We start from the raw sequence: 57,671 nt of genomic DNA on the forward strand, positions 1-57,671 counted from the left end.
GCGTTCGAGCGCGACAAGCGCACCCTCCGGGAGGAGGGGATACCGATCGCCGTCGAGCCGGTCGAGTCCGAGGAGCAGTGGGGCTATCGCATCCGGCCCGAGGACTACTACCTGCCGCCCCTAGGGCTCGACCACGATGAGCAGGTTGCCCTCAACCTGGCCGTGGCCGGGGTCCACCTCGACGACGGCAGCGGGCGCGGAGCGCTGGTCAAGCTCGGTGTCGCCGACGCCGACAGCCCCAGCCCGGTCGCGTCCCTGCCATCGCTGCCCCAGTTGCCGCGGCTGCACGAGGCCCTCCGGGCCCGCGCCTCGGTGCGCTTCGGCTACCGGGCCGAGGACCGACGGGTCGAGCCCTATGGACTGCTGTTCCGGTCCGGGTTCTGGTACCTCGTGGGGCGGGACCAGGCGCGGCAGGCGTTGCGCACCTTTCGGGTCGACCGCATGGACGGCCGCCTGGTGGTCGGTGAAGCCGGTGCCTTCGAGCCCCCGGCCGATTTCGACGTCGCCACCGCATTTCCCGAGGAGCCCTGGCGGCTCGGGGAGGGCGAAGTCACGCTGGCGGAGGTGCTGGTCGACCAGTGGCAGGCGCAACTGGTCGAGGCCGAGCTCGGCGAGGGCGCCGTCCTCGAGCGCCGGCGCGACGGCTCGATCCTGGTCCGTCTGGAGGTGGCCAATGAGGACGCGTTCAGGTCGTGGGTCCTCGGCCTCCTTGATCACGCCGTGGTACTGAGCCCGGCCCCGCTTCGTCAGCGCATGAAGGCGTGGTTGGAGACAGCGGCGGCGTCCGCCGGTCCCCTGCGGGAGAGCGGCCGGTGAGCGCGAGGGGCGACGCCGGCGACCGGCTCCGACGGCTGCTAGCCATCCTGCCGTGGTTGGCCGACCGGGGCGGGGCGCCCATCTCCGAGGTGGCCGTCCAGTTCGAGATGCCCGAGCGGGAGGTGGTGGCCCTGCTGGAGCTCGCCGCCTGCTGTGGCCTGCCCCCGTACACGCCGGACCAGCTCATCGAGCTCATCGTGTCGGACGAGTGGGTGTCGGCCAACCTCGGTGTCCATCTGGCCCGCCCCCGCCGGTTGAGCGCGGCGGAAGGCTTCACCGTGGCCGCCTCGGCCCGAGCCATCCTGGCCGTGGCGGGCGCTGACCCGAACGGCGCGCTGGCTCGCGCCCTGGTCAAGCTCGAGACGGTGCTCGGTGACCGGCGCCGCATCGCCATCGACCTCGACGAGCCCGCCTACCTGGATGTCGTGCACCGGGCCATCGCCGACCGTCGCCAGCTCGAGATCGACTACTACTCCGCCTCCCGGGACGAGCGGACGACCCGCCGGGTCGATCCCTACTCGGCGTTCTCCAGCGAGGGCCACTGGTACCTGGACGGGTTCTGTCACCTGGCTGGCGACGTCCGGCTCTTCCGGATCGACCGGATCCAGGCCGCCCGGCTGGCCCACGAGGGCGTCGAGGCCCCGGCCGGTACGGTGCCGGAGCGGGTCTTTGCGCCCGGCCCCGAGGCCAGGCTGGTGCGCCTGTCGATCCCCCGTCCCGCCCGCTGGGTCGTCGAGGCGTACCCCACCCTCGAGGTCGAGGAGGGGGCCGACGGCGGCTTGGTCGTGACCCTGGCCGTCTCCGGCACCGCCTGGCTGGAGCGGCTCCTGCTGCGCCTCGGCCCCGAGGCCGAGGTGATCGATCCTCCCGACCTGGTGGACGCCGGGCGACGGGCGGCCGAGCGCATCCTGGCCGCCTACCGCTGAGAAGCGGGCCTACAGCGGCCGCGCCGGGCCCGCTCGAGTTCCTGATCCTGCTCGAAATTGGCGCTCGCCGCCCTCTCCGGCCGCGCCCGCGCCCACCTCCACGACGAGACATGAAAATCATTGAAAGTCTATGATCGGCGCTGTCGTGCTCAGCATCGCCAAGGTCAGACCGGGCGGCGCCCGCTACTACCTGGAAGCCGTCGCCGCCGGGAGAGAGGACCATCGCCGTCCCGGCCAGGAGCCTGACGGGGTCTGGTTGGGCCGGGCCTCTGCGGCGCTGGGCCTGCGGGGATCCGTCGACGCCGCCGAGCTCGAAGCGGTGCTCGCCGGTGCCGACCCCGCCTCGGGCGAGGTGCTCAACCCCGCCCAGGACCGGGTGCGGGTCGCAGGCTTCGACCTGACCTTCGCGGCACCCAAATCGGTGTCCCTCTGCTTCGCCCTCGGGGAGCCGGCCGCGGCCGATCACGTGCGCCTCGCCCACGAGTCGGCTGTCGCCGCCGCGGTCGGCTACCTCGAGCGCGAGGCGATCACTGCTCGCCGCGGCAGCGGCGACAGCCGCCACAGCGTCGCCGTCGATGGCGTGGTGGGAGCGGCGTTCCTCCATCGCACCAGCCGGGCCCCCGATCCCCATCTCCACACCCACGTGCTGGTGGCGAACGTCGTCGCAGGTAGCGATCATCGGTGGTCGGCGTTCGACGCCCGGGGGCTGTATGCGCACGCCCGGACCGCCGGCATCCTGTACCAGGCCCACCTTCGCCACGAGCTGGGCCGGCGCCTCGGTCTGGAGTGGGGTGCGCTGAGGTCGGGCATGGCCGACGTCAAAGGGATCGATCGCTCGGTGGTGCGGGCCTTCTCGAGGCGTCGCCAGGAGATCGAGGCGCGGCTGGCCGACGAGGGTCTGTCGGGCCCAAGGGCGGCGCGGGTCGCCCAGCTCGCCACCCGGAGCTCCAAGGAGCTGGACGTCAGCTTCGAGGCACTCGTCGGCGGGTGGCGGGCGCGCGCCGAAGACGCCGGCCTCGGTCGACACGAGCTCGCGGCGGCGATGACTGGTACGGGCAGGCCGGAACCGACCGACGGTGGCATCCCGACGGAGGCTTGGATGAGGACCATCATCGGGCCCGACGGCCTGACCGCCTCGGCGTCGACGTTCGCGCGTCGAGACGTGGTGCGGGCGTGCTGCTCGTTGCTTCCGGACGGCGCCGAGGTGGCGAGGGTCGAGGCACTCGCCGATGCCGTGGTCGGTTCCGACCTGGTCCGGCGCGTCCCATCTCGCGCCTCGCGACAGATGGAGGAGCCGCGCTGGACGACCCCCGAGGTGCTGGCGGCCGAGCGCGCGCTGGTCGACTCGGCCCGACGGCGGGGTCACGACGGCGTGGGCGTGGCCGAGCCGGCGGCGCTCGAGTCGGCCCTGTCGCTCCGCCCGCAGCTGCCGTCGGCGCAGTCGGCCGCGGTGCGAGAGCTGCTGTGCTCGAGAGCCGGCGTGGTCGTCGCCACGGGTGCCAGCTGGGCGGGCTCGACCGACGCCCTGGATGCTGCACGCGACGGGTGGCAGGCCTCCGGTCTGCGGGTGGTAGCCAGCGCGCCGAGCGCCGAGCAGGCCGCCGACCTCGAGGCGGTCAGCGGCATCGAGACCACGCCGCTGGCGGACGTGCTGGCCCAGCTGGCGGGGCCGGCTTGCCCGGCTCCTGCTGATGTCCTCGTCGTGCACGACGCCGGCCGACTGGGCGCCGCCACTCTCGGGGCGGTCCTCGACGGCGCCGACCGGGCCGGTGCGAAAGTCATCCTGCTCGGCGAGCTCCGCCAGCTGCGGGCGGTGGAGGCGGGAGCCTTCCGTCGGTTGGGTGAGCACCTCGGGTCGATCGACCTCGATGCGCCGCGAGCGGCGACGACCTCGGAGCGGATCGTCGAGAGTGGCTGGGTCCAGGTCGTCGACCGCGGCACCGACGGCGGCGCCGTCGTCGTGGGCTCGTCGGCCCCGGCCGTTCGCCGACGCGTGGTGGCCGACTGGTGGGCCGATCGGCAGGCTGGGCGCGAGACCGTCATGGTCGCCTCCAGCCGCCGAGAGATCGATACGCTCAATGCGGCGGCGCGAGCGGAGCTGATCGCCGCCAGCCAGCTCGGTGAGTCGATGCCGGTCGGTCGCCGCGAGATGGCAGTGGGTGACCGCGTCCTGATCGGTCGCGGCGGGCGGGGCGCCGGCGTGGTGACTGGCACCCGGGCGACGGTGACCGGCGTGGACGTCGATCGCCGGATGCTCGACCTCCGCACCGATCAGGGACGGACGCTGTCGATGAGCGCGGCCACGGCGACGGCGGTCGAGCTGCGGCACGCCTACGCCACGTCGACCCGGGAGACCAGGAAAGTGCAGCCGGATCGGGCCCTGGTCCTCGGTGCAGGCCGAACGGTACGCGGCGCGGCCGGCGACGACCGGCGCTATGTCGTCGACAGTATCGGTCGCAGCGGTGACCGAGCTGGGCCCGAACGGCCGGCGGCGCCCGAGCTGGTCGGGTCGCTCGGCCAGCTGGGGCGTCGTCTCGACGACGTCGAGCGTCGCCTGGCCCGCGCCGTCGCTCCGGACCCCACGGCCGCGCTGGCGGGCCTCGACCGGGAGCAGGCCAGGACCGCCGACCGGCTGGCCGCCGCCCGGTCCGCCCGATCGGATGCCGCGGCGCGCTTGGAGCGCCTCGGGACCAGGAGAGCATGGACCGGTCGCGGGGCCGCGAGGGAGGAGGCCCAGGATCTTCGCACCGAGCTCTCCTTCCGTGAGGGCGAGGTGCGGCGGTGGGAGGGCCGGGGCGCCCGGTTGGGCGACCGCCGCTGCGAGCTGGAGGCCGACGCCGCCAGCCGGTCGGCAGGACTGCTGTCGCGGCGCTCCGACCTGGCGAGCCGCGAGATCCTCGTTCAGGCGACGAGCCACAGACAACGGGCCCTGGTCAGAGCGGCAGAGGTCTCGCCCCCCGCCTACCTGGTGGCCGAGCTCGGTCCGCGTCCGTCGGCGCCCGGCGAGCGGGCGGCGTGGCGCCAGGCGGCGCTGGCGGTCGAGAGCTACCGGGAGCGGTGGGGAGTGGACGACCGTCACCTGGCAGTGGGTGGCCGCCCCACGTCGCCGTCGCAGCACCTGCAGCGGGACGCGGCCCAGCGCCAGCTCGAGCGCGCCCAGCGTCAGCTGCGTCCGGAGCTGGCGATCGAGCGGTCGCCGGAGCCGGCCTCCCGGGGCGGCCCCATCCTGGAGCAGGCTGGCCTCGGCCGCGCCAGCTGACGTGGCCGTGGGATAAGTTGACCCCGCCTGCTGACCACGTCGAGAGGGGGCGTCATGGAGGTACCGCTTACGGTCGGCGACTTCCTCGAACGGGCGGGCTTCGCCTACGGCGACCGGGTCGCCCTGGTCGACGAGCCCGGCGAGAGGGGCTCGTTCGGCCGGCTGACCTACGCCCAGCTGCACCGGCGGGCGCGAGGAATGGCCGCTGCCCTCGACCACATGGGCATCGGCCCAGCGGAGCGGGTGGCCATCGTGAGCCCCAACTCGGGACGGTTCCTGGTGTCGTACTTCGGCGTCAGCGGCTTCGGGCGGGTGCTCGTGCCGGTCAACTTCCGGTTGAACACCCAGGAGGTCGGCTACATCATCGACCACTCGGGGTCCACGGTCCTCCTGGTCGACCCCGAGCTGGACGACGCACTGGCCGACGTGAACGTCAAAGAGCGCATCGTGCTCGACGGAGTGCAGGACCGTGAGCTCTTCGCCGAGCTCGGCGACGACGCCGCCGGCCCGAACCGATGGGAGCCGGACGAGCGCGCCACCTGCAGCATCAACTACACCTCCGGCACCACGGCCCGACCGAAAGGTGTGCAGCTCACGCACCGCAACTGCTGGCTGAACGCGGTCACCTTCGGATGGCACACGACCGTCACCGACCGGGACGTGCTGCTCCACACGTTGCCGATGTTCCACTGCAACGGTTGGGGCATGCCCTACGCGGCGACCGGGATGGGCGCCCGTCACGTCGTCCTGCGCAAGGTCGACGGTGAGGAGATCCTCGCTCGGGTGGAGTCCGAGGGCGTGACCCTCATGTGTGGCGCTCCTGCCGTGGTGGCCGCCGTGCTGGACGCCGCAGCAGCTCGTCGGGAGCAGGGCCGCACGGTGCCGGGCGCAGGGGCGGTCCGAATCGTGGTCGCGGGCGCGCCGCCGCCGTCGAAGATCATCGAGCGCGTGGGCGACGAGCTCGGTTGGGAGTTCATCCAGATCTACGGCTTGACCGAGACCTCGCCGTTGCTCACCGTGAACCGTGCTCCGCTGGAGTGGGACGCCCTCGATCCGCCCGAGCGGGCGCGCCGGCTCAGCCGGGCGGGGCTCCCGGCGGTGGGTGTCAAGGTCCGCACCGACGACGAGGGCGAGGTGCTGGCGCGCTCCAACCACGTGTTCGCCGGCTACTGGCGGCAGCCCAAAGAGTCGGAGGCCGTCCTCGGAGAGGGGTGGTTCCGCACGGGCGACGGCGGCTTCATGGACGGTCCTCACCTCGCGATCGAGGACCGCAAGAAGGACGTGATCATCAGCGGAGGCGAGAACGTCTCCTCCATCGAGGTCGAGGGCCACCTGTACCAGCATCCGGCCGTGGCCGAGGTGGCGGTGATCGGGGTACCCGACCAGCGCTGGGGCGAGACGGTCAAGGCGCTGGTGGTCGCCCGGCCCGGTGCGGCGGTCGACGAGGCCGAGCTGATCGAGTTCTGTCGCAACGGCTTGGCGCATTTCAAGTGTCCGACATCGGTGGAGCTGCGGGACAGCCTGCCCCGCACGGCCACGGGCAAGCTGCAGAAGTTCAAGCTCCGCTCCCCCTACTGGCAGGACCGGGAACGCCGGATCAACTGACGCGACGCGTCTGGTGATTCAGTAGCCGGCGACGGCGTCGACGACGTTGGCCAGGGGGGTCCCCGAGAGCCAGCGGGCGAGCTGGGAGGCGAAGAGCTCCTGGATGCGGTCCACCGCCCGCGGTGAGGACCAGGTGAAGTGGGGCACGATGATGACGTTCTCGCGTCGCCACAGGGGATGGCCTTCGGGCAGGGGCTCCTCGACGAAGCTGTCGAGCACGGCGCCGCCGATCTGGCCCGCGTCGAGGGCGCGCACAAGGGCGGCCTCGTCGACCAGCGCCCCGCGGGCCACGTTCACCAGCCAGGCCGTGGGCTTCATGGCCCCCAGGGCGTCGGCATCGATGCTGTTGGCCGTGGCCGGCGTGAGGGGCAGCCCGAGCACGACGTAGTCCGTGTCGGGGAGCTCCGCCCGCCACTCGTCCGGCGCCACCATGCGGTTCACGCCGGCGGGGAGGCCGACACGAGCCTGGCGGGCCACGGCCCTGACCTCCATGCCGAAGGCGGCGGCCATCGGTGCCACCAGACTGTTGACCGAGCCGAGGCCGAGGAGCAGGACCACGCCGCCGTCGAGCTCGCTCAGAAGGGGGCTGGGATCCCAGACGCCGCCATCCGAGAGCCGCACGAACCGGGGGAAGCGCTTGGCCGCCGAGAGGATGGCCAGCATGACCCACTCGGCCATCGGGCGGGAGAAGCTCCCGGCCCCGTTGGTGAGGACGATGCCGCGCCCGGCCAGCTCGGCCACCGGCAGGCTGTCGACCCCCACCGCGTCGGAGTGGACCCATGTCAGATCCGGAAGGTGGTCGACGGCGGCCAGCAGCCACTCACGAGACGAGAGCCCGGGCCGCCACAGCGCGGTCACGCCGGCGGCCTCGGCCTTGTCGACCCGCCCGTCGCGGTGAACCGAAACCGGTCGGATAGGGCGCGGCAGCTGCCCGCTCCGGTCGAGGGCCGTGAGCGTCTCCTGTGCCCCGCGCGTGGCGGCTACTCCGACCGGCTTGTCGTCCTGGCTCATCGCGAGATCATCCTGGTCGGGCGCGGCTGATCGCTGCAAGCGCACCTCCTAGGCTGGCCATCCATGAAGGTACGCATCGGCTACGGCCTCGGCACCGCTGCGGGTGGCGGCGGGCGCCAGCGCTTCACCGAGCTGGTCGACGGCTTGGAGCGCCAGCGGTTCGACTCGCTGTGGCTGTCGGAGCGGCTCACCGGCGTCGCTCCCGATCCGGTGGTGGGGCTGGCGGTGGCAGCGGGTCGGACCGAACGCCTGAAGCTTGGCACCAGCGTGCTGGTGCTGCCGGGGCGCAACCCGGCAGTGCTCGCCAAGGAGCTGGCGAGCCTCGACGTCCTCTCCGACGGCCGCCTGCTGCCCGCGTTCGGGCTGGGGGTGGCCGAGCCCCACGAGCAGCAGGCTTTCGGCGTGCGGCGAGAGGAACGGGCGGCGTGGTTCGACGAGGCGCTGCCCCTCATCCGCCGGATGTGGGCCGAGGATGCCGTCGACCACGAGGGTCCCCGTTTCGTCTACAGCGGGCTGACCATCCAGCCCAAGCCCGTGCAGCGCCCTCCCGATGTCTGGCTCGGCGGCCGGGTTCCCAGCGAGCTGCGCCGCACGGGCAGGCTGGGCGACGGCTGGCTGCCGAGCTTCTGCACTCCTGACGAAGCCGCCGCCGGCCGCAAGATCGTGGAGGAGGCGGCGGACCGGGCCGGACGATGGATCGACCCGGAGCATTTCGGCGCCCTCGTCATCTACTCACGCGGCCCACTGCCCGATCGCTTGGCCCAGGCGCTGGCCGCGCGCCGACCGGATGTCGACCCTGGCGAGCTGGTCCTGTCAGGGCTCGCAGCGCTGCGCCGGCGACTCGAATCCTTCATCGACCGCGGGTTCTCGAAGCTGGTCGTCGTCCCGGCGATCGAGCCCGACCGGTGGGCGGACGAGCTCGACGAGGTCGCCGATCACGTGCTCAGCCTTCAGGACCCCGCCCGGGTGTCCTGAGCGGGACCGATGCGCTCACTGCCGGCTGGCGGTGGGCACGGACTCGGCGAGCGGCCCGCCACCAGCAGCGGCGCGGAACGCGTTGTCCCATCCCTCCGCCGTGATGCCGATGCGGGCGAGCGCGGTCTGGGCGTCGGCCAGGGCCGCCGATGCCTCGGGCCCGTCAGTAGCCTCCAGGCCGCGCGCGCGAGCGAGGCGAACGATGGCCTGCTGGGTCCGGTCGCCGGTGTCGTCGAGTCCGGACCGGGCGGCGCAGAACGCCTCCTCTGCCTCGTCGGGACGACCGAGCTGCACGGACGCGAAGCCTCGGGCGACCTCGGCGACGGCCCGATCGAGATAGGTCGCCTCCTCGAGCGACGCCGTCATGCGGGCCGCGTCGATCGCGTCCTCGGCCCGATGGGCGCCGGCGTAGGCCAGGGCGAGCAGCGACAACGCATTGGCGCGCGGGCCGGCCGCCGCTGCGCCGGCGCCCGCCTGCTCCAGCCGATCGATCGCTTCGTCGAACCGTCCGACCTGGGCCAGGGCGGCGCCGTGAGCCGTGTCGACCTCGGTCGTGGCCAGCTCGCTGACCGCGCCGGTCGACAGCTGCGACAGCTCGCTCAGGACCGACAGCGCCTGTTCGCCGTCGCCCACGTGGATGGCGGTGCCCGCGAGCACCAGCCCCGCCCCCTGCACCAGCCCGTACACCAGGCCGGCCTTGGAGGAGGTCCATTCGTTCGACCCTGCGTGCGCCAGGGCGCTCATCAGGTTCTCCCGGGCCAATGCGAACGCCGCCTCGACCTCGCCTGCGGCGGCACGGGCCCTGATCAGGACGCCCTCAGCTCTCAGGGCGTCGCCGTTCTGAAGCTCGCGGAACAGCCGGGCCGCCTCCTGGCTCCGCTCGATGGCCTCGTTCGTCCGCCCCTGCCACAGCGCCACCGAGCCCAGCAGGAACTGCACCATCGCCAACGCCCACCGGTCGCCGCCCTGGCGCACCTCGCCGAGGATGTGCGTCGCCAGCGCCTCTGCTTCATCTCGGCGACCCTGGAAGAAGCGGACGAACCCGAGGAGCCCTTTGGTCCAGCCGAGCCCTCCCCAGTCCCCTGCCTCGATGAAGGTGCTTCCCGCCTCGCTGAGGCGCTCCTCCGCCTCGGTCAGGCGACCGAGTGCGTAGGCGATCTCGGCCAGGTTCCAGAGAGCCCAGGCCTCCTCTCGACGCGAGCCGAGGGCACGGAAGGTCGTGAGAGCGGTCGTCATGGCCGCCTCTGCCCCGTCCGGGTCGCCCATGAGCGAGCGGGTCGTGCCCAGCTTGCTGAAGGCCTCGGCTTCACCATGATCGTCACCAACGTCGCGCCAGATGCGAGTCGCCCGTTCGAGGGTGGCGCTCGATGCGTGGAAGGAACCCTCGGCCTGCTCGACATGGCCGAGCACGGTGAGCGCCCGGGCCACGGCGCGCTGGTCGCCCTGCGCGGACGCGGAAGCCAGCGCGCTGTCGATGTCGGCACGCGCCGCGCCGGGCTCGCGCAGATAGGCCATGGCATCGGCCCGCTCCAGCAGCACCTCACGACGGGTTGCGTCCTCGCCCGGCGGAATGACCGCCACGGCCCGTGACAGGAGGTCCACGGCCACTTGATAGAACCCCCGCTGGCGTGAGCGGTCGGCTGACAGAGTGGTGAACTCCAGCGCCGACCGCCACACGTCGATCGGGATCCCGCCGACCGCTCCCACCTCGGCGGTGAGCGCCGAGGCCTGGCTGTAGTGGTGGGCCAGCTGCTCGACCACCTCATGCTGGCGGTCGGTCTGCTGGGTGCTCTCGGACAACCATGATGCCAGGGCGTAGTGCCTTCGGGCCCGGTCGGCCTTGGTCAGGATCTCGTACGCGACCTCACGCGCCAACCCGGATCGGAAAGCCCACGTGTCACCCTGCATGGCGAGAACGTCCGTGGCCGCCAGCTCCTCGATGACGGGACCGATCTCTGGCGCGCCCCGTGCCATCGCCAAGGTGGTGAGGGCCTCGAGACCGCCGCGCAGGCCCACCACCGACGCGTCCTCCACGACGGCGCGCTCGTCGCGGCTGAGCACGTCGAGGCGGGCTGCCACCAGGCCGCGCAGGGTCGCAGGGAGCTCCGCGCCCCGCCGGCCGACCTCGCCGAGCACGTCCTGCTCGCTGCGGCTGGCATCGTCGAGCAGAGCCGAGAGCTCTTCCAGGAACAAGGGGTTGCCCCCGCTCCGCTCGAGGAGCGCGTCCTGAAGCCCCGGCTGCAGCTCGTTCCCCGACAGCGAGGCGAGCAGCTGGCGGCCTTCGACGAGGGTGAGGGGATCGACGTGCAGCACGACCTCGCTGTGGCGGCCCGCCCTGGGAGACCACCGAGGCTGGATCTCGGGACGGGCCGTGGCCATGAGCACGAGCGGGAGGTGATGCAGCCGATCGAGGAGATCGTCGATGGCGTCGAAGACCAGCTCGTCCGCCCAGTGGAGCTCTGACAGCGCCAACACCAGGGGGCGACGGCGGGCGAGCCCATCGAGAAAGGTCAACAGCGACAGACGCACCTCGTCGCGGGTTCGACCTGGGTCGACGTTGGCCAGCGCGTCCTGATCGCCCATGAGGAAGGAGAGAGCAGTCGCCAGCCGCTCCGCCTCGGTGCCGGCGACGTCGACGCCGGTGACCGTGGCGACCGCGGACCGGCACTTGGCCAGCATCTCGTCGGCCGAGTCGGAAGGCTCGATGGCGCACGCCTGGCGCATCATCTCCGCCATCGGCCACCAGACGTTGGCTTCCCCGTAGGGCACGCAGCGCCCCTCCAGCAGTGTGGCGTCGTGCTCCTGGACCGCCCAATCGGCGAGCTCGCGGGCGAGGCGGCTCTTGCCGACTCCCGCGTCGCCGAGCAGGACTACCAGTTGTGCCCGACTCCGAGCGACCGCGGCGCCGACTGCATGCTGGAGCAGGCCCAGCTCCTCGCGGCGACCGACCAGCGGACCGTCCACCCGGGCCGGCCGGCGCCCAGGCGGAGCAAGACATTCGAGCGCGATCCATGCTTCGACGGTCCCGTCCCGGCCGCGGGTCTGCAGCATGCCCGCCGGCTCATAGCGCACCACTGCGGCGGTGCTCGACCGAGTAGGAGAGCCCACGAGCACCTGACCCGGATCGGCCATGGTCTGCAGCCGGCTGGCCACGTTGACCACGTCGCCCATCGCCGTGTAGTCGCCGCCGGCCCGCAGGGCGCCGACCAGAACCTCGCCGGTGTTGACGCCGATGCGCATGCGGACGGACTGGAGCTCACCCGAGAGCGCCACGACACTCGATTGCATCTGCAGAGCCGCCCGCACCGCCCGTTCGGCATCGTCCTCGTGGGCGACCGGAGCGCCGAACAAGGCGACGATGGCGTCACCCACGATCTTGTCGACCCTCCCGCCGAAGGCGGTGATGTCGGCGGCCAGTCGCTCGAAGCAGCGGTCCACGAGGTTCTTGACCTGCTCGGGGTCCATCGCCTCGCTCAAGGTGGTGAAGCCGACGAGATCGGCGAACACCACGGTGACGACCCGCCGCTCATCGCCCCGCGAGCCGTGCGTCACGATCGACTGCCCGCATCCGGGGCAGAATCGAGCCCCCTCCGGCAGCGTGTTCCCGCAGGATGGGCAGGTCATCGCCAGTCAGGATAATGCCATCGGCGTTCTTTGCCCCCATCGAATGGCCCGATCCCAGTCACGAGCGTCGTGGCCCTGATGGCGGGGCGGAGGCGGCTGAGTGGGCCCAGTCGTCGTCAATCCATCTTCAGAGCGGGCGTACCGTCCTTCACCGCGAGGCGTGCCGGAAGGCCCAAGAGGTCGAGCGGCTCCCTTTGCATCGGCGATGCGCGCAGCGGCACGACTTCACCGCGATGCGATCCCGCCGTGATGACGACGTCGATCCGAACGTGTTGGCGTTCATCGGTCTCGACATCCACGATCATGACGTCGTACATGCCGTCCGGCAGCGCTTCCACCAGTCGAAAGACTCGCGAAGTACCGCGCCGGCGTCCATCGCGAGAGCAAAACCCTTCGCGTCAAGGAAAAACTTGACCTCGCGGCCAAGAACCTTTTTCATTACATGGAAACTACGACGCGGTGATGTCGACCGTTACGGAAGCGGTGCGAACACCACGAGGACGGCGAAGGCCGCCAGAAAGCGATAGGTGATTCGATGACAGCCATCAGAAAGGCGGCTTCGGCCGCAGAGAAGCGGGTCGCAGGCGCGACGGGCAGAGCTAGACAGACCGCCCAGCGGCGGGGCCGCAGCCTGGCCAAGAAGGCCAGCAAGTCGGCGTCCAAGACGTCGAAGTCGCTGGCCAAGAAGTCGCGGGCGACGGGCCGTACCACGGCGCGCAAGACCACCAAGGCCGCTCGCAAGACGACCAAGGCTCCGGCCCGCAAGACGGCGAAGGCCCGAAAGACCGTCCGCAAGGCGACCAAGGCGCCGGCCCGCAAGACGACGAAGGCCCGTAAGACGGCCCGCAAGGCTCCGGCCCGCAAGGCTACGGCCCGCAAGGCGACCCGAAAGACCACTCGCAAGACGACGCGGGCTCCTGCTCGAAAGTCGACCAAGGCGCCCGCCCGCAAGACGGTGAAGGGTAGGGCTCGCAAGACCACGAGAGCGCCGGCGCGAAAGGGCACCAAGGCCACCGCGGCGTCTCGGGCTCGCAAGTCGACAGCCAAGAGGGCCGCCAAGGCCTAACTCGGCGGCCCCGGAAGGCGGGCCCGAGGGCAGGGCGGGCCGGCGAGGTCTGAGGCGGCGGTCAGATGTCGCTCATCAGCTTGAAGGCCTCGGCCGCGCCGAACCCGGCGCGGCGGCCCTCATCGGCGTGCCGTTGGACCACGCGATCGCGAAATCGCGCCGTCTCGTCGCGGGATGTGGACGCTTCGATGCGCATGGTCGAGCGGAACTGGCTTCGATGGGCGAGCAGGGCCTCCAGCTTGGCGTCCACGAACCCCGAGACGTCTTCGAAGTGGTCCGCCTCGTCGGCCTCCCACAGCAGCAGCGCCGACGGACGGTGCGGCGGCACTTCTTGCTCGGGGAAGAAGTGTGGATCGCGCGCCGCCACGATGGCATCGGTGAGAAGGAACCCGGCGTTGCGGTGGTCCGGATGGAGGCGGTAGCGCTTCCAGGGATCGTGGCCGAGCACGACGTCGGGCCGGATGATGCGGATCCAGGAGCAGAGCTGCCGGCGCTGGCGAAGGCCGGCCTCGAGCTCGCCGTCGGGCCAGCCAAGAAAGACGACGTCTCCCTCGCCGCCGAGCGACTTCGACGCGGCCCGCTGCTCATCCTGGCGGATGCGGACGAGGCTGGCGAGGTCCTGAGACGGATCCCAGGAGCCCTTGGCACCGTCCGTGCACACCAGATGTCGAATGCGACATCCGGCGGAGGCCCACTTGGCGAGCGTGGCGCCGCACCCGAACTCGATGTCGTCAGGATGGGCCCCCACCGCCAGCGCGCAACTGGGGGTGGCCAGGTTCGACCCGGTCGGTGCGTCCGATCCCTCCTCCGAAATCGATGTCACCGGGTTCTCATGACCGAGAGTGCCTGTAGTCGAGATCGGCTGGTTGGTCCACGTCCCACGCCAGGAGGGGCTCGTCCACGACCCGGAGCGGCAGGCCCAGACGGCGCGCCTCGTGCTCGTGACGAAGGAACGAGCCTGGTCCGTACGAGAACGTGAATCCGACCGCGGTGGGCACGCACGCCACGTTGGTGCCGTCGTGATGACGGTCGGGGACGAGCGTCACTCCCGGGAAGCGACCGACCCACGTGAGATCGGCGGCGAGCGGCAGGTCGCCGTGGGCAACGGTCACCCGCACCGCTCCGGCGGCCCCGAGGCGACTGACACCAGCCTCCACCGCCCTGTTCAGTCCCCGTTCCGGCTCCCAGATCACCAGCGCGCCCCGCTGGCGAGCCCACACGGCGACGTCGTTGTCATCGCAGACCACGGCGACGGGAAGGGTGCCAGCGGCGGCCACGACGCGCTCGGCCATGGACCGGGCGAGGCTCGCACGCTCCGCCGGGGGGAGGGCAGGAGCCAGGCGTCGCTTCGCCTCGGCGAAGGCCTTGACCGGCACGAGCACGGCTTCGGGACCGATACGGAGGGCGTCCGGCGACCGTTGACCCTGTTGCCCCGGCGATGAGCTCACGCCCTCGCGTCCCACCCAGCCAGTCTAGGGTGGCGGCGTGGTGACCAGGGTCGCAGTCGTCGGGGCTGGCTCATGGGGAACAGCAGTGGCGGCGCTCGTCGCCACGAACGCGCCTGTGACGCTGTGGGCCAGGCGCCCCGAGCTGGCACAGGAGATCGCTGTCGACCACGTCAACGGCTCGTATCTGCCCGGCATCCAGCTTCCGGACCGTTTGGGTGCCACGGCGTCGCTCGAGGAGGCTGTCGCCGGTGCCGACGTGGTGGTGATGGGTGTCCCGTCGCACGGCTTCCGGAGCGTGACCGCGGATATGGCGCCGTACCTCACCACCTCCACCCCGGTGATCAGCCTGGCCAAGGGCATCGAGCAGGACTCGCTCAAGCGCATGAGTGAGGTCGTCGAAGAGGTGGCGCCCGGTTCGTCTCGTCCAGTGGGTGTCCTCACGGGCCCCAACCTGGCGCGGGAGGTGCTGGCCGGCCAACCGGCGGCGAGCGTCGTGGCCATGGCCGACGAAGGCATCGCTACCGAGCTGCAGCACCTGTTCTCGAGTGGGATGTTCCGGGTGTACACCAACCCCGACGTGATCGGCTGCGAGATCGCCGGGGCGCTGAAGAACGTCATCGCCATCGCCGCCGGCATGACCGACGGCATGGGCTTCGGCGACAACACCCGCGCCACGCTTATCACCAGAGGTCTCGCCGAGATCACCCGGCTCGGCATCGCCATTGGTGGCGACCCCCTCACGTTCTCGGGGCTGGCCGGCATGGGTGACTTGGTCGCCACGTGCATCAGCCGTCAGAGCCGCAATCGCCACGTCGGTGAGGCGCTTGGCCAGGGCCGCCAGATCGACGAGATCGTGGCCGAGATGCGCATGGTCGCCGAGGGTGTGAAGACGTCGGGACCTGTCGTCGAGCTCGCCACCCGGCACGGTGTCGAGATGCCTATCGCCGAGCAGGTGGCCGCCGTCATCCGCGACGGCAAGACCGTGCCGGAGGCGATCATCGATCTGATGCAGAGGGAGGCGAAGACCGAGCTGTACGGCATCCGCGGCTGAGGTCAATCCCATGGGGATCCGTACCTGGATGTTGCGTCGAGCCATGGGCCGACTGCGCATCACCGACGACATCGTCCGCTACCTGTCGACGTTCCAGCGCCTGGGCGAGACGGTCGAGGTCGAGATGCCCGGCGAGCTGCTGCCGGTGGGCGCCCGGACCGTCTTCCGGGCCGTCCGCACCCGCGCCGCGGCGCAGCTGGCCATGGACTGGGTCTGGCCGTGGTGGCTCGAGCGGCAGCTGGACCCGCGATCTCCGGCGTTCGTGCCTCGCGGGCACCTTCCGCTACTGACGAACGTGACCGGTCGGGCGTGGACGATGGTCGGCAACCCTGGCTCGTCGCGCAAGGGCATCGTGGATCCTCGTGGTCTGGTGACGCCGTGGTACGACGGATGGTCACTCGACTGGTGGGTCGAGTCGGAGGACGGGTGGCACCTGCCGTCACGAGACGGCGCGACCCACCAGCGCCTCGTCGACGGGACCCCCGTCGTGGAGACGACCGTCGTGGTGCCGGGCGGTCGCGCTGCCCATCGCGTCTACGCGGTGATGACCGGCGCCAGAGACGCCGTGAGCGGGACCGAGCTCCTGGTCGTCGAGCTCGAGAACCGGTCTCGACATCCCCTCGTCGTCGCCTTGGCTGTCCGGCCCTACAACCCCGAGGGCCTCGCCGTGGTGGAGAGGATCGCCCTGGAGGATCGCACCGTCATGGTCGACGGCCGGCCCGCTCTCCTGCTGCCCCGCCCGCCGAGCGCCGTCGCCGGTTCGACGTTCGCGGGCGGTGACTCGGCCACCACCGTGTTGCACGGTGGAGCGGGGCCCCAGCGCAACTTGTCACTTCGCTGTGAGGTGGGCCTGGCCCAGCTCGCGCTGGTGCTCCCGCTGGCGCCTGAGGCCACGCACCGGGTGGCCCTGCCCCTCGTCGCCGAGCGGCGCACCCGCCGGCGGCGGTTGGCCCGACGTCGGGCCGAGCGGGTGCCCGAGCTGCCAGCCACCCTGCCATCGAGCGCAGCGACGGCCCGCGACTGGCGCACCCGCACCGATCGGGGCACGGATCTGGTCCTGCCGCGCGGGCGGTTGGCTGACGCTGTGGATGCCTGCCGGCGTTTCCTGGTGCTGTCCCACGAGGGCACCGACGTGATGCCGGGGCCGTTCACGTACCACCGGTTCTGGTTTCGTGACGCGGCCTACCTCCTCGCCGCCCTCAACCGATACGGCTTCCACGCCGAGGCGGCCGAGGTGCTCGCCTCGTATCCCGACCGACAGGGCCACGACGGGTTCTTCTTCAGTCAGCGCCAGGAATGGGACGCCAACGGGGCGGCACTGTGGTCGCTCGCCGAGCACTGGCGCCTGAGCCGCGACGACGAGCTGGTGGCCCGCCTGGCCCCAACGATCGCCCGTGCCGCGGCGTGGATCGAGCACAAGCGCCACACCAAGCCCCGCTCGCGCCGCTCTGACCCGGCGCTCGAGGGCTTGATGCCCGCGGGCGTCTCTGCTGAGCACCTCGGACCGTTCGACTACTTCTTCTGGGACGACTTCTGGTCGCTCCGGGGCCTCGTCGACGCCGCGCCTCTGTTGCGGGTGGCCGGCGACGAGGCGGCGGCGGCGCGCGCCGACGAGTGGGCGGCCGGGATGCGAGCCGACCTCTGGGCGTCGATGGAGCGGACCTCTCGGCACCTGGGCACCCTGGTGATACCCGCCGGGCCGCACCGCCGTGTCGACCCCGGCATCATCGGGTCGCTGGTGGCCTGTCATCCGCTCGGGCTGATCCGGCCGCACGATCCGGCCATGGCCGCGACGGTGGAGGCCGTGCGCGAGCGCTTCCTCATCGGCTCAGCCTTCTTCCACGGCATCAGCCACACCGGTCTCGGGACCTATCTGACGCTCCAGTTGGCCTTCGTCGAGCTGGCCGCTGGTGACCGACGAGCCCTCGACCGCCTCGAGTGGCTGGTGGGCGCGGCCAGTTCCACGTTCACGTGGCCAGAGGCCATTCACCCGTTGCTCGGCGACGGGTGCATGGGCGACGGTCACCACGGGTGGGCGACCGCCGACTTCCTCTCCTTCGTGCGGGAGCTCCTGGTGCGGGAGACCGCCGACGGCCTGGCGCTGTGCACGATGCTGCCCGAGGAATGGTGCGGTCGTCCCCTCGCGGTGCACGGGGCGCCCACGCATCGAGGGTCGCTCTCCTTCCAGCTGGGTTGGGAGGCCGGCCGGGCCGTGCTGCGGTGGGAGCTCCAGGCCCATCCCGGCGCCGGGTCCGTCCGTCTCACCGCCCCTGGCCTCGATCCCAGCTGGTCGTCGGTCGAGCCCCGAGGGGAGGTCGAGCTCGCGATCGGCGCGCTGGCGCGCTCAGGCGGGTGGCCGCGATGAGCGACCAGGAGAAGGCCTTGGAAGACCGCATGCGCTCGCTCCTCGAGTCGCTCGGCGTCAGCGCCGAGGAGATCGACAGGGCGTCGGCCGAGGGCCATCTCTATCTCCTCACTGTCGATCGGCTCCTCGTCGCCGGTGTCCCGCGCTACACGGCGACGGAGGTGGCCGAGCGCTCGGGCATGCCGGTGGAGCTGACGGCGCGCTTCTGGCGGGCCCTGGGCTTCACCGACGTGACCGACGACGAGCGCCACTTCACCGATGCCGATGTAGAGGCCCTCACCATCGCTCAGCGGTTCATGGACGAGGGACTGGCCGACGTCGAGGTGGCGCTCCAGATGACCAGAGTCATCGGACTGTCGATGGCGCGCGTCGCCGAAGCCGAGGTCACGGCCTCGCCGCTGACCCGCAACGATCTCGATCCCGACGAAAAGGCGGACCTGTTCCTCCGCAGCCTCGACGTCATCCTTCCGAGCATCGGGCGGCTGCTCGAGTACGCCTGGCGCCGGCACCTCCAGGCCGCGTTCCGGCGGGCGATGCTGGCGTTCAGCAGGGGTGAGCTCAGCGGGGCGACGATCGAGGCGACGGTAGGTTTCGCCGACCTGGTGGGGTTCACCCTGCTCGCCCAGGAGCTGAGCGACGAGGCGCTCGCCGAGGTGGTGAGCCGCTTCGAGGCCCTCGCCTTCGACACCGTCGGCGCGCTCGGGGGACAGGTGGTCAAGGTGATCGGGGACGAAGTCATGTTCGTGGTGCGCGACCCTGCGGAAGGAGCGAGGATCGCCCTGCGCCTGGCCGACGCCTACGCCGACGACGAGCTGTTGTCGGACGTGCGGGTTGGCCTGGCCAGCGGATCGGTCCTGGCCATGGAGGGTGACTACTACGGGCCGGTCGTCAACCTGGCCAGCCGCATCGTCAAGATCGCCATCCCCGGTACGGTGCTGGTGTCCGACGACGTGCACGCTGCGCTGCGCGACGACGAGGAGCTGGCCTTCAAGCCCCTCCGGCCCCGCACCCTGAAGGATGTGGGACGGGTGCAGCTGTGGGCGCTGCACTGGGCGGGGACGGAGCCGCCCTCCGACGGCCGCTGGTCCTGGAGCCGTCGGCGCGGCCTTCCGGGCGTGCTGCCTGCCGCCGCCGAGCTGCGGGCCCGGGCGAGCGAGCTCCGGGATCGGGCGACCGACCGGCGGGAGGAGCGGCGCGAGGAGCGGCGGGATCGCGATGAACGGGAGGAGTAGGGCCCCATTCGTCAGTCGTCGGCCGTCAGCGGTCAGACAGGCGTGCGGTCGCCAGGCGTCGCGGGCCGAGATCGAAGCTGGCCTCGAAGGCGCGGAGCGGCCGGCCCGCGAGATCGACCAGTTGGCCCGATCGTCCGCCCACCGAGACCGCAGTCGGTGCGTCGGTGGGATTGAAGACACGGACCACGACCGCTTCGTCGTCCCGACGGACAGCTGACACCTCGGCGCCGGTGACGGCCAGGCCCTGTCCGCTCGGTGTCCGGTCACCGCCGCCAGACGCGGTCGTGGCGAAGAGCGGCAGGAACGCGTCGTCGGCCACGGCGTACGGATCGACCGGGCCGACGCAGACGGCATAGCGGCACTCCACCGGCCCCAGCATCTGCGCGCCCTCGACGGGTAGGGGCGGCCCCGCCGGCGACCGCCGGTACTTGGTCGTCGGCCGGGACAGGATGCCGGTTGCCCGCAGCAGCGTGAGGGCCAGCGTCTGCGCCCGGCCGTCGTGTCTGTCGATCAGCTCGTATTCGAGCAGACCCTCGTGTACGACGGTGAGGTCGCCGGCGGAGACGAAGCGCCGAGACGGGAACGTGGGCACCGCAAGCTCGTCGGTCCCCCCTTCGGTGTCGAGGCCCCGCTCCACCACCCCGAAGGCGCACTCGGCCCTGGAGGTCGACGCAGGGACGGGGAGGCGGAACAGTGTCCGCAGCCGATGATCACGGCACGGGTTGTCGAAGCTGGTCGTCACCCGCACCAGTCGCTCGCCCGCTCGCAGCTCGATGGCTGTCGTCACGACCACGGACCTCTCACCCACTCGGATACCGCGGTCGTCGTCGACCCGCTCGGGCCAGACGTAGGTCCGCCGGACGAGCAGCCGGCCGCGGACTGGTCCCCGCTCGGCCACCTCGACGGAGACGGCATCGGGCTGGTCGACGATGGTGTCGTGGATGGGCGGCGACCACGTGTAGGTGTCGCCCTGGTCGCCCTCGTCGACCAACCGGTCCAGGTCAGGGGACTCGTCGAGCGCGAAGGTACCTTTTGCATCGTCGATCGCCACGGTGATCAAGCCATTGCTCATCGACGCTCGGGCGTTCACCTCCACGGGGTGCTGCAGTGGCGCCGGGGCCCAGGCCGCCCACCCGAGGCCGGGCACCGCCTCGGCTCGGGCCAACACCCGCTGGCTCGGCCGCCGGTCGAGGTGCACGCGGACGCCGGCGTCGGGCCGGGCGCCCACGATGGCATAGAGCTCCCGCTTCACCTCCTCCACCGACGGGTTCGGTGTCAGGTGCGTGTCGGTGTGGAGCCACACGTCGACGCCACTGGCGCCGTAAGCGATCTCGGCGCTGTTGACGAAGTTGCCGTCACCGAGATCCTGACCCCGTATACGACCGAGCAGGGCGCGTAGGTGGTCGGCGCCCATCGTGTCGTCGCGACTGAGCGCGGGCCACGCCTCCAGCTGCTGGGTGCCCTCCACCAGCTCGTCGCCCGGTAGGACCAGCTCGATCAGCCCTCCCCGGCTCCGGCCGGCGGTGTTGACCACCACGGGGCCCGGGTCGGCCATCGACGAGCCCAGCTCGGCCAGGGCCCGCACGCTCAGACCCTCGGCCGCTTCGGTGGCACCGGCGAAGCGCTGCAGCACGGCGGCAGAGACGTCGTCGACCGAGCACGCCGAGATCGAGTCGTGGGCGGAGTTGCGCACCACCTGCAACCAGGCCGCGTCGATCAGTGCACCAGGCCAGCGTGAGGGAGGAAGGAACAGCGCGCAGAGCGGCTCCGCTACCCGCTCCAACGCCCGCTCGGCTCGCGCCGCCGCCTGCTTCACGTCGACGCGTGTGGAGGCCACGCCCCTCAGCATGTGGGCCCGCTGTCCCGACCGCAGCTCACCCGACCAGCGCGGCAGCTCCTCGGTCGGCCGGCGGGCCAGCTCGGCGCCGAGGGGGGTGACGCACAGCTCGAAGTTTTCCTGGCTGGAGTTGGTCGCCGTCACGAGCGCACCGAGCCCGGGCTGTGGCCGCGCCCGGTCGGTGCCGTTCATCAGCAAGATCCCGTCGACGAGGAGCTTCCCCAGCTCGGCCTCGTGGGCGGTCAGCCGTCGGGTCAAGGCCGCGGGGTCGTGGGGTAGAGCGGCGCCGTTGCCGTAGCCGCGGGCCAGATACTCGGCCCGCACCGTCGAGCCGTCGGGGGCGGACCACCAGAACGCGGTCCGGTCGATCGTCGCCGGCACCCCCCGCCAGACGACGGCGTGGCCGAACCCGGCTTCCCTGAGGAGCTGAGGCATCTGGGCGACGTGGCCGAAGTTGTCGGCCAGGTAGCCGACGGGCATGGCGCCGCCGAAGCGGGCGGCGCGCGCCAGGCCGAGCTGCAGGTTGCGCACGATCGTCTCGCCCGAGACGAGGAACTCGTCCATCGGCACGTACCAGGGCCCGATCTCCAGCCGCCCCGACGTGACCAGCTGCCGGATGCGCACTTCGGCTTCGGGTCTCACCTCCACGTAGTCGTCGATGGGGGCCGTCTGACCGTCGAGCAGGAACGCGGTGAAGGACTCGTCGCTCTCCAGCAGGGCGATCACGGCGTCGAGCAGATCGACCAGGTCAAGGCGAACGACCTCGAACCGCTGGGTCCACTCCCGGTCCCAGTGGGTGTGGGGAACGATGGCGACCCGGCGCCGGCCCATGGGGCCAGGCTAGGGGGCACGGCCGGCGGCGGGGTGGGGGCGCCCAGCCGGTAGCGTTTCGGGTTGATGCGCATCGCCTTCGGCACGGACGAATCGACCTCCCTCACGGCTGGCGTCGTGGCCGAGCTCGAGCGCCATGGCCACCAGGTGATCGACGTGGCTCAGGCCGATCCCTGGCCGGAGGTCGGCCGTCTGGTGGGCGAGGCGGTGGCCTCTGGGCGCGCCGAGCGGGGCGTGGTGTGCTGCTGGACCGGGACGGGCGTGTCCATGGCGGCCAACAAGGTGCCGGGCGTGCGGGCGGCGTTGTGCACCGACGCCGAGACGGCGCGGGGGGCGCGGCGATGGAACGACGCCAATGTGCTCGCCTTCGGACTTCGGCTCACCTCCCCGGATGTGGCCCGGGAGATGCTCGACGCCTTCCTGGTCACCGACGTCGACGCCGACGAGAGAGAGAACGTGAGCCGCCTGGGTTAGTGTGCTCCCCCATGAGCACCTACCTGATGCTCTCGACCATCGGTCCCGACGGGGCGTCGACGCTGCACGACAACCCCGACCGCCTCAAGCAGGTGAACGCCGACGTCGAGTCGATGGGGGCCCGGGTACTACAGCAGTGGGCGCTGCTCGGACCGTACGACTTCGCCACCATCCTCGAGGCGCCCGACGAGATCACGATGGCCCGGGTGGCGCTCCGGCTCGGGGCGCGCGGGACGATCAAGACCTTGACGCTGAATGCCATCCCGATCGACGACTATCTGAGCTCGCTGCGCTCCTGACCGGTCAGGGCGACCTAACCGGTCAGTACCACCACAGCCCCGACTTCTTCGGGCGCTGCAACCTGACGTCGTCGGAGGCGAACTCGCTGGGCAGGACGGAGCCGTCGGACAGCCTCCGCACCCGGTAGGTATCGCCGATGATCTCGGCCACCTCGAAACCTCGACTCCACGTGCCCAGGTACCGGCTGCGGACGTCGACCGCTGTGCCGGCGACCAGCACCTCCGGGCCGGACCGTGTCTGGGGTGCGACTGTCTCGCCCATCGCCTGCCCTCCGTTGCGGTGACTCGACGGTTGCCCCTCCAGCCGGGACCCCTGGCACCGGTCCGCACCGACGGACCGGGTGGACCGCTAGGGCGCTCATATTGGTCGATCGACCCGGGGAGCACAAGGGGTTATCCCTGCTGTACAGCGATAACTTCTGGTGTGCGGGCGATCCGGGGCGGTCACCTCCCCGGATCGCCGCGGAGCGCCGCCGACGAGAGGAGGCAGGTGTGGCCGAGTCGACCGGGACCACTGGCACCAGCGAGAGCGGTGACATCAGGCTGACCGAGTGGACGTCCTGCGGCGGCTGCGCCGCCAAATGGGGGGCCGCACCGCTGTCGGCCCTGGTCCGCCAGCTGGCGGTCCGGGCCGACCCGTCGCTGCTTGTCGGCCTGGCGCCCTTCGACGATGCCGCCGTGTGGCGGATCAACGACGATGTCGCCCTGGTGTCGACCACCGACTTCTTCCCGCCCCTGGTGGACGACCCAGCTGACTTCGGGGCCGTGGCCGCGGCCAACGCCTGCTCCGACGTGTTCGCCATGGGAGGGCGCGTCGTGCTCGCCCTCAACATCTCGGCGTTCCCCGAGCACATGCCGCCGGAGGCGGTCGGCGACATCCTGGCCGCTGCCGCAGCCGTCGTCGCCGAGGCGGGCGGGCAGGTGGCAGGCGGTCACACCATACGGTCCGAGGAGCCCATATTCGGTTTGGCCGTGCAGGGCGTCGTCCACCCCGACCAGGTGTGGACCAAGGCCGGGGCGCGGGCGGGCGACGCGCTGGTGCTGTCCAAGCCGCTCGGCACGGGCATCGTGCTGGCCGGAGGGCGGCCCGCCGACTGCCGGTCGGCCGTCGTGGGCATGCGCGCGCTCAACCGGGCCGCGGCCGAGGGGCTCGCCGGTCTGGCCAGCCCGCCGCACGCAGTCACCGACGTCACCGGCTTCGGCCTCCTCGGCCACGCCTGGGAGATGGCCGAGCGCTCAGAGGCCCGTCTGTCAGTGTCGGCGCCGGCGTTGCCGCTCTACCCCGGAGCGGAGGTGGCGGCCGCGGCCGGGACGCGCACGGGCGGCGACGCCCGCAACCGATCCCACCTCGAGGGGCGGGTGCGTTCATCGGCGCCGGCGGCGATCGAGGCCCTGGCCTACGACCCCCAGACCTCAGGAGGACTCCTGGCCGCGGTGACGCCGGCCGATGCGCGCCGTCTGGAGTCGGTGTCGGACTTCGTCACGATCGGCGAGGTCGTGGCCGGCCCCGCAGGCGTGTCGCTCAGCTGAGGGCGCGGACGAGTACCGAGCGCGCCGCGGCCCGCCCGCTCGAACCGGTAGCCTGCCGCCCATGGGGTCGAGCGGGGGCCGCGGCCGAGCGACGATCGCCCGCCGCCGCCAGGTCGTGCCGTCCCTTCGGATCGAGCGCGACCTGTGGGACGGCGGCAACACGGTCGTGGTGGGCATGGACGAGGTGGGGCGCGGCGCGTGGGCCGGCCCACTCAGCGTCGGCGCCGCGGTGCTGCCGCGGGATCGCCGGGTCTACAAGGTGCGCGACTCGAAGATGCTGACCGAGCCCGAGCGGGAGGCGCTGTTCGACCGGGTGGCGGGGTGGTGCACGAGCTGGGCCGTGGGCCACGCCACTCCCGAAGAGTGCGACGAGCTGGGTATGTCCGAGGCCCAGCGGCTGGCTGCCGGGCGTGCCCTGGCCGCCCTCTCGCTGCGCCCCGACCACGTGCTGATCGACGGCCGGTGGGACTTCGTCGGGGGTCCCAACACCCGCCGAATCGTGAAGGGCGACGCCACGTGTCTGTCCATCGCCGCCGCGTCGGTCCTGGCCAAGGTCACCCGTGATCGGGTCATGCGCGGCGAGGCCCGGCACTTCCCGGGCTACGACTTCGAGCTGAACAAGGGCTACCCGTGCCCCCGCCACAAGATGTCCCTCCGGGCGTGGGGGCCCACGTCGATCCACCGGCGCAGCTGGGTGTTCATGGACCACTTGATCTGGGGGACTCGGTACCGGAGGCCGGGCGTCGAGGCCGAGCTTCCGTTCGCCGAGGGCGCGTCAGGAGGCGCCGGTGGGTGACGGCTCCTTCGGGAGACCGAGGACGCGCTCGCCGATGATGTTCTTCATGACCTCGTCCGTGCCGCCGGCGACCTTCACCCCCGGCGTACCGAGGACCAGCTCCGACCAGGCGTAGGTCCCCCACTCGCCCGTGTCGGCGGCCAGGCGCGGGCCCAGGGCGAGGCTCACCAGCTCGCCGACGCGCGACATGTTGTTGGTGAGCGAGAGCTTGGCGATCGACATCTCCGGACCCGGCAGCTGACCCGCCTTGATCTTGGCCATCGCCCGCTGGTTGGTGTAGCTGGCCACCTTGCCGTTGATGTAGACGTCGGCCAGGCGCTGGCGAAGCAGCGGATCATCGTTGGCGCCGAAGTGGCGGAGGAGCTCGACGAGGCGGTCGCCGCCGAGGACCCCGCCCACGCCGGCTCCGCCGGCGCCGATGGCGGCCCGCTCGTTCATGAGCGTGGTGAGGGCCACCGTCCAGCCCTGGTTGACGTCGCCGAGACGATGGTCGTCCGGCACACGCACGTCGGTGAAGAAGACCTCGTTGAACGTGGAGCCGCCCGTCATCTGGCGCAGCGGCCGAACCTCGACGCCCGGCGCGTGCATGTCGATGACGAAGCCCGTCAGACCCCGGTGCTTGGGCAGGCTGGGATCGGTGCGGCAGATGATCTCACCGATGTCGGCGAACTGGGCGACCGACGTCCAGACCTTCTGACCCGTGATGCGCCACTCGTCGCCGTCACGCTCGGCCCTGGTCTGGAGGCTGGCCAGGTCGGAGCCGGCCCCCGGCTCGCTGAAGAGCTGGCAGGCGATGATGTCGCCCCGATAGAGCGACCGCAGGTAGCGCTGCTTCGTCGCCTCGGTGGCATGGGCGAGGATCGTCGGCGCCACCATGCCCAGGCCGATGCCGAAGGGTGCCTGGGAGGCGGTGTCGAAGGCCGCTTCGCGCGACTGGTACAACCGCTCGTAGGAGGCGGGCAGCTCCCGGCCGCCGTAGGCCTGGGGCCCGGTGATCCACCCGAAGCCGGCGTCGAACACCTGCTGGCGCCACGCCTTGGCCGCCACCACCTCGGCCTCTTCCTCCTCGGTGGACCGCTCGGCGAAGAGGGCGACGCTGTCGGAGCCCTGACCCCAGCCCTTCTTCTGCTCCACCCGCAGCTTGGCGCTGGCCTCGAGGAAGGCGAGGACATCCCCCTCGAACTGCTCCTCGGACACGATCTCGGCCATGAGACCCCCTGGAAAGCCTTCTTGACTGACTGGTCAGGTTATCGGAGGCGGAGGTGGGCCGTGACCGGCCAATTGTTGACTGATAGGGTCAGGATTAGCCGACGTGAGGAGGTCGACCATGAGTGCCACCGACGAGCTCGTAGCCAACTCGCAGGCCTACGCCAACGCCTTCGACAAGGGTGACCTGCCCCTGCCGCCCGAGAAGAAGCTGGCCATCCTGGCCTGCATGGACGCCCGGCTCAACCTGTACGGGATCTTCGGCCTGCGTGAAGGTGACGCCCACGTGATCAGGAACGCGGGGGGTGGCGTGACCGACGACGCCATCCGCTCGCTCGCCATCTCGCAGCGGCTCCTCGGGACCGATGAGATCGTCCTCGTGCACCACACCGGTTGCGGGATGCTCACCTTCACCGATGACGCCTTCCGCCAGCAGGTGGAGGAGGACACCGGGGTGCGCCCGCCCTGGTCGGCCGAGGCATTCGCGGACCTGGACCAGGACGTCCGCCAGTCGATCGCCAGGATCAAGGCCAGCCCCTTCATCCCCAAGAAGAACGTGCGAGGCTTCGTCTACGAGGTCGAGAAGGGCTCGCTGCGCGAGGTGACCTAGCGGGACGAGGTGCTCAGTAGCCGAGGATGGCGCCAATGGCGAGGCCCGCGACGAGCAGTGCCCCCGCCCGTCGGGTGTGCAGAAAGGCGATCGCCGCGAACCACAGCGGCCACACGGGGAACCGTGGCGGTGGCTCGTCCGGACGCGGGCGGTCGAAGGCCTTCCACACCTTGGCCAGTGCCGGCAGGGCGGCGTAGGCCAGCAGCGTGGGCCACGGCAGGGCACCGACTCCGACGAGCACCGCCACGCTGACGTAAAAGGCGGCCATCATGCCCTGCGTCACACGGCGGGCGCGGTGCTCGCCGAGCAGCACCGGCAGGGTGCGCGTCCCCTGCGGTGCGTCCCACTCGATCTTGTCGATGTGCTTGCCCATGAGGACGGTCGTGCAGAGCAGGCCGTAGGGGATGGAGGCGGCGATGACCTGCCAGGGCAGATGGCCCACCGCCGCGTAGTAGGTGCCGCCGACCATCAACGGGCCCCACACCGCGAGCACGTCGGGCTCTCCCAGGCCGCGCTTCTTGAGCCGCAGGGGCGGGGCGGTGTAGGCCGCGCTCAGCAGGAAACCACCCAGGGCGAGGGCCACGACCGGCCAGCCTCGGTACCCGAAGAGCACGATGAGGATGGCGAGGTCGGCGACGTTGACAACCAGGGCCGCCGTGAGCAGGCCCCGCCGGGAGATCATCCCCGAGAGCACAGGGTGCGGGGCGTACAGCGCGCGGGGGTAGGTGTCCGTGTCGGCGCCGACCTGGAGATCGAACAAGTCGTTCATGAGGTTGTTGGCGGTGTGAGCCAGAAGGATGCCCGCCAGGGCGAGAAAGAACAGCCCGGGGCGAAAGCCCCGCTGGTTCACCGCCAGCAGACCCGCCACGGCGCCGGCCGTGAGGGTCATCGGCAGGACGGAGGCCCGCGTGAGGACCAGCCACTTCGACACCGGGTCGAGACGGCCCGCCGGCGGGTTGGACGTGCGGAGCACCTCCCGCCAGCGGGCAACGAGCCCGGGCGACGCGGTGGCGTCGGAGGCGGCGCCGTCAGACACTCTGGCCATCGGCCGAGAGGCTATCCGGCCACCCGGCCAGCCGCCTATCGGGTCACAAGCGCTGTCGGCTTAGAGACGGAGAACCCGCTCGGCGTTGCCCCACAACACCTTCTCTGTCACGGCATCGCTGAGGCCGAGGTCCGAGAACTCCCGTAGCCAGCGCTCGGGCAGGATGAACGGGTAGTCGGTCCCGAAGAGGGTCTTGTCCTGGAGCCGGCCACCGACCTCGCGAAGGAGCTCGGGCGGAAAATACCGCGGCGCCCACCCCGACAGGTCCGTGAAGACGTTCGCCTTGTGAAGAGCGATGGCGTTCATCTCCAGCTGCCACGGGAAGGCCGGGTGCGCGCAGATGATGGTGAGCGAGGGGAACCTGGCCGCCACCGCGTCGATGTGGATCGGCCGCACGAAGTCGAGCTGGAAGCCCGACCCCCCCGGCGTCCCCGCGCCCATGCCGGTGGTGCCGACGTGGAAGAGGCAGGGCACACCCAAGGCCGAGATCTCCTCCCACAACGGCGAGAACCGCTCGTCGGAGGGCAGGAACGCCATCGCCGCCTGCTGGAACTTGAAGCCCTTCATCCCCAGCTCCTTGACCGCCCGCCGGGCCTCGGCGACCGCCGCTTCGCCTTTCCAGGGATCGACCGACGCGAAGGGGATGAAGCGCTCGGGATATTGTCGGCAGACGTCCGCCACCCAGTCGTTGGTCACCGGTGGGCGCCCCGTGGCGGTCTCCGCGTCCCACGCCAGGAGCACGCCGCGCATCCCCTCGTAGTCGGCTGCCATCTCCTCGACGCTGCGTACCGGTATGTCGAGTCGGAAGTGATGGCACAGATCGTCCATGTACGGGCCGATGGACCCTCCCAGGTACTCGGCCGTCGAGGGATGGACGTGGCAGTCGATCGGCGTCCCCATCAGCGACCTCCGCTGACGTCGGGGATCGCTGCGGTGGCAACGGCTAGCTGGCCCATGACTCGACTACCTACCCGCAGTTGCCGACCCGCAGTCCGGCCTCTGGCATGTCCTGCTTGTTCCACCTTATGTCGAAAGCACTGAGGGCGAGCGGTCGCTTTCGACATAAGGTGGAACGCGCTGCTAATGACGGACGGGCCCCTCGGTGGCCACGGCGCCTAGCGCACCGAGTGCTCGAGCAGGGCCACGAGCGTTGTTGTCAGGGCCGCCCGAGCCTGGGGGACGGACAGACGCTGCTCGACGCGCAGGTTGTCCCACGCCGCGAAGCTGGTGGCCGTCTCGAGGGAGGCGACGATCGTGGCCCGATCTATCCCGTCCAGATGTTCGAGCTCCGGGCCGAACGTGGCGACCAGGTTTCGACGCAGGAGCCGTCGGGCCTGGCTCAGGCCCTCGTGCACCGCCTGGTGGAAGGGCTCGTGGCGGACGGCGGCACGGCGGACGGGCCCGATCCGCTCATAGAGATCGGCGCGGTGGCCCACCAGAGCGGCGATCCGGTCGGTCCTCGTCCCGCCTGGCGCCCCGGGCGACAGGAGCGGGCCGATGCGCGTGGCCTGATGCGCGGCCGCCGTGGCAAAGAGCTGCTCGAGGTCCTCGAAGTGACGGAACACCGTTCGCACCGACACCCCGGCTCGGGCGGCGATCTCGGCCGCCCCCGGTCGCAATGACCCCTCATCCAGCAGGTCCAGCATGGCGTCGACCACGGCGTCGCGGCTGCGGGCCGATCGCTGGGCCCGACCGTCGACCTCGCTCGTTCCCGGCGTCACGCCGGAGCGGCGACCGCCAGCGAGCGCACCTCACCAGGGAGGTGATCGTACAGATCGCTGATCAGGTCCTCACGGACAGCCCGCACGGTGGGATCATCCCAGCGGTTGTGCCACTGTTGCGGGTCGGCCGCCACGTCGTACAGCTCGCCGGTCGCGATCGAGACGCCCCCCGGGCCCCGGCGTTCCGCCTCGTACACGACTGACGAGGGCTCGAGCACCCTCGGACCCCAGACCTCTTCGAGGCCGTTGGGCTTGCCGGCCGTGGACGGCTCGTACACGGTGCAGAGCCAGCCGTCGCGGTATATGGAGCGCAGGTGCATGCCGTAGCCGGGGAACTGGCTGTCCCATTCGCACAGCATCCGCTCTCTCCCCGGTTGCCCGTCGCCAACGGGCAGGGCGGCGCCCTGCATCCAGTCGGCCGGCTCGATGCCGGCGATGGCGCACAGCGTCGGGGCCAGGTCCACCTGGCCGACGGGGTCGGCGACTTCGGCGGGCGCCACCCCCGCCACCGGAGCGGGTCGCCAGATGAGGGGGAGCCGCATCAGGGCGTCGACGTGGAACGGCCCCTTGTACAGCAGGCCGAAGTCACCCTGCAGCTCGCCGTGGTCGGTGGTGAAGATCACGTCGGTACGGTCCATCCATCCCCGCTCGTTGACCTCGTCGAGGACCCGGCCGCAGGCTTCGTCGACGAGCTCGTTCATCACGTGGACCTTTGCGTTGATCTCGCGCAGGGCGTCGACGGTCAGCCGGGACGGCACGAACGCCGCTGGGCCTCCCTCGACGTTCGGCCATCGCCCCTCCCAGAAGGCCAGCCAGTGCGGAGGCTTGCCCGCGAGGATGGCGCGGATGTCGTCGTCGGAGCCGGGGTGGCCGGGCGGCAGGTCCAGCTCCTGCCAAGGGACGCGATGGTTCTCCGACGCCGGGGGGTCCCACGGATGATGCGGATCGGGGAAGCTCATCCAGCAGAACCAGGGCTCGTCGTCGCCCATCGACGTAAGCCAGTCGACGGTCAGGTCGGCTACCCAGTCGGTGTGGTACCAGGGCCGGGGGATGGGATTGTTCTTGGTCTCGGGCGCGTCCGTGTCGCCGCCGGGCTCGGCCTGGAGAAGGTTGGCGAAGCTGTGGAGATGCTCCGGGTGGTGCTCGGCGAGCCACCGTCCGTAGTGCGCAAGGGGGAAGTCGCCCCACGCGGCGATGTGCATGGCCTGGATCGAACGCTCGAACCCGCGCCAGGGTCCGGTATCTCCGCGGGCGGCGCGCGCGTTCTCCTCGAAGCGGCGTTGGGGATCGACACCGGGCTCGAAGTGAGCCTTGCCCAACAGGGCGGTCCGGTACCCCGCCCGCTCCGCGAGGTAGGCGGCGATCGACGGGGCGTCGGGAGGCAGTGGGATCCCGTTGGCGATCACACCGTGCGTGCGGACGTACTGGCCTGTGAGGATGGTCGAACGGGCGGGCATGCACACCGTGTTCTGGTTGTAGGCCCGTCGGTAGTTGACGCCCTCGGCTGCCAGGCGATCGGCGACAGGGGTGCGAGCGACGGTGCCGCCGTTGCATCCCAAGCTGTCGTAGCGCTGCTGGTCCGTCGTGATGAGGAGGATGTTGCGGCGCGCGCCGCCACTGGATGGAGCCCGATCAGGCATGCGAGCCGGTCCAGTCCCCGATCGGCTCGCAGGCGAGCAGGACGGTGCGATCGAGCCCCTGCTCGCGGTCCTTGTGGGCGTCCTGGTACTCGTCCGTCGTGACCATGTCGACGAACGCCTGACGACTGGGGTACGACACCAGCACGGCCAGGTCCCAGTGATCGTGGTCGGGGTCGCCGATCACCAGGTGCTCGGGACGGCCCATCCAGACGACCCGACCGCCGCGGTCCTCGACCATCTTGACGGCGGCGCTGCCGTATTGACGGTAGGCATCCTCACCCCCCGACGTGCCCGAGCCCTCAGGTGGGGCGAAATGCAGCAGGTTGATCATCACGACCTCGCCCTCCCGGCCGTGGTGGGCGAACGCCTCGAACTGCGCCCGAGTAGGTGTGATGGCCATCGCCGGTCCTTTCTCCACCGATCCCTTCTTCTACGGGCGACGGTATAGATATGACACTGAGACTGTCAATACCTCGAAGGTGAGGGGCGGCGTCAGCCAGGAGCGTCGAGGTACGCCTCGGCGATCCAGTTCCGGAGCTCCTCGTCGTAGTCCTCGGGGCTCGAGAGGTTGGCGACGTGGAAGTAGCGCCCGTGGTACGGGACGACCTTCCTGGTGATCAGCGGATGGCGGACGGTACGGCGCAGCGAGAAGGACAGCGCCACCCACCGCTGCATCGGCCGTAGCTGGGCGAAGGTCTGCGCCCGCTTCAAGAAGATCCCAACCGACACGGGCTCCACGTGGACCGGTCCCAGGCTGTTCACGTGGCCCATGACGGCCTCGAAGATCGGGCGCTCGTGCGCGGGACCGGTGGAGAAGTACTCATCCACCGACATGGCCGGCTCACACTCGTGGGACTGCCCGGCGCGTGCGAAGCGTCGGCCGCATCCAGGACAGGTCCACCCCGGCACGGCGACCATGTTGGCCTCCCGCTCCGCGTCCGGCCAGCATGGGTACACTCCCCGCGGGTGGCGCCGGCCCTTGACGCGATCGTCTTTGCCCTCGGTGCCCTGGTCAGCCTCAGCACCAGCTGGCTTCTCGTCTCGAGGCTCGAGCGGGTGGGGGAGCGGCTGGGCTTGTCCGAGGCGCTCCTCGGCGTCGTCGCCGCCTTGGCCGCGGACGCCCCGGAGCTCACCGCTGCCATCACCGCCCTGATCCACCACGAGCGTCAAGTCGGCGCCGGCGTGGTCATCGGCTCGAACGTGTTCAACCTGGCCGCCCTGCTGGGCCTCGGAGCCCTCGTGGCCGGGCGCATCGCCCTACACCGCAGGGTGATCGAGCTGAGCGGGGCGATCGCGATCTGGGTCGCCGCGGTGTGCGTCGCCGCCGTGGTCGGCGCGGTCTCCGCCGTGGTCGCGCTCCTGCTGAGCCTGGTCGCCATGGTGCCGTACGTCGTCGTCCTCGCCGTCGGCCGAAGCAGCGTCGCGCACGTCCGGCTGCCTAGGAGCTGGATCACCTGGCTCGGCGCCGCGGTCGCCGACGAGGAGCTCGAGCTCGAGGACGCCATCCGGCCCCCACGCGGAACCGGTGGGGACGCCTTCCTCGCTGCCGCGTCGCTCATCGTGGTCGTCGTCGCCAGCGTCGCCATGGAGCGGGCGGCCTCGTCGCTCGGGGCTCGCTATGCCGTGCCCGCGATCGTCATCGGCGGTCTCGTCCTGGCCGCCGTCACGAGCCTCCCCAACGCCGTCGCCGCCGGCTACCTGGCATCCCGAGGACGGGGAGCTGCGGTCCTGAGCACTGCCCTCAACAGCAACGCGCTCAACGTCACCCTGGGCCTCCTCCTCCCGGCCGCGGTGATCGGGCTCGGGGCCCCGTCGGGCGAAACGACGTTCGTCGCCGCCTGCTACCTGGCGCTCACCGCTGTCGTACTGATCCTCGCCTACATGGGTAGCGGCCTCGGGCGCGGTGCCGGCGCTGTCATCATCAGCGGCTACATCGTCTTCGTCGGCGTGCTCCTGGCCATCGAGTGATCGACGGGGGCCGATCGGGGACACCGCCCGAATATCCTCGGACGACATGAAAGACGGCTATGGAAGGGGCTGGATCCGCGGACTGCTTCCCTTTCTGGCCAACCACCGGCGCAACGTGGCCTGGGCGTTCGGCGCCGCCGTCGTCGGGATGGTCATCCAGGCCCTGACCCCGGTGGTCGAGAAGGTCATCGTCGACGACGTGGTGCTGAGCCACCGCCGACCCCTCGGTCCCTGGCTGGGGCTGCTGCTCGGCGCCGGGCTGGTGAGCTTCGGCGCCGCCTACATCCGGCGCTTCAGAGGGGGCCGAGTCGCCCTCGACGTCCAGTTCGACCTGCGGACGGCGGTCTTCGAGCGCCTCCAGCGCCTGGACTTCGCCCGCCACGACCAGCTCGACACCGGCCAGCTGGTGTCCAGGGCGAGCTCGGATCTGGGCCTCATCCAGGGTCTGTTGTCGTTCCTTCCCATCGTGAGCGGCAACGTCGTCCTGCTCGTCGTGTCCTTTGTGGTGATGCTCTTCCTGTCGCCACCCCTCACGCTGGTGGCGGTGCTGGCGATCCCGACGATCGGCATCGTCGCCTGGCGGCTGCGCACCGCTGTGTTCCCCGCCAGCTGGGACGCCCAGCAGCGGGCCGCCGAGGTCACGGGCGTGGTCGACGAGGCCGTCACCGGTGTCAGGGTGGTCAAGGGCTTCGGCCAGGAGCGCCGGGAGGTGCGCCGGCTCACGGCCGTGGCCGAGCGTCTGTACGGGGCCCGGGTGCGGACGGTACGGCTCCAGGCCCGGCTCCAGGCCGCCCTTCAGGCGGTGCCTGCGCTGGCCCAGGTGGCCATCCTCGGGTTCGGCGGGTGGCTCGCTTACAAAGGCCAGATATCGCTGGGCACCTTCCTGGCCTTCTCGACCTACCTGCTCCAACTGGTGGCGCCGGTGCGGATGCTGGCCGGCCTGCTGTCCTTCGGCCAACAGGCGCGGGCTGGTGCCGAGCGCATCCTCGAGCTGCTCGACTCGAACCCGAAGGTGGTCGAGCGTGACGGCGCCCAGACTCTGCACCAGCTGCGTGGCGAGGTCAGCTTCGACCTCGTGTCGTTCGGCTACATGCGCTCGCGTCCCGTGCTGTCGGGGTTCTCCCTGTGTGTCCGTCCGGGCGAGACGGTTGCCCTGGTCGGAGCATCGGGGTCGGGTAAGTCGACGGTGGCGCTCCTGCTGCCTCGCTTCTACGACGTCGACGGCGGGTCGGTGCGCGTCGACGGCGTGGACGTGCGGGACGTCACGTTCGAGTCGTTGCGGCGCCAGATCGGTGTCGTGTTCGAGGAGACCTTCCTGTTCTCCGACACCGTACGGGCCAACATCGCCTACGGCCGGCCCGACGCCACCGAGGAGCAGGTCCTCGCGGCGGCACGCGCGGCCGAGGCGGACCGCTTCATCGCCGAGCTGCCCGACGGCTACGACACTGTCGTCGGCGAGCGCGGCCTGACGCTGTCCGGCGGTCAACGCCAGCGTGTCGCGCTGGCCCGGGCTCTGCTCACCGATCCCCGGGTCCTGATCCTCGACGACGCGACCTCCTCGATCGACGCCAGCACCGAGGAGGAGATCCACGCCACCCTGCGCCGGCTCATGGAGGGTCGGACGACGCTCCTGGTGGCCCACCGGCGCTCGACGTTGCGTCTGGCCGACCGGATCGCCGTGGTCGACCGGGGCGTGGTCGTGGACGACGGCACCCACGAGGAGCTGCTGGCCCGCAGCGTCCAGTACCGCCGCCTGGTGGCGGGACCGGGCGAAGGCGCCGAGGGGGAGGCCGAGCTGGCGGAGCCCGCGCCCGTCACCCCGCCTACGGCGACCCCGCCACCAGCGCGGGTCGGCGGCGCGATTGCCGCCTCCGAGGGCGTCATGCTGGCGCCGACCCCCGAGCTCATGGCGGCCGTGGAGGCGCTTCCCCCGGCCGACCACCATCCCGAGGTGGACGTGGAGCGCGAGTCGGCCGAGGATCCGCGGTTCGGGTTCGGGCGTTTCGTGCGCCCGTTCCGGCGGCAGCTGGGGGTGGGCGTGGGGCTGGTGCTGGTCGACACCATTTTGACCGTGCTCGGCCCCGTACTCGTGAAGGTGGGCATCGACCAGGGTGTGGTGAACCACTCGCTGTTGGCCCTGGCGATCGCCACCCTCGTGTACCTCGGCGTGGTCCTCGCCGACTGGCTCGATACCTGGGGGGAGATCCGCTACACGGGCCGCACCGCCGAGCGGCTGCTGTTCGCTCTGCGGGTGCGGATCTTCTCGCACCTGCAGCGCCTGGCGCTGGACTTCTACGAGCGGGAGATGGCGGGGCGGATCATGACCCGCATGACCACCGACGTCGAGTCGCTGTCCCAGCTTCTCCAGACCGGGCTGGTCAATGCGCTGGTCAACCTCTTCAGCTTCGTCGGGGTGGCGATCGCGCTCATCGTGATGGATTTCCGCCTGAGCCTCGTCACCTTCGCCGTCATGCCGCCGCTGCTGGCGGGCACCTGGTGGTTCCGTCAGCGTTCCCGACGCGCCTACGACCAGGCTCGCGAGCGGATCGCAGTGGTGAACGCCAACTTCCAGGAGAACCTTTCGGGGGTCCGCGTCGCCCAGGCCTACGGCCAGGAGGGTCGCAACGAGCAGACCTTCCGCCAGGTCTCCAGCGACTACCTGGGAACTCGGGTGGGGGCCCAGCGCCTCGTGGCCATCTACTTTCCGTTCGTCCTCCTGCTCTCGGACGTGGCCGCTGCGCTCGTGCTCGGGGCGGGGGCCTGGTTGGTGGGCCGCCACCAGCTCAGCGTCGGCGTGCTGATCGCCTTCCTGCTCTACCTCGACCAGCTGTTCTCGCCCATCCAGCAGCTGTCGCAGACGTTCGACCAGTGGCAGCAGGCGCGGGCGTCGATGGTCAAGATCAACGAGCTGATGCGGATCCCGGTCTCCACTCCCGAACCGGATCATCCGATCCGTCCGGGACGCCTCGAGGGTTCGGTGCGATTCGAGTCGGTGCGGTTCGGCTACCAGGGGTCGCGCGCCGAGGCCCTGCGCGGCGTCGATCTCGACATCGAACCGGGCGAGACCGTGGCTCTCGTCGGCGAGACGGGCGCGGGCAAGTCGACAGTCGTGAAGCTGCTGGCGCGTTTCTACGACGTCACCGGAGGGCGGATCCTGATCGACGGGCTGCCGCTCGCCGAGCTCGACCTGGCCGCCTTCCGGGCCCAGCTCGGCTACGTGCCGCAGGAGCCGTTCCTCTTCTCGGGGACGATCCGCGACAACATCGCCTACGGTCGGCCGTCGGCCAGCGACGCCGAGGTCGAGACCGCCGCCCGGGCAGTCGGTGCCCACGAGCTGGTGGTAAGCCTGCCCGGGGGCTACGACTACCTGGTGAGCGAGCGGGGCCGGGCGCTGTCGGCCGGGCAGCGTCAGCTCATCGCCCTGGCCAGGGCCAGGCTGGTCGACCCCGCCATCCTGGTGCTCGACGAGGCGACCTCGAACCTCGACCTGTCGACCGAAGCCCGGGTTGCCCGCGCCATGGCCAGGGTCGCGCGCGGTCGGACGACGCTGCTGATCGCCCATCGGCTCCCCACGGCGCGCAGCGCCGATCGCATCGTGGTCATGCACGAGGGGCGGGTCGTCGAGCAGGGCCGTCACGACGAGCTCCTCGCCAGGGGCGGACGCTACGCCGGCATGTGGGCGGCCTTCGACGTCGAGCCGGTGGCGGGCTGAACTGCCGCCGTGCCCCGAGCTACGCCCGGCGGAGGTCGACGTCCAGGGCGAGGGTGAGGCACCGGCAGGCCCCACCGGCCATCAGGAACTCGTCGACCGGAGCGATCGCCACCGAGAAGCCCCAGGCTTCCAGTGCCCGACCGAGCCGCGGCGGGCAGGAGGGCATGATGATGTTGTCGCCGACCACCACCGAGTTGGCGCAGAACGCCAGGGCCTCGTCGTCCTCCAGCACGAGCAGCTCGGGGACCAGGGCGGCGATGACCTTGCGCCCGTAGGCGTCGAGGCCGAGCGGCGCCACCATGGCCCGCCGGTCGTCGAGCGGGCAGAAGGTGAGGTCGAGGTGGTACAGGCGCTCGTCCGCCAGCTCGACCGAGCGGACCGGCGCACCGGTCAGCTTGGACAGTGCGGGATGTGAGGAGGCGTCCGATCGAAACCTGTACGCCGACACCAGCACCAGCTCGCCCGGCGTACCGAATGGCAGGGCATCGCCCGCGCCTTCGTGCACCACCCGTTCGGGCAGCCAGTCGACAGTAAAGCCGTGCCTGGCGAACCACTCCGCGTCATGTGCGGTCTCTCCCTGGCGCTCGGGATGGCGAAATCTTGCCGGTACGAACTGACGCCCGTTGACCACGCCCGCGTTGGCGGTGAACACCAGGTCCGGAAGGTGCTCGACCGGGTCCATGAGCTCGATCTCGGCGCCGGCGGCCTGCAGCTGCGCCATCAGGCCGTCGAACTGCTCCAGGGCCCGGTCGGGATCGGGGTGCACCTCGGCGTGCATCCACGGGTTGATCTCGTAGAGGACGGTGAAGTGCTGTGGACGGCACATCAGGAGGCGCCGGCCCCACGGGAGCGGCGTCAACCCGCCGGACCACCCAGCTGCCCGGCGAGCTGGCTCACGAAGAGGCCCACATCGGTGACGATGCCGAGGGCCTGGTGGCTGCCCCGGTCGGCGAGCTTGGTCACCACCGCCTGGTTGATGTCGACGCAGAAGGTCTCCACGCCCGCCGGGAGCAGGTTCCCGGTGGCGATGGCATGGAGGGTGGAGGCCAGCATCAGCGCGACGCTGACGCCGGGAACGAGGTACCGCATGGCGTCGGCCGCCTCGACGACGTCCCGGTAGACGTCGGGCAACGGGCCGTCGTCGCGCGGGGAGCCGGCGAGAACGAAGGGCACGTCGCGCCGCACACACTCGTACATCACGCCGCCGTCGACGTAGCCCGCTTCCACTGCGCTGGCGATGGAGCCGTAGCGGCGGACCTCGTTGATCACCCGAAGGTGGTTGGCGCGTCCTCCGTCGGCGGGGACCCCCGCGCCCATGGACACGCCGAGCGACGTGCCCATGACGTTGGCCTCGATGTCGTGGGCAGCGAAGCCGTTGCCGGCGAAGAGGATGTCGATCCATCCCTCGCGAACCAGGCGGGCCAGGTCCGGGCCGGCGCCGGTGTGGATCACGGCAGGACCACACACGGCCAGCACCCCGCCTCCCGGGCGGGCCTTCTGGTCGGGCCCGCCTCCCGGGCGGGCCTTCTCCCGGCGGACCCGCTCGGCCACCTCGGCCACGACCACGGCCTTGGGTTTCTCGGACGACACCTCCGACGTCATGAACTCGAAGGGCCCGGCACCCCGCGGCCGCTCGGGCGCCTCCACCCGGACTCCGTCGTTTCCCACGACCACGGGGTCACCGGCCCGAACGCGGTGCATGGGAACGGTGCGGACCCGCTCGAGGCCGTCGCCGCTCGGTCCCGGGCGCACGACGATGGCGCAGTCCATCTCGGGGTTGACCACGCTCACCCAGCGACCGTCGACGCGCACCCAGGTGGGCAGGTTGGTCGTGGCGTAGAAGCCGGCCGGGAGCACGCCGTCGGTGTCGGCCGCCACCAGCTCGGCGTCGCCCTGGACGACGCGGTTGGCCCCCTGGGCCTGGAGCTGGGACAGGAGGGGGCCGAGCACCTCGTCGCTGGGAGCCGAGATCTTGATGCGGGCCCGGCTGACGTCCCGATTGGTCTTGCCGATGTCGACCGACTGGACCTCGTAGTCCGCGCCCGCCGCCAGCACGAGATCCATCACTTTGGCCAGGATCAGCGAGTCGATGATGTGACCCTCGATCTCGACCGTCTCGGTCGCCGGCGCCATCGGCGCCAGCGTACCCAGGCCCCCGGCTGTCGCCGGGCGTCGGTCTGCCGTTCGACCCGGCCAACGAGGTGGACCAGGATGGAGTCATGGCGAGCTTCGATCCCTGGGAAGCCACGCTCGAACGACTCGACGACGCAGCCAAGCTGGCCGGGCTCGACTCGGACGTCCACCGCCTGCTCCGTACGCCACGCCGGGTCCTCGAGGTCGCGGTGCCCGTGCGCATGGACGACGGGCGGGTGGAGGTGTTCATCGGTTGGCGGGTGCACCACGACACCACCCGGGGTCCGGCAAAAGGAGGGATCCGCTTCCACCCCGAGCTGGACGCACGGGAGGTCGTCTCTCTCGCCGCCAACATGACGTTCAAGACGGCGGTGGTGAACATCCCCTTCGGCGGCGGCAAGGGAGGTGTGCGCTGCGACCCTCGACGGTTCTCCGACGGCGAGCTCGAGCGCCTCACCCGCCGTTACGCCACCGAGATCTCGCCCATCCTGGGTCCCGATCGGGACATCCCGGCGCCGGACGTCAACACCGACGGCCGGGTCATGGCGTGGCTGATGGACACGCTGTCCATGATGCGGGGCGGCGGTGCCAACCCCGGGGCGGTGACGGGCAAGCCGCTTTCGATCGGCGGAACGCGAAGCCACTCCGGCGCCACCGCGTCGGGTGTGCTCGCCTGCACGCGGGCGGTGTTCACCGAGCTGGACATGAGCTTCGTCGGCGCCCGCGTGGTGCTGCAGGGATTCGGCAAGGTGGGTGGTCCGCTGGCCTTCCTGCTGTCGTCGGCCGGGATGCGCATCATCGGGGTGAGCGACTTGGGGGGCGCGGTGTACAACCCGGGCGGGCTCGATCCCTCGGCGCTGGGCAGCCACGTCGATATCCATGGGACGGTTGCCGGGTTCGACGCCGGCGACCCCGTCGAGCCCGCAGACCTGTGGGAGCTCAAATGCGAGCTCGTGGTCCCGGCTGCGCTCGAAGGCGCCGTGGACGAGCAGGTCGCCTCCCGCCTGGGCGCCAAGGTCGTCGTCGAGGCGGCAAACTCGCCGACCACGCCCGAAGCAGACTCGATCCTGGACCGTCGTCACATCGTCGTGGTGCCCGACATCCTGGCCAACGCCGGCGGTGTCACGGTGTCCTACTTCGAATGGGCACAGAGCCGACAGGGCTACGCGTGGGAAGAGGGATTGGTCGCCAGCCGACTGCGGGCGAGCATGGACAACGCCTTCACCTCGGTGTGGGCCAGGGCCGACGCGCTCGGCGTCTCGTTGCGACGGGCTGCTTTTGTGATCGCCGTCGAGCGGGTGGCGGAGGCCATCTCGGCACGTGGCCTGTTTCCGTGAGCGGGTTCTGGGAAAGGTGACACTTGTGTCAGAGAAGGGTTGACGCCGGTGTTAGGTTTGCCTAATACTTAGGGAGACCTAAGCTCTGACCTTGCCCGCCGCATCAGGAGCCCGCCGTGCCTGCCGGTGAAGTCTTTCTGCTCGGTGCCATCGCCGGACTGACAATCCTCCTCGGCTTGCCCATCGGACGTATGCGGCAGGTGAGCCCCAGCCTGCGGGTGCTCCTCAACGCCGTCGCCATCGGCATCCTCGTCTTCCTTCTGTGGGACGTCCTGTCGAAGGCGGTGGAGCCGGCGCAGACCTCGCTCCAGGCGGCGGTCGACCACCACGGCTCATGGTGGGCGTTCGTCGGTCCATGCCTCACATTCGTCGGATGCCTCGCCGTCGGTCTTCTCAGCCTGGTGTTCTACGACCGCTGGGCGGGCCAGCGGGCGAAGCGGCGGCGGTTCGGACCGGGCGCCGCCTCGGTGGCCGAGCTCTCCCAGCCCGCGGGAGCGCTGGTGCGATCGGGCGAGAGCCTGGCCATCCTGATCGCCGTCGGCATCGGCCTCCACAACCTCTCCGAGGGGCTCGCCATCGGTCAGTCGGCAGCGAGGAACGAGGTGAGCCTGGCCCTGGTGCTCATCATCGGCTTCGGGTTGCACAACGCCACAGAGGGCTTCGGCATCGTGGCGCCGCTGGCCGTCGAGGACGTCCGACCCAGCTGGGCCTTCCTCGCCCTGTTGGGACTGATCGGTGGTGGGCCGACGTTCCTCGGCACGGTTGTCGGGCGCTCGTTCGTGAACGAGACGCTCTTCGTCGCCTTCCTGGCTCTGGCCGCCGGGTCCATCCTCTACGTGGTGATCCAGCTGCTGAACGTGGCCTACAAGATGGGCCACAAGGAGATGCTCATGTGGGGAATCCTGGGAGGGCTCGTAGCCGGGTTCGCCACCGACTTCGTGTTGACGGCCGCCGGCGTCTGAGCCTCGTTCCCCAATGAGCACAGAGGTCCAGATCCCTGTCGGCGAACGTGTCCTCGATGCAGACCTGGCGGGGCCCGACTCACCGGAGGGTGTGGTCGCCTTCGCCCATGGGAGTGGCAGCAGCCGCCACAGCCCTCGCAACCGGGAGGTCGCGGCCGTCCTCCAGGAAGCGGGCCTGGCCACCCTGCTGGCCGACTTGCTCACGCCCGAGGAGGAGCAGGCAGACCTGCGCACCGGCCACCTGCGCTTCGACATCGGTCTGCTGGCCGAGCGCGTGGTGGCCATCATCAGATGGCTGTCAGTCGAGCCAACATCGGCCGGGCTGGCGATCGGTCTCTTCGGCGCCAGCACCGGCGCCGCCGCCGCCCTGGTCGCCGCGGCGCGCCAACCCGAGGATGTCTCGGCCGTGGTCTCCCGCGGCGGCCGCCCCGATCTGGCCGGGGCCGACCTCGGCGCGGTGCGAGCACCCACCCTGCTCATCGTCGGTGGGCGTGACGACGTCGTCCTCGGTCTCAACCAACGGGCGCTCCGGGAGCTGCGCGGCGAGAAGCGGCTCGAGGTGGTTCCCGGGGCGTCGCATCTGTTCGAGGAGCCCGGCGCCCTGCAGACGGTCGCCAGCCTGGCGCGGTCGTGGTTCCTCGAGCATCTCCCGAAGGTTGCCTGACAAGCTCGAACACACGTTCGACTCCGGCTGCCGACGGCCGTAGGATTCAGGTTCTATGGCCTTGGCCGAGCTCGCCCGGCGGGTGCGTCCCGTGTCCCTGGCCGGCGAGCAGCGGCTGGAGGTGGTCCCCGCGCTGTCCGGGCTGATGCCCGGCGGGGGTATCCGGCGTGGAAGCACGACCACGGTGGCCAGCGGACCGGCGGGAGGCGCCACCTCGCTGGCGCTGGCCCTGCTGGCCCGGGCCACGGTCGAGGGATCGTGGTGCGCGGTGGTGGGCGTTCCCGATCTGGGACTGGTGGGGGCGACCGAGCTCGGGGTCGATGTGTCCCACCTCGCCCTGGTCCCAGCGCCCGAGGACCGGTGGATGACCGTGGTGGCAGCGCTGCTCGACGGCGTCGACGCCGTTCTCTTCCGGCCCCCGCGCCGGGTACGGCCCCCCGACATCCGTCGCCTGGCCGGCCGGGCCCGGGAGCGAGGAGCGGCGTTGGTGGTCCTGGCCGGTGGGGTGGGCGCGGGCGATCGGGCCGGACCGCGGAGGGCCTGGCCGGGGGTGACCGATGTCGGTCTGGCCGTGACGGCCAGTCGCTGGACCGGCCTCGGTGACGGGCATGGATGTCTTCGGGGCCGCCAGGTCGAGGTGGTGGCCGAGGGCAGAGGAGCAGCGGCGCGGCCGGTCATGGCCCGCCTGTGGCTGCCCTCTTCCGACGGCGAGGTGGCCCTCGACCAGCAGGTGCCACTCGCACCCGCGCTGCTCGAACCAGCAGTCACCGCGGGTTGAGCGATGGCGACCCGGACGCTGGTCGCGTCGTGTCCCGACTGGCCGGTGACGGCGGCGGGTGTCCCGGCTGACATCGCGGCTGCCGTGGTCTTTGCCAATCGGGTCGAGGCGGCTTCGGTGGCGGCCAGGGCCGAAGGCGTCCGGATCGGTCTGCGCCGTCGCGAGGCGCAGAGCCGCTGTCCCGGTCTGACGGTCATCGAGCGAGATATTGGTCAGGAGACTCGCTCCTTCGAACCAGTGGTGACGGCCGTCGAGGCGTTCGGGCCGAAGGTGGAGGTGTCGCGGCCGGGCACCTGCGCCATTCCCACCCGGGGGCCGGCTCGGTACTTCGGTGGGGAGGAGGCCCTGATCGATCGGATCGGAGCGGCGGTGGCGAATGCGATCGCCCGGCTGGTGCCGACTGGACCCATCGGCCGGGCCAGTCCCTACTGGGGGGTCGGCATCGCCGACGGTCGTTTCGCCGCCACCTTGGCCGCTGGTCCGGGCATCATCGTGGCGCCCGGGCGGAGCGCGGCGTTCCTGGCCGACTTCCCCGTGGCCGTTCTCGAGCGGCCAGGCCGGGCCCGGGAGGCCGGCCCGACGACACAGCTGACCGACCTCCTGGTGCGCCTCGGCATCCGCACCCTTGGCCAGCTCGCGACCCTGCCGACGGCGGACGTGCTGGCCCGGTTCGGGCCCGAGGGAGCTCTGGCCCAGCGCCTGGCGCGGGGCCTCGACGAGGGTTCCCTGGCCGGACGGGAGCCACCGCCCGACCTGGTCGTCTCGGTGGAGCTCGATCCACCGGTCGACCGGGTCGACACGGCCGCGTTCGCAACCAGGACTCTCGCCCAGGACCTGCACGAGCGTCTGGTCCGACTGGGAATGGCCTGTCACCGGTTGCGGATCGAGGCCGAGACCGAGCATGGCGAGCACCTGAGCCGCCTGTGGACCCATGACGGCCCGTTCGTTCCCGCCGATATGACCGAACGTGTGCGCTGGCAGCTCGACGGCTGGTTGAGCGGCACCGCCGCCGCCCGGCCCACGGCGGGCCTCACCCTGCTACGGCTGCTGCCCGACGAGGTGGTCCCCGATCAGGGACGCCAGCTCGGGTTCTGGGGCGGCGAGGCCGGAGTCGACGAGCGAACGGCCCGAGCCCTGGCCCGCGTGCAGGGCCTGCTGGGGCCGGAGGCGGTGGTCACGGCAATGCTGGTCGGCGGCCGCAGTCCCAAGGAGCAGGTCCGGCTGGTGCCCTGGGGTGACCAGCGCGAGGACAGCCGGTCCGACAGGACAGCGCCGCCGTGGCCCGGGAGGGTGCCGCCTCCGGCGCCCGCCGTCGTGCACGGCCGGTCGCTCGTCGCCGAGGTCCTCGACGGCGACGGTCGCGCCATCGAGGTGACAGGGCGGGGCGTGGTCAGCGCTGCCCCGGCGCGGCTGTCGGTGGCCGGCGGACCCTGGACCGAGGTTGCAGCCTGGGCGGGACCGTGGCCGGCCGACGAGCGATGGTGGGACCCGGCCGCCCACCGCCGCCGGGCCCGGCTCCAGGTGGTGCTTGCCGACGGCTGCGCCCACCTGTTGGCACTGGAAGCGGGCTGCTGGGGCGTCGAGGCCACCTACGACTGAGCTCAGCCCGGTGGGGGGACGCCGCTCGGCGCCGCCACGGCGTTGGCCACCGGCACGCTGTGCACCGCAGGCGCCGCGCTCTTGCTGCTGCTCTCCTTGACGATGGGCTGGGCCAGCAGGAACAGGCTGGTCATGGTGTAGGCGACCATGGCGAAGATCCACGGCCACTCCGAGCGCTCCGCCTGGACCTTGGTGCGGGCCACACCGGCGAGGTGGCGGTGGGCGATGAACACGGCGGCGATGTGCACGGCGATGATCAACGCCACCTGGAGGTACCAGATGACGCCCGAGGGCACGGGTTGTTTGTGGACGACGTATGAATCGTTGAACGGGGCGGGGAGCCACTGCAATGTGCCGGTCGGCTTGCCGACAAGCGGAATGAGGAGCTGTCCGTTCACCAGCAGGTACTGGAAGTTGTGCGCAACCAGGTAGCCGAACGAGATGGGTAGCAGCGACGGAAGCAGGTGGCCGATGGTCTCCCGTACGGACAGGTCCAGGTGGCCCACGTCCCGCACACCCCTGGCGAAGAGGCCGAACACTATCCACGCCAGCCCAACCAGCACGGCGAAGGCGACCATGGCCACGAAGACGTAGCCCGCTGATCCCACCGTGAACCCGTGAGGGAGCTGGCCCTGGAACCGCTTCCACGCCGGGATGGCCAGCAGCCCGTCGAAGGTCACCGACATGAGCATCAGGAACACGAAGGTGATCCTGCTGATCGACGACTCGAAGGGCTGGTCCACGCCGCCCAGGAATCCTCGTCGTCCAGGCCGCCCGAAGCGCCAGTAGCCCAGGCGCCCCCACGTCGCCCACAGCACCGAGAACATCTCGCCTTGCTCGAGCCACACCTCGGCGCCGAACAGCAGGCCGCCGACGGCGCTGATCAAGGCGTAGACGATCAGAGCCACGGCGGTGACGATCGGCCTGGTCGCCCAGCCGTTGTAGATCAGCTCACCGCTGGCCACGAGGAAGAAGATCAGCGTCGCCGGCCAGAACCCCAGCCAGCGGGGCCAGGAGAGGGCCGGTCCACCGATCAGGCGCTGGCGGAGCGCGGGACGATCCACCAGCCGGGCGATGGTCGCGAACGGATTGACCCAGGGCGTCCAGTCCCCGAACACCCCGCACGAGATGGGCACCGCGATCCAGATGATCAGCCAGAACATCGTGGGCAGGATGTTCTCGGCGATCTCCTGTGACCCGTAGATGCCGGAGTAGATCAGGAAGGCGAGGAGCAGCAGGCCGAGGCCGCCGAGCAGCGGCCGGTGGGGCACGACGTAGCCGCCGTCCCCGGTCGTGGCCCCATCGGCGGGGGCCACCTCGCGCCGCACGACGAGCAGGAAGGAGGCAAAGACGACGGCCGCTCCGCCGAGGACGAACAGGTACAGCGGAACCGGAAGGTCGTACCGGGCCCCGAAGGCGTGGGCCAAGATCAGGGGGGGAGACAACATGCTCGGGTCCCGATGGTAGCTACCGGCGCAGCAGCCGAACGATCACGAGCAGGAGGCCGATCACTACCAGGGCCACGGCGATGGCGATGCCGGCGGTGACGCCGCCGCTCAGCCCGGCCGATCCGGGCAGCAGGACAAGGGCGAAGTCGCCGAGCTGGTCGGAGTCGGCGGAGTGGAAGCCGGCACCGGGGATCTGGGTCGGCAAGGCAGACCACCGGCCGGCGCTGAAGCGGTCCATGACCGTCTTGCCATTGACGCCGGTGCCTCGCAGGAACACCGTGACGTGCCTGCCCGGTCGTACGGCGACAGGGACCCCTCCTGGCAGCGTGATCGACATGCGATAGACGTTGCCGTCGAGCCGGCCGTTGGGGATGGGCGCCGGAGGGGGAACGGGGGTGATGGTGATCGTGAGGTTCGGCACCGATGGCGGGATGGCGAGGGCGTTGGGGTCGGCTTGCAGCTCGGCCTGGGGTGGCGACTCGTTGGTGTTGGCGATGAACGGCAGGCCCTGAAGCGACGGCTTGACGTTCTCCGAGGCCGAGGTGGGGGGCGCCGTGGTTGCCTGTCCGGGTGTGGGCTGCAGGAACCGGTAGGGCTCGGTCTGGAGCGGAAGACCGTCGTAGATCGGCGGACCCGCGTCCCACTCCCGGGTGGTCCAGAAGACTGCCAGCAACGTCGCCGCCACCGCCAGCGCTCCCAGGCCCACCTGTCGTCGGCTCACGCTCACCAGAGCCACCACCCAGCCAGGTCGGCGAGCACGTGCGCGGTCGCCGGAGCAGCCACGCCTCCGCTGGCGACCCGAAGGCCTCCCAGCAACAGCCCGACGGCGAGGTCGAGCGGCAGCGCGTGCACCCCATACAGCGGGACGTGGACGAGGGCGAAGACGATGGTGGTCACGACGAGCGCCGTCTTCACGCCCACGGCCTCGTCGATGGCGGCGAAGAGCGCGCCGCGCAGCACCAGCTCCTCACCCAGCGCGACTCCGGTCGCGACCAGGGCCCAGAGTGGGAAGCTCGACGCCGCCAGATGCAGCGATGGGTGCAGCGGCCCGGCGAACCGCAGGAGCGCCGGTCCCGCCACGAGGCCCAGCGCACCGAGGAGTCCCCAGGCCAGACCGCTCGGCCGCAGGCGACCAGGGCGCCAGCCCGCCCCCGCGACGGCAGCGAGCAACAGCAGCGCGAACAGCGCGGCGCCGAGCTCCGACGCGGCACCGGCCGGGCCGGCAACGAGGAGCCGCAGCGCGAGCGCCGCGCCCAGGACGGCGAGCAGCTCGACGGCGTTCGCGCGCCGCCGAGCGACGACGCTCTGCGGTGGGGCCAGCCTCCCGGGCCGGCTCACGCCGGCAGCGGCACCATGGCCGGCGCGCCCGTCGCATAGGTCGGCGGCCAGACGACGACGCTATGGCCAACGGCCTGCCACTGCCAGATGACGGCGGCGGCGAGGAGGTTCTGTCCCTCGTGGGACCGGTCGCTGGCGAAATGGAGCCCTGCGCCGTTCGGCAGCTCCCCCTCCGCCAGCACCGTCTGCCGGGCCGCGGCCGCGATATCGCTGGGACTGAAGGTGCGGGCCCTGGGCAGGACGTCGTGGAACAGAGCCCAGCCGGCGCTGAAGCCGGCGAGCGCCTCCTCGTCGGGTGTGGCGCCACCGGTCTGGGCCTTCCAGGCGGCGGCGAAGCGCTCGTAGTCGCGCCCGCCGGTCGGGCTCAGGGCGCCGGGGTTGAAGCCGCCGCCCGGGCGGTCCGACGCGAACACGCCGACGGCCTGCGGACCGAGGTCATCGCCGAAGTTGCTCATGCACTCGGCCATGCTGGAGCCGATCATGGCGCCCACCCGGACGTGCTGGGCCAGCATGGCCCGGCGGAATGCCTCGCCGTCGGGGATGTACGAGGCCAGGACCAGGATGTCGGGACGAGCGCCGGCCACCTGTGCCATCACCGAGGTCCAGTCGGGCTTGTAGGCGTCGTAGGTCGTGCGGCTGACCACCTGGAGCCCGGAGGCCTGCGCCGTGGCCACGGCGGCGTCGGCCACTGACTGGCCGTAGGCGTCGTTCTCCCACACGACAGCAACTCGGGTGTTCGACGGCGCCAGCCCGAGCCGCGGCACGAGCTGAGTCGCGGCGAAGCGGGCCGAGTTGGCGCCGAGGTTCGAGCCCGTCGCCCCGACGCGGAACACCCAGGGCGAGCCCTGCCCCGTGACGCGATCGGCCACCGCTCCCGCCTCCCAGTAGACGAGCCGCGAGTCCGAGGCCGCCGTGGCCGCCGGTATCGACAGCTGTGATGAGTACGCCCCGAGGACGACGGGGACGCCGTCGTCGTGCAGTGAAGAGACGGCCTTGGTGGCGCCCTCCCGTGTCTCAAGGTCTCGCACGTCGAGGCTGATCCGTCGGCCTCCCACACCACCGTCCTGGTTGACGAGGTCGGCGGCGACCTTGACGCCGCGCCACTCCTCGGTCGCCGAAGGGGCCTGCGGTCCGTGCAGCGGGAAGACGGCACCGAGTCGCAGTGTCGAGGGGGGATGGCTGCACGCGGTCAGGCCCCAGGAGGCGCTCGCCAGGACGACGGTGGCGGCAAGCGCTCGCCGGAGGGGTGGAAGCGGGCGCCGGACGAGTGGCAGCACGGGCTCCTCATTTCGCCATGATCTGGGCAGGACGACGTAGGTCTACCCGAAGCCGTCGGATCGAACGTGCGTTCGACTCTGGCGGCTGACCGTCCTAGGGTTGCCCCATGGGTTGGCGCAACCCTCCGATTCCCTGGTCCGAGCTCGAGCGCCGGTTGTCCGACGGCCGACCGCCCAACCGCCCGGCCCACGCCGACGGGGGCGACAGCCCGGCCTGGTCCCGCAAGCGCCAGCCCTACCGCCCCCCGCCGCCGTCCCGGCGGAGCGACGCCCCGGTCCCCTACGCCGAGCTGCATTGCCACTCGAACTTCAGCTTCCTGGACGGGGCGTCGCACCCCGAGGAGCTGGTCGAGGAGGCCGACCGGCTCGGGCTGGAGGCGCTGGCCCTCACCGATCACGACGGCATGTACGGGGTGGTCCGCTTCGCCGAGGCCGCCGAGGCCATTGGTGTGCCTGCGGTCTTCGGGGCCGAGCTCACCCTCGACCTGGCTCGGCCGGCACCGCGGACCGGGGGACGGCCCAACACCAGAGGCCGCCGTCCCGGTCCCGCCGGCACCATGGGTCACCGCCAGGCCGCCGCCGATCCCGAGGGCCACCATCTCGTCGTGCTGGCGCGCGATCCCGAGGGATACGCCAGGCTGTGCCGGGTCGTCAGCGAGGCCCACCTGGCCGGCGGGGAGAAGGGCCAGCCGGTCGTGTCCCTGACCACCCTCGCCGAGACCCACGGGGGTCACTGGATGGTGCTCACCGGCTGTCGCAAAGGTGAGGTCCCGAGCGCCCTGGTCCGAGCCGGCCCTTCGGCGGGGGGGCGGGCCCTGGGGCGCCTGACCGACGCCTTCGGTCGCCGCAACCTGGCGGTCGAGCTGTGGGACCACGGCGACCCGCTGGACACGGCGCGCAACGACGCTCTGGCCAACCTGGCCCTCGCCCACGGCGTGGAGCTGATCGCCACCAACAACGTGCACTACGCCACCCCCGCCCGCCGGGGCCTGGCCACCGCCCTGGCTGCGGTACGGGCCCGACGTTCGCTGGACGAGATCGACGGGTGGCTGCCGGCGGCAGCCGGCGCCCACCTGCGTTCGGGGAGGGAGCAGGCCCGGCGGTTCGCCCGCTATCCGGGTGTGGTGGAGCGGGCAGCCGAGCTGGGACGGGACTGCGCCTTCGACCTGCGCCTGGTCGCGCCGCGCCTGCCCGACTTCCCCGTGCCGCCGGGTCATTCCGAGATGAGCTGGCTGGTCGAGCTGACCGAGCGGGGAGCGGCGCGTCGCTACGGTCCTCGGGGCGCCGAGCGGGTACCGGGCGCCTACGCGCAGCTCGATCGCGAGCTGTCGGTCATCGAGGGGCTGGGTTTCCCCGGCTACTTCCTGGTGGTGTGGGACATCGTGGAGTTCTGCCGGCAGCAGGGCATCCTCTGTCAGGGGCGGGGGTCGGCCGCCAACTCGGCGGTCTGCTACGCCCTCGGCATCACCAACGCGGATGCCGTCTCGCTGGGCCTGCTGTTCGAGCGCTTCCTCTCCCCCGAGCGGGACGGTCCTCCCGACATCGACATCGACATCGAGAGCGATCGGCGCGAGGAAGCCATCCAGCACGTGTACGAGCGTTACGGCCGCCACAACGCCGCCCAGGTCGCCAACGTCATCACCTACCGGGCCCGTTCGGCCGTGCGCGACATGGGCAAGGCTCTGGGCCACGCTTCCGGCCAGCTGGACGCCTGGTCCAAGCAGATCGAGCGGTGGGGGCCGCTCGAGGCCACGGCCGGCGCCGTCGGTCCGGACGGCCGGTCGGCCCATGACATACCCGAGCCGGTCATGGGGCTGGCGGCCCAGGTGGAGAACTTTCCCCGCCACCTGGGCATCCACTCGGGCGGCATGGTCATCTGCGACCGGCCCGTGGTGGAGGTGTGCCCGGTGGAGTGGGCGCGCATGGAGGGCCGCAGCGTCCTGCAGTGGGACAAGGACGACTGCGCCGCCGTCGGCCTGGTGAAGTTCGACCTGCTGGGCCTGGGGATGCTCAACGCCATCCACCGCGCCATCGACCTGGTCCGCGATCACCACGGGGTGGAGGTCGACCTGGCCGAGCTCCCTCAGGAGGACGCGGTCTACGACATGCTGTGCCGGGCCGACACCGTGGGCGTCTTCCAGGTGGAGAGCCGGGCCCAGATGGCCACGCTGCCCAGGCTCAAGCCCCGCCACTTCTACGACCTGGTGGTGGAGGTGGCGCTCATCCGTCCCGGTCCCATCCAGGGCGGCTCGGTCCATCCCTACATCCGCCGACGCAACGGGCTCGAGCCGGCGACCTACCTCCATCCCCTGCTCGAGCCGTCGTTGGAAAAGACCCTGGGGGTGCCCCTGTTCCAGGAGCAGCTCATGCAGATGGCCATCGACGTGGCCGGGTTCACCGGCGCCGAGTCGGACCAGCTGCGCCAGGCCATGGGCTCGAAGCGCTCCGGTGAGCGCATGGAACGGCTGCGCGCCCGGCTCTACGGGGGGATGGCCGAGCGCGGCATCACCGGCGACGTCGCCGACGCCATCTACGAGAAGCTCGCCGCCTTCGCCAACTTCGGCTTCCCCGAGAGCCACTCGGTGTCCTTCGCCTACCTGGTCTATGCCAGCGCGTGGATCAAGCACTATTTCCCGGCGGCATTTTGTGCGGCCTTGCTCAACGCCCAGCCCATGGGCTTCTGGTCGCCCAAGACGTTGGTCGCCGACGCCCGCCGCCACGGCGTGGAGGTGCGGCTGGCCGACGTCAACGCCAGCTCGGGCCAGGCCACGCTCGAGGCCAGTGCCGAACCGGACCGGCCGGCGGTGCGACTCGGTCTCGAGTACGTGCGCACCATCGGCCTGGAGATGGCGGAGCGCATCGCCGCCGGTCGGCCCTATGCCGACATGGAGGACCTGGTGCGGCGGACGGGCGTGTCCCGGGTGCAGCTGGAGGCGCTGGCGACGGCGGGAGCCCTCCCGAAGCACTCCCGGCGGGAGGCGCTGTGGGCCGCGGGAGCGGTGTCCCAGGCCACCCCCGATCGCCTCGAGGGGGTGGTGGTCGGAGCCCGGGCTCCCACCCTGCCCGAGATGACCACCGCGGAGGAGATGGCCGCCGACCTGTGGGCCACCGGTCTGTCACCCACCGGCGATCCCGTCGAGCTCGTCCGTGACCAGCTCGACGCGTGGGGTGCGACGACAGCGGCGGGGCTCGCCGACGCCGAGCCCGACAGCCGGGTCCTGGTCGGCGGCGTGGTCACCCACCGCCAACGCCCGGCGACGGCCCAGGGCACGACCTTCTTGAACCTGGAGGACGAGACCGGACTCATCAACGTCATCTGCTCGAAGGGTGCCTGGAGCCGCTACCGCCAGGCGGCCCGGTCTGCGCCCGCCCTCCTCGTCCGGGGCCGGCTGGAGCGCGTCGAAGGAGTCGTCAACGTGGTCGCCGACCGCATCTCCCCCCTGTCGCTCACGGTCGGGCCGTCGACCCCGTCGCGCGACTTCCGGTGACGGCCGCGCCGGGCGGCAGCGACGCCGCCGGCTACAGGTTGGAGGGCGGCGGGGGCTGGGTGCCGTTGAACGTCCCGATCGGCCCGTTGTCGGTCGCAGTGAAGCGCGGCCCGCTCAGGACGAACTTGCCCCCGGTGATCGTGCCCATCTGCACCCCCGTGAAGCCCGAGGTCGACGAGTAGCTGATGGGGACCAGCCCGGGACCGGCCAGGTTGGCCGTCTTCAGCGCGTTGACCACGCTCTGGCGGGTGGGATTGGTGCCTGCCTGCTGCATGAGCTTCACGAAGGTGTAGGCCACCGACATGCCGTAGATGGTGTTCCCGTCGAACGGAAGGTTCGGCACGTACTGGTTGTGGATGCGCATGAAGGTCTGGACCCAGGGATTCGACGTGTCGTTCGGCGACGGCAGGTACGAGCTGCTCACGAGACCCTCGAGCATCGAGGTGCCCTTGAGCAGGTTGCCCACCGTGGTCGGGTCGGCGCTCACGCTCGAGGTCACCCACTGCGGGTGGTAGCCGATCTTGGCCGCGGCGCCGATGGTCAGGGCGGTGAACGGAGGCACGGTGTAGAGCACGGCCACCTGGGCACCCGAGGCCTGGAGGGCGGCCACCTGCGGTCCGACGTCGAGGTTGGTCGGCACGTAGTTCTGGCGCGTCACCACCGACGACTTGGGGATCTGCTGGTCGAGGCCCTGGATCCCGCCCTGGCCGAAGTCGTCGTTCTGGTACAGGTAGCCGACCTTCTTGCCGGGGAAGGTGTTCTTGACGTACTGGCCGGTGATCTTGCCCTCGATGGTGTAGTCGGTCTGGTAGCCGGAGGTGTACGGGAACTTGCCCGGGTTGTTCCAGCAGTCACAGCCGGAGGCGACGAACAGGTCGGGCACCCGTTCGGTGTTGAGGAACTGCTGCACAGCGAGGTGCGTGGGCGTGCCCAGCCCGTTGAAGATGCCGAACACGTTGTCCTGGAGGACCAGACTGCGCACGACCGTGGCGGTCTGGGTCGGGTTGTAGGCGTCGTCCTGGTAGGTGTAGGTGATCTTGCGGCCGTTCACACCGCCGTGGGCGTTGACGTCGTCGAACAGCGCCTTCGACGACGGTGCGATCTCGTCGTAACCGGGGGCGGCCACTCCGGTGAGTGGCTGATGGCTCCCGATGGTGATGTTGGTGGCGGTGATCCCCGGAGCCGAGGCCGTGTTGGCGCCGCCGCCTCCCGACGAGGAGGACGAGGGGCTCGACGACCCGCCCCCACAGGCCGCCGCCACCAAGGCGACGGCGCATCCCACCACCGCCGGCGCCAGCAACCGTCGCAAGCAGGCTCGACCACCCTGACCGGTCCACCCCATGGTTCCTTCTTTCACCACTAAGAGCCGTCGGCGGCGAGCCGACAGGTGGCAGTCTGTCAGTGTCACCTTCTCGTAATATCACCGCTACCGTCTCGTTACTAACCTCGCCAGCCGGCGCACTCCCCCCTGGATCCCGTCGGGGAACGCCAGCATCACCGCCACCAGCAGCACCCCGTAGGCGAGGAGGGCCCCGTTTGCCCCCGCCGCAGCCGAGATGTGGAAATGCTTGGCCAGGTCGGTGGCCTCCTGGTTCAGGTAGACGAGCAGCACGCCGCCCCACACTGCTCCGACGAGGCTTCCGATCCCCCCCACGACGATGCCGGTGACCAGGGCGATCGACAGCGCCAGCGGGAACCCGGCCGGGGCGACGAGCTGCACGTTGAAGGCGAAGAAGGCCCCTGCCAGCCCGGCGCAGGCGGCGCTGACGACGAAGGCCAGTACCTGGGTCCGGGCGACGTGCACCCCGGCCAGGGACGCGGAGATCTCGTCGTCCCGAACCGCCCGGAACGACCGTCCGACCCGGCTCCGCAGGAGGTTGGCGAGCAGCACGAGCACGATCAGGGCTACCAACATGGCGAGCCACGCGACCCAGCGCTCGGGCGGGAAGCTCAAGCCGAGCGAGCTCGGGGGAGTCAGGGGGTTCACGGCGATGCCCTGCTCGCCACCGAAGATCGAGGACCACTTGATGGCCACCGATGGGAGCGCGACGGCGAGGGCCAGCGTGGCGCCGGCCAGGTAGGGACCTCGCAGCCGGGCCGCGGCGATGCCGACGATGGCACCGGCGACCGCCGTCACGCCCATGGCGGCGAGGAGCACGACGATGATGGGCAGCGAGGTGTGCTCCAGGATCAGCCCCGTGCTGTAGGCGCCGATGGCGATGAACGCGCCGTGGCCCAGCGAGAGCTGACCGTTGTGCCCGGTCAGCACCGTGAGCCCGGCCAGGGCGATGGTGTAGGCGGCGACGTTGCTGAGCTGGAGGTCGGTGAACGCGCCGACGTTGTCGCTGAGCCAGAACGCCAACAAGCCCACGACGGCGGCAAGGAGGAGGTGGCGGAGGAGCGTCTGGCGCGGCAGCCGCACCCAGTCGGGCGGTCGTCGGCTCACACGCGCCGGGGCGCCGGCGCCACTGTCCGTGGGTGTCGTCATGGCTCACACCCTCCTCGGGTTGACGCGGGTGAAGATGCCGCCGGGCCGGACCATGAGGACGAGGATCAGGATCACGAAGGCGCCGATCGACTCGGTGTCGGAGCCCAGATAGCCGCCGACATAGTTCAGCGACAGCCCGATGACGAGCCCACCCACCAGGGCGCCGACGGGGCTGTCGAGGCCGCCCAGGATGGCCGCCGTGAACCCGAACACGAGGACGGCGTCCATGTTGTTGGGAAAGAGGAACAGCTTGGGCGCCACCAGCAGGCCGGCCAGCGAGCCAGCCACGGCTGCGAGGGCCCAGCCCAGGGTGAGCACCCGCCCGACGCGCACTCCGAGGAGGCGGGCCACCTCGGGCTCGAAGGCGGCCGCCCGCATGCGCAGCCCGGTCGACGTTCGGCGGAAGAGCACGAGCAACCCGAGCATGACGACGAGCACGGCGCAGATCGTGAAGATGTCGAATGGCGACAACGCGATCTGGCTCCGCCCCACCTTCAGCCCGACGATCGAGAACGGAGCCGGGAAGGACCGGAACCGTCCGCCCCAGATCAGCGCCGCGCCCGCCTCCAGGGCGATGAGCAGGCCCAGGGTGACGATGATGGCGACGAGCGGCGACTTGTTCTCGACGGGCCGGATGAGCGTCACCTCCACCAGGGCGCCGAGCACGAGCCCGGCGACCAGCGCCACGGTGAAGGCGAGCCAGTACGAGATGTGCCGGTCGACGAGGCTGACGGCCACGTAGGTCGTGACCATCCCCATCGCGCCCTGGGCGAAGTTGACGATCCGGGTAGCCCGCCAGATGAGCACCAGGGCCATGGCGACAGCGGCATAGATCATGCCGTTCGTGATCCCGTCGAGAGTGAAGGACACGAAGCGGTGCATCTCAGCCCCCTCCTGTTCCGTGCGGCGGCCTCCCGCCCGGCTGTCAATCGCTCGAGCCGGCCCGGTGCTCTTGTTCTTACCCCTCAGAAGCCCAGGTAGTGATGACGAAGCTCGGCGTTCCCGGCGACCGCGCTGGCGCGGTCCAACAACACGACGCGGCCGAGCGACAGAACGACCGCCTGGTCGGCGATCGACAGGGCGCTGCGGGCGTTCTGCTCGACGAGCAGGATGGTCGTGCCGGCCCGCTGGGTCAGATGGCGGAGCCTCCCCATGATCTGCGCGGTCACCAGCGGCGCCAGCCCCAGCGACGGCTCGTCCAGGAGGAGCACCTGCGGCCTGGCCATAAGGGCCCGCCCGAGGGCCAGCATCTGGCGCTCGCCACCCGAGAGCGTGAACGCCGACTGCCCGCGGCGGCCCGCCAACGGCGGGAAGAGCTCGTACACCTCCTCGAGGGCGCGGTACCGGTCACCCCGGTCGCGTCGCCAGAGGGATCCGAGCCGGAGGTTCTCCTCGACGGTCAGCTCCTGGATCACGCCCCTTCCCTCGGGGACCTGGCTGATCCCGAGGCGCACGATGTCCTCCACGCCCATCCGGGTGAGGTCGTGGCCTCCGTAGGTCACCGACCCTTCTTTCGGGCGCACCAATCCACTGATGGTGCGGAGCAAGGTGGTCTTTCCTGCCCCGTTGGCGCCCAGCACCGCCGTGATCGTGCCGTCGGCAACATCGAACGACACCTTGTCGAGGGCAAGCACCGGGCCGTAGGCGGTCGACAGGTCCCGGATCTCAAGCATGCTCGTCCGACCCCGTGGCGATGTCGTCGCTGATCTCCTCGCCGAGATAGGCCTCGGTCACGGCCGGGTCGGATCGGATCCGATCGGGCCCGCCGGTGGCGATGACCCGACCGAAATCGAGCACGACGATGCGGTCGCACACCGACATGACGAGATCCATGTGGTGCTCGACGAGGAGAACGCCCATTCGCTGGCCCAGCGCCCGAATGCGATCGCCGAGCGCGTTCATCTCGGCATCGGACAGGCCGCTGGCCGGCTCGTCGAGCAACAGCATCGTGGGCTCGATCATCAGGGCTCGCGCCAGCGCCACGCGTTTCTGGACGGCATAGGGGAGCGCACCCGGATAGAGATCCGCCGTCTCGGGGATCCCGAGCTCGTCCAGCAGCGCTATCGCCTTCGCCCGCACGGCGCGGTCGCGGTGATCGGAAGGGGGGAGGCCGAGCAGCGAAGCGGCGAAGCCACCCCATCGGCCCGCCGAGCTCCCGACCATCACGTTCTCGACGACGCTCAAACCCTGCCACAGGCCGACGCTCTGAAGGGTCCGGGCGATCCCGATGGCACGCAGTCGGGACGGGCGTGGGCGGATCCACTTGCCCCGGTACTCGAGGTGTCCGCGGCTCGGTCGCACAAAGCCGCAAATGACGTTGAACAGGGTCGTCTTCCCAGCCCCGTTGGGACCGATGACCCCGACGACCTCGCCCGGCTCGACATCGAGGGACACAGCGTCCAGAGCCGTGAGGCCACCGAACTGGACGGTCACCTCCGACACCGACAGGCCGACTCCAGTGGCCATCGGGGCGATTCTCTCACGCCTGGAGCGGGTCCCCATCAGCGTCACAGAGCCAGACCCGAGAGGGCACACCACGCTTTGACCCTGGTCCGATTGGTCCACTCCGCCCCCAAGCGCCCGGAAACCATCGGTTGCAGAAGTTACGTGACCAGCATAACAATGAGTGTTGGAGGGAGGAAGCGGAGATCAGGGCCAAATGGACGGCGCCGCCGCCTGTCGGAATTTTCCTGGATCTCCACGGGGGGGAGGTGGAATCCGATCAATATGTTGGCGACCGTTTGGGGGCGGCGCCGCACCAGGAAAGAGCCCCGGCGATCTGGGAACGAGACGGGGCTTCGGCGGCGATGGGCCAAGTCGTCGAGCGGGCCAGGACAGGCTGTGGGGACTCGCTCTTCATCGTCGGTGAGTCCAGGTTGGGCAAGAGCGCTCTCCTGGACCTGGCCCACCGGAGCGCCGGGACCGGCGTCCGGGTCGGTGCAAAGGTCGCAAAGATCGGCGAGGCCGTCGAGCCCTTCGGCTTCCTCCGGGCCGCGATGGACGAGATCGATGACAGCCGCGATCCGCTGCCTGCGGTGGCGCCGCTAGGAGGTACTTCCTCACCCGATCGGGTGGCCCACGTCCACCAGGCAATTTGCTGGCTCGAGCGGCT

At 70.9% G+C, this 57,671-nt stretch carries 48 protein-coding genes (1 of these 48 running past the window's edge); 23 read left to right on the plus strand and 25 right to left on the minus strand.

The features are described 5' to 3' along the window. The 4 genes from VH112_06500 to VH112_06515 all read left to right on the plus strand — a co-directional run. On the plus strand, positions 1–816 hold an 816-nt coding region (locus VH112_06500), incomplete at its 5' end, for a WYL domain-containing protein (GenBank protein ID HEX4539879.1). Continuing rightward, the gene (locus tag VH112_06505; protein ID HEX4539880.1) at positions 813–1,742 is read left to right on the plus strand and encodes a WYL domain-containing protein; all 930 of its coding nucleotides are present in this window, start codon (positions 813–815) and stop codon (positions 1,740–1,742) included. The genes VH112_06500 and VH112_06505, both read left to right, overlap by 4 nt. A gap of 130 nt (positions 1,743–1,872) precedes the next feature. Next, entirely contained in the window at positions 1,873–5,001 is a 3,129-nt protein-coding gene (gene mobF / locus VH112_06510) for a MobF family relaxase (protein ID HEX4539881.1), read from the plus strand. 54 nt (positions 5,002–5,055) lie between these two features. After that, on the plus strand, positions 5,056–6,606 hold the full coding sequence (locus tag VH112_06515) for an AMP-binding protein (GenBank protein ID HEX4539882.1): 1,551 nt from the start codon (positions 5,056–5,058) through the stop codon (positions 6,604–6,606). 18 nt (positions 6,607–6,624) lie between these two features. Here VH112_06515 and VH112_06520 read toward each other — a convergent pair whose 3' ends face one another. After that, positions 6,625–7,617, minus strand: coding sequence for a D-2-hydroxyacid dehydrogenase (locus VH112_06520; protein HEX4539883.1), 993 nt, complete (start codon positions 7,615–7,617; stop codon positions 6,625–6,627). A gap of 63 nt (positions 7,618–7,680) precedes the next feature. On the opposite strand from VH112_06520, the gene VH112_06525 reads away from it, so the two are divergent. Next, positions 7,681–8,592 carry an LLM class flavin-dependent oxidoreductase gene (locus tag VH112_06525; GenBank protein ID HEX4539884.1) on the plus strand — a complete coding sequence of 304 codons (912 nt, stop codon included), beginning with the start codon at positions 7,681–7,683 and terminating at the stop codon, positions 8,590–8,592. A gap of 15 nt (positions 8,593–8,607) precedes the next feature. Here the strand turns inward: VH112_06525 and VH112_06530 are convergent, their stop codons facing one another. Beyond that, complete coding sequence (locus tag VH112_06530; protein ID HEX4539885.1) at positions 8,608–12,144, minus strand: adenylate/guanylate cyclase domain-containing protein; 3,537 nt, start codon at positions 12,142–12,144, stop codon at positions 8,608–8,610. 188 nt (positions 12,145–12,332) lie between these two features. Then, positions 12,333–12,554: a hypothetical protein gene (locus tag VH112_06535; GenBank protein ID HEX4539886.1), complete on the minus strand. Its 222-nt coding sequence runs from the start codon at positions 12,552–12,554 to the stop codon at positions 12,333–12,335. 197 nt (positions 12,555–12,751) lie between these two features. Here VH112_06535 and VH112_06540 point away from each other — a divergent pair, with 197 nt between their 5' ends. Next, a complete protein-coding gene (locus VH112_06540) occupies positions 12,752–13,282 on the plus strand; it encodes a hypothetical protein (protein HEX4539887.1) in 531 nt (176 codons plus the stop codon). Positions 13,283–13,343: 61 nt separating this feature from the next. Here VH112_06540 and VH112_06545 read toward each other — a convergent pair whose 3' ends face one another. Together VH112_06545 and cofC are read right to left on the minus strand one after the other, a co-directional pair. Next, complete coding sequence (locus VH112_06545; protein ID HEX4539888.1) at positions 13,344–14,105, minus strand: PIG-L deacetylase family protein; 762 nt, start codon at positions 14,103–14,105, stop codon at positions 13,344–13,346. A 7-nt stretch (positions 14,106–14,112) separates the two neighbouring features. Further along, positions 14,113–14,745 (minus strand): 2-phospho-L-lactate guanylyltransferase, encoded by a 633-nt coding sequence (gene cofC, locus VH112_06550; GenBank protein HEX4539889.1) that lies wholly within the window; start codon positions 14,743–14,745, stop codon positions 14,113–14,115. A 25-nt stretch (positions 14,746–14,770) separates the two neighbouring features. On the opposite strand from cofC, the gene VH112_06555 reads away from it, so the two are divergent. Genes VH112_06555 through VH112_06565 form a run of 3 tightly spaced genes read left to right on the plus strand, consistent with a single transcriptional unit; the run spans position 14,771 to position 19,378 of the window. After that, positions 14,771–15,781 (plus strand): NAD(P)H-dependent glycerol-3-phosphate dehydrogenase, encoded by a 1,011-nt coding sequence (locus tag VH112_06555; GenBank protein HEX4539890.1) that lies wholly within the window; start codon positions 14,771–14,773, stop codon positions 15,779–15,781. Positions 15,782–15,791: 10 nt separating this feature from the next. Continuing rightward, positions 15,792–18,146, plus strand: a complete 2,355-nt coding sequence (locus VH112_06560; protein ID HEX4539891.1) for a hypothetical protein — start codon at positions 15,792–15,794, stop codon at positions 18,144–18,146. After that, complete coding sequence (locus VH112_06565; GenBank protein ID HEX4539892.1) at positions 18,143–19,378, plus strand: adenylate cyclase regulatory domain-containing protein; 1,236 nt, start codon at positions 18,143–18,145, stop codon at positions 19,376–19,378. Before VH112_06560 ends, VH112_06565 begins: the two co-directional genes overlap by 4 nt. Before the next feature lie 25 nt (positions 19,379–19,403). Here VH112_06565 and VH112_06570 read toward each other — a convergent pair whose 3' ends face one another. Beyond that, positions 19,404–22,046, minus strand: coding sequence for a glycoside hydrolase family 38 C-terminal domain-containing protein (locus VH112_06570; GenBank protein ID HEX4539893.1), 2,643 nt, complete (start codon positions 22,044–22,046; stop codon positions 19,404–19,406). Positions 22,047–22,112: 66 nt separating this feature from the next. On the opposite strand from VH112_06570, the gene VH112_06575 reads away from it, so the two are divergent. Then, positions 22,113–22,520 (plus strand): RpiB/LacA/LacB family sugar-phosphate isomerase, encoded by a 408-nt coding sequence (locus VH112_06575; GenBank protein ID HEX4539894.1) that lies wholly within the window; start codon positions 22,113–22,115, stop codon positions 22,518–22,520. 11 nt (positions 22,521–22,531) lie between these two features. Beyond that, complete coding sequence (locus VH112_06580; GenBank protein HEX4539895.1) at positions 22,532–22,819, plus strand: GYD domain-containing protein; 288 nt, start codon at positions 22,532–22,534, stop codon at positions 22,817–22,819. Between the two features lie 22 nt (positions 22,820–22,841). Here VH112_06580 and VH112_06585 read toward each other — a convergent pair whose 3' ends face one another. Continuing rightward, positions 22,842–23,081 (minus strand): hypothetical protein, encoded by a 240-nt coding sequence (locus VH112_06585; protein HEX4539896.1) that lies wholly within the window; start codon positions 23,079–23,081, stop codon positions 22,842–22,844. 230 nt (positions 23,082–23,311) lie between these two features. Between VH112_06585 and selD the strand changes: the two genes are divergently transcribed. Both selD and VH112_06595 read left to right on the plus strand, forming a co-directional pair. Continuing rightward, on the plus strand, positions 23,312–24,349 hold the full coding sequence (selD, locus tag VH112_06590; GenBank protein ID HEX4539897.1) for a selenide, water dikinase SelD: 1,038 nt from the start codon (positions 23,312–23,314) through the stop codon (positions 24,347–24,349). Between the two features lie 61 nt (positions 24,350–24,410). Beyond that, positions 24,411–25,145 (plus strand): ribonuclease HII, encoded by a 735-nt coding sequence (locus VH112_06595; GenBank protein HEX4539898.1) that lies wholly within the window; start codon positions 24,411–24,413, stop codon positions 25,143–25,145. Here the strand turns inward: VH112_06595 and VH112_06600 are convergent. Next, positions 25,125–26,354, minus strand: a complete 1,230-nt coding sequence (locus VH112_06600) for an acyl-CoA dehydrogenase family protein (GenBank protein ID HEX4539899.1) — start codon at positions 26,352–26,354, stop codon at positions 25,125–25,127. The two genes, VH112_06595 and VH112_06600, sit on opposite strands and share 21 nt — an antisense overlap. A gap of 118 nt (positions 26,355–26,472) precedes the next feature. Between VH112_06600 and VH112_06605 the strand changes: the two genes are divergently transcribed. Beyond that, positions 26,473–26,961 (plus strand): carbonic anhydrase, encoded by a 489-nt coding sequence (locus VH112_06605; GenBank protein ID HEX4539900.1) that lies wholly within the window; start codon positions 26,473–26,475, stop codon positions 26,959–26,961. Between the two features lie 13 nt (positions 26,962–26,974). Here the strand turns inward: VH112_06605 and VH112_06610 are convergent, their stop codons facing one another. The 6 genes from VH112_06610 to VH112_06635 form a co-directional block, all read right to left on the minus strand. Next, on the minus strand, positions 26,975–28,006 hold the full coding sequence (locus tag VH112_06610; protein HEX4539901.1) for a prenyltransferase: 1,032 nt from the start codon (positions 28,004–28,006) through the stop codon (positions 26,975–26,977). A gap of 60 nt (positions 28,007–28,066) precedes the next feature. Beyond that, a complete protein-coding gene (locus VH112_06615; GenBank protein ID HEX4539902.1) occupies positions 28,067–28,906 on the minus strand; it encodes an amidohydrolase family protein in 840 nt (279 codons plus the stop codon). Positions 28,907–29,121: 215 nt separating this feature from the next. Beyond that, positions 29,122–29,727, minus strand: coding sequence for a TetR/AcrR family transcriptional regulator (locus VH112_06620; protein HEX4539903.1), 606 nt, complete (start codon positions 29,725–29,727; stop codon positions 29,122–29,124). Continuing rightward, complete coding sequence (locus tag VH112_06625; GenBank protein ID HEX4539904.1) at positions 29,724–31,367, minus strand: sulfatase-like hydrolase/transferase; 1,644 nt, start codon at positions 31,365–31,367, stop codon at positions 29,724–29,726. The genes VH112_06620 and VH112_06625 overlap by 4 nt, the downstream gene beginning before the upstream one ends. Beyond that, on the minus strand, positions 31,360–31,767 hold the full coding sequence (locus VH112_06630; protein ID HEX4539905.1) for a DUF1330 domain-containing protein: 408 nt from the start codon (positions 31,765–31,767) through the stop codon (positions 31,360–31,362). Before VH112_06630 ends, VH112_06625 begins: the two co-directional genes overlap by 8 nt. A 92-nt stretch (positions 31,768–31,859) precedes the next feature. Beyond that, entirely contained in the window at positions 31,860–32,201 is a 342-nt protein-coding gene (locus VH112_06635) for a DUF5655 domain-containing protein (GenBank protein ID HEX4539906.1), read from the minus strand. A 132-nt stretch (positions 32,202–32,333) separates the two neighbouring features. Between VH112_06635 and VH112_06640 the strand changes: the two genes are divergently transcribed. Both VH112_06640 and VH112_06645 read left to right on the plus strand, forming a co-directional pair. Then, a complete protein-coding gene (locus VH112_06640) occupies positions 32,334–33,335 on the plus strand; it encodes a hypothetical protein (GenBank protein HEX4539907.1) in 1,002 nt (333 codons plus the stop codon). Between the two features lie 46 nt (positions 33,336–33,381). Next, the gene (locus VH112_06645) at positions 33,382–37,047 is read left to right on the plus strand and encodes an ABC transporter ATP-binding protein (protein HEX4539908.1); all 3,666 of its coding nucleotides are present in this window, start codon (positions 33,382–33,384) and stop codon (positions 37,045–37,047) included. A gap of 19 nt (positions 37,048–37,066) precedes the next feature. Here the strand turns inward: VH112_06645 and VH112_06650 are convergent, their stop codons facing one another. Then, positions 37,067–37,873 carry an arginine deiminase-related protein gene (locus tag VH112_06650; protein ID HEX4539909.1) on the minus strand — a complete coding sequence of 269 codons (807 nt, stop codon included), beginning with the start codon at positions 37,871–37,873 and terminating at the stop codon, positions 37,067–37,069. A gap of 29 nt (positions 37,874–37,902) precedes the next feature. Further along, the gene (locus VH112_06655) at positions 37,903–39,180 is read right to left on the minus strand and encodes a TIGR00300 family protein (GenBank protein ID HEX4539910.1); all 1,278 of its coding nucleotides are present in this window, start codon (positions 39,178–39,180) and stop codon (positions 37,903–37,905) included. Between the two features lie 86 nt (positions 39,181–39,266). Here VH112_06655 and VH112_06660 point away from each other — a divergent pair, with 86 nt between their 5' ends. The 5 genes from VH112_06660 (at position 39,267) to VH112_06680 (ending at position 44,520) form a co-directional block, all read left to right on the plus strand. Beyond that, positions 39,267–40,517, plus strand: coding sequence for a Glu/Leu/Phe/Val dehydrogenase (locus VH112_06660; protein ID HEX4539911.1), 1,251 nt, complete (start codon positions 39,267–39,269; stop codon positions 40,515–40,517). A 116-nt stretch (positions 40,518–40,633) separates the two neighbouring features. Next, positions 40,634–41,479 carry a ZIP family metal transporter gene (locus VH112_06665; protein ID HEX4539912.1) on the plus strand — a complete coding sequence of 282 codons (846 nt, stop codon included), beginning with the start codon at positions 40,634–40,636 and terminating at the stop codon, positions 41,477–41,479. Between the two features lie 13 nt (positions 41,480–41,492). Further along, the gene (locus VH112_06670; protein HEX4539913.1) at positions 41,493–42,143 is read left to right on the plus strand and encodes a dienelactone hydrolase family protein; all 651 of its coding nucleotides are present in this window, start codon (positions 41,493–41,495) and stop codon (positions 42,141–42,143) included. 55 nt (positions 42,144–42,198) lie between these two features. Further along, positions 42,199–42,921, plus strand: a complete 723-nt coding sequence (locus VH112_06675; GenBank protein ID HEX4539914.1) for a hypothetical protein — start codon at positions 42,199–42,201, stop codon at positions 42,919–42,921. Positions 42,922–42,924: 3 nt separating this feature from the next. Beyond that, entirely contained in the window at positions 42,925–44,520 is a 1,596-nt protein-coding gene (locus tag VH112_06680; protein ID HEX4539915.1) for a DNA polymerase Y family protein, read from the plus strand. Positions 44,521–44,522: 2 nt separating this feature from the next. Here the strand turns inward: VH112_06680 and VH112_06685 are convergent, their stop codons facing one another. The 4 genes from VH112_06685 to VH112_06700 are packed head-to-tail and all read right to left on the minus strand — an operon-like array spanning position 44,523 to position 48,583. Continuing rightward, positions 44,523–45,968, minus strand: coding sequence for a hypothetical protein (locus VH112_06685; GenBank protein HEX4539916.1), 1,446 nt, complete (start codon positions 45,966–45,968; stop codon positions 44,523–44,525). Positions 45,969–45,987: 19 nt separating this feature from the next. Beyond that, positions 45,988–46,695, minus strand: a complete 708-nt coding sequence (locus VH112_06690) for a hypothetical protein (protein HEX4539917.1) — start codon at positions 46,693–46,695, stop codon at positions 45,988–45,990. Next, entirely contained in the window at positions 46,692–47,306 is a 615-nt protein-coding gene (locus VH112_06695) for a CPBP family intramembrane glutamic endopeptidase (protein ID HEX4539918.1), read from the minus strand. Before VH112_06695 ends, VH112_06690 begins: the two co-directional genes overlap by 4 nt. After that, positions 47,303–48,583 carry an ABC transporter substrate-binding protein gene (locus tag VH112_06700; protein HEX4539919.1) on the minus strand — a complete coding sequence of 427 codons (1,281 nt, stop codon included), beginning with the start codon at positions 48,581–48,583 and terminating at the stop codon, positions 47,303–47,305. Before VH112_06700 ends, VH112_06695 begins: the two co-directional genes overlap by 4 nt. A gap of 107 nt (positions 48,584–48,690) precedes the next feature. Between VH112_06700 and VH112_06705 the strand changes: the two genes are divergently transcribed. Further along, positions 48,691–52,071, plus strand: a complete 3,381-nt coding sequence (locus VH112_06705; protein ID HEX4539920.1) for an error-prone DNA polymerase — start codon at positions 48,691–48,693, stop codon at positions 52,069–52,071. 31 nt (positions 52,072–52,102) lie between these two features. On the opposite strand, the gene VH112_06710 is transcribed toward VH112_06705, so the two are convergent. The 5 genes from VH112_06710 to VH112_06730 all read right to left on the minus strand — a co-directional run bounded on the left by VH112_06710 (position 52,103) and on the right by VH112_06730 (position 57,025). After that, a complete protein-coding gene (locus VH112_06710; GenBank protein ID HEX4539921.1) occupies positions 52,103–53,380 on the minus strand; it encodes an ABC transporter substrate-binding protein in 1,278 nt (425 codons plus the stop codon). A gap of 117 nt (positions 53,381–53,497) precedes the next feature. After that, entirely contained in the window at positions 53,498–54,559 is a 1,062-nt protein-coding gene (locus VH112_06715; GenBank protein HEX4539922.1) for a branched-chain amino acid ABC transporter permease, read from the minus strand. Positions 54,560–54,562: 3 nt separating this feature from the next. Further along, positions 54,563–55,441, minus strand: a complete 879-nt coding sequence (locus tag VH112_06720; protein HEX4539923.1) for a branched-chain amino acid ABC transporter permease — start codon at positions 55,439–55,441, stop codon at positions 54,563–54,565. Between the two features lie 83 nt (positions 55,442–55,524). Beyond that, a complete protein-coding gene (locus VH112_06725; GenBank protein ID HEX4539924.1) occupies positions 55,525–56,232 on the minus strand; it encodes an ABC transporter ATP-binding protein in 708 nt (235 codons plus the stop codon). Further along, positions 56,225–57,025 (minus strand): ABC transporter ATP-binding protein, encoded by an 801-nt coding sequence (locus tag VH112_06730; protein HEX4539925.1) that lies wholly within the window; start codon positions 57,023–57,025, stop codon positions 56,225–56,227. Before VH112_06730 ends, VH112_06725 begins: the two co-directional genes overlap by 8 nt. 245 nt (positions 57,026–57,270) lie before the next feature. Between VH112_06730 and VH112_06735 the strand changes: the two genes are divergently transcribed. Further along, positions 57,271–57,671, plus strand: the 5' end (the start) of a protein-coding gene (locus VH112_06735; GenBank protein ID HEX4539926.1) for an AAA family ATPase. It continues 2,449 nt past the right edge of the window; 401 of the gene's 2,850 nt are visible here — the first part of the coding sequence; it begins with the start codon at positions 57,271–57,273; its stop codon lies beyond the right edge, outside the window.

The sequence above is a fragment of the Acidimicrobiales bacterium genome, from assembly GCA_036270875.1.
Classification (GTDB): domain Bacteria; phylum Actinomycetota; class Acidimicrobiia; order Acidimicrobiales; family AC-9; genus AC-9.

Bases quoted from the DNA above. Each gene is read 5' to 3' on its own strand.
- mobF (HEX4539881.1), top strand. From the start codon at position 1,873: ATGATCGGCGCTGTCGTGCTCAGCATCGCCAAGGTCAGACCGGGCGGC.
- VH112_06515 (HEX4539882.1), top strand. From the start codon at position 5,056: ATGGAGGTACCGCTTACGGTCGGCGACTTCCTCGAACGGGCGGGCTTC.
- VH112_06520 (HEX4539883.1), bottom strand. From the start codon at position 7,617: ATGAGCCAGGACGACAAGCCGGTCGGAGTAGCCGCCACGCGCGGGGCA.
- VH112_06525 (HEX4539884.1), top strand. From the start codon at position 7,681: ATGAAGGTACGCATCGGCTACGGCCTCGGCACCGCTGCGGGTGGCGGC.
- VH112_06540 (HEX4539887.1), top strand. From the start codon at position 12,752: ATGACAGCCATCAGAAAGGCGGCTTCGGCCGCAGAGAAGCGGGTCGCA.
- VH112_06560 (HEX4539891.1), top strand. From the start codon at position 15,792: ATGGGGATCCGTACCTGGATGTTGCGTCGAGCCATGGGCCGACTGCGC.
- VH112_06565 (HEX4539892.1), top strand. From the start codon at position 18,143: ATGAGCGACCAGGAGAAGGCCTTGGAAGACCGCATGCGCTCGCTCCTC.
- VH112_06570 (HEX4539893.1), bottom strand. From the start codon at position 22,046: ATGGGCCGGCGCCGGGTCGCCATCGTTCCCCACACCCACTGGGACCGG.
- VH112_06575 (HEX4539894.1), top strand. From the start codon at position 22,113: ATGCGCATCGCCTTCGGCACGGACGAATCGACCTCCCTCACGGCTGGC.
- VH112_06580 (HEX4539895.1), top strand. From the start codon at position 22,532: ATGAGCACCTACCTGATGCTCTCGACCATCGGTCCCGACGGGGCGTCG.
- VH112_06585 (HEX4539896.1), bottom strand. From the start codon at position 23,081: ATGGGCGAGACAGTCGCACCCCAGACACGGTCCGGCCCGGAGGTGCTG.
- VH112_06595 (HEX4539898.1), top strand. From the start codon at position 24,411: ATGGGGTCGAGCGGGGGCCGCGGCCGAGCGACGATCGCCCGCCGCCGC.
- VH112_06600 (HEX4539899.1), bottom strand. From the start codon at position 26,354: ATGGCCGAGATCGTGTCCGAGGAGCAGTTCGAGGGGGATGTCCTCGCC.
- VH112_06605 (HEX4539900.1), top strand. From the start codon at position 26,473: ATGAGTGCCACCGACGAGCTCGTAGCCAACTCGCAGGCCTACGCCAAC.
- VH112_06610 (HEX4539901.1), bottom strand. From the start codon at position 28,006: ATGGCCAGAGTGTCTGACGGCGCCGCCTCCGACGCCACCGCGTCGCCC.
- VH112_06615 (HEX4539902.1), bottom strand. From the start codon at position 28,906: ATGGGGACGCCGATCGACTGCCACGTCCATCCCTCGACGGCCGAGTAC.
- VH112_06625 (HEX4539904.1), bottom strand. From the start codon at position 31,367: ATGCCTGATCGGGCTCCATCCAGTGGCGGCGCGCGCCGCAACATCCTC.
- VH112_06630 (HEX4539905.1), bottom strand. From the start codon at position 31,767: ATGGCCATCACACCTACTCGGGCGCAGTTCGAGGCGTTCGCCCACCAC.
- VH112_06635 (HEX4539906.1), bottom strand. From the start codon at position 32,201: ATGTCGGTGGATGAGTACTTCTCCACCGGTCCCGCGCACGAGCGCCCG.
- VH112_06645 (HEX4539908.1), top strand. From the start codon at position 33,382: ATGAAAGACGGCTATGGAAGGGGCTGGATCCGCGGACTGCTTCCCTTT.
- VH112_06650 (HEX4539909.1), bottom strand. From the start codon at position 37,873: ATGTGCCGTCCACAGCACTTCACCGTCCTCTACGAGATCAACCCGTGG.
- VH112_06655 (HEX4539910.1), bottom strand. From the start codon at position 39,180: ATGGCGCCGGCGACCGAGACGGTCGAGATCGAGGGTCACATCATCGAC.
- VH112_06660 (HEX4539911.1), top strand. From the start codon at position 39,267: ATGGCGAGCTTCGATCCCTGGGAAGCCACGCTCGAACGACTCGACGAC.
- VH112_06670 (HEX4539913.1), top strand. From the start codon at position 41,493: ATGAGCACAGAGGTCCAGATCCCTGTCGGCGAACGTGTCCTCGATGCA.
- VH112_06675 (HEX4539914.1), top strand. From the start codon at position 42,199: ATGGCCTTGGCCGAGCTCGCCCGGCGGGTGCGTCCCGTGTCCCTGGCC.
- VH112_06680 (HEX4539915.1), top strand. From the start codon at position 42,925: ATGGCGACCCGGACGCTGGTCGCGTCGTGTCCCGACTGGCCGGTGACG.
- VH112_06685 (HEX4539916.1), bottom strand. From the start codon at position 45,968: ATGTTGTCTCCCCCCCTGATCTTGGCCCACGCCTTCGGGGCCCGGTAC.
- VH112_06705 (HEX4539920.1), top strand. From the start codon at position 48,691: ATGGGTTGGCGCAACCCTCCGATTCCCTGGTCCGAGCTCGAGCGCCGG.
- VH112_06715 (HEX4539922.1), bottom strand. From the start codon at position 54,559: ATGACGACACCCACGGACAGTGGCGCCGGCGCCCCGGCGCGTGTGAGC.
- VH112_06720 (HEX4539923.1), bottom strand. From the start codon at position 55,441: ATGCACCGCTTCGTGTCCTTCACTCTCGACGGGATCACGAACGGCATG.
- VH112_06725 (HEX4539924.1), bottom strand. From the start codon at position 56,232: ATGCTTGAGATCCGGGACCTGTCGACCGCCTACGGCCCGGTGCTTGCC.
- VH112_06730 (HEX4539925.1), bottom strand. From the start codon at position 57,025: ATGGCCACTGGAGTCGGCCTGTCGGTGTCGGAGGTGACCGTCCAGTTC.